Annotated in this window: 39 protein-coding genes (1 of these 39 cut by a window edge); 9 read left to right on the plus strand and 30 right to left on the minus strand. The window is 49.4% G+C overall.

Translation table 11 applies throughout. The features are described 5' to 3' along the window. From lysS to ACO0LN_RS02115, 4 genes are all read right to left on the minus strand, one after another. On the minus strand, positions 1 to 1,139 hold the 5' portion of the coding sequence (lysS, locus tag ACO0LN_RS02100) for a lysine--tRNA ligase (protein WP_422970727.1). It extends 397 nt beyond the left edge of the window; 1,139 of the gene's 1,536 nt are visible here — the first part of the coding sequence; its start codon is at positions 1,137 to 1,139; its stop codon lies beyond the left edge, outside the window. 90 nt (positions 1,140 to 1,229) lie between these two features. After that, positions 1,230 to 2,334, minus strand: a protein-coding gene (prfB, locus tag ACO0LN_RS02105) for a peptide chain release factor 2 (protein WP_422970728.1) whose coding sequence is annotated in 2 segments (ribosomal slippage) — positions 1,230 to 2,252 and positions 2,254 to 2,334 — 1,104 coding nt in all. Because the reading frame shifts where the segments join, the coding sequence is not laid out codon by codon here. Between the two features lie 188 nt (positions 2,335 to 2,522). Then, positions 2,523 to 2,813 carry a hypothetical protein gene (locus tag ACO0LN_RS02110; RefSeq protein WP_170133408.1) on the minus strand — a complete coding sequence of 97 codons (291 nt, stop codon included), beginning with the start codon at positions 2,811 to 2,813 and terminating at the stop codon, positions 2,523 to 2,525. Between the two features lie 165 nt (positions 2,814 to 2,978). Then, positions 2,979 to 5,318, minus strand: a complete 2,340-nt coding sequence (locus ACO0LN_RS02115) for a YgiQ family radical SAM protein (RefSeq protein ID WP_422970729.1) — start codon at positions 5,316 to 5,318, stop codon at positions 2,979 to 2,981. A 312-nt stretch (positions 5,319 to 5,630) separates the two neighbouring features. Between ACO0LN_RS02115 and dcd the strand changes: the two genes are divergently transcribed. Further along, positions 5,631 to 6,197: a dCTP deaminase gene (gene dcd, locus ACO0LN_RS02120; protein ID WP_186945400.1), complete on the plus strand. Its 567-nt coding sequence runs from the start codon at positions 5,631 to 5,633 to the stop codon at positions 6,195 to 6,197. Positions 6,198 to 6,233: 36 nt separating this feature from the next. After that, complete coding sequence (locus ACO0LN_RS02125) at positions 6,234 to 7,154, plus strand: glutaminase (protein ID WP_422970730.1); 921 nt, start codon at positions 6,234 to 6,236, stop codon at positions 7,152 to 7,154. Between the two features lie 73 nt (positions 7,155 to 7,227). Here ACO0LN_RS02125 and ACO0LN_RS02130 read toward each other — a convergent pair whose 3' ends face one another. The 20 genes from ACO0LN_RS02130 to ACO0LN_RS02225 form a co-directional block, all read right to left on the minus strand. Next, the gene (locus ACO0LN_RS02130; protein ID WP_422970731.1) at positions 7,228 to 8,679 is read right to left on the minus strand and encodes a DUF1501 domain-containing protein; all 1,452 of its coding nucleotides are present in this window, start codon (positions 8,677 to 8,679) and stop codon (positions 7,228 to 7,230) included. Between the two features lie 12 nt (positions 8,680 to 8,691). Continuing rightward, positions 8,692 to 11,181, minus strand: coding sequence for a DUF1800 family protein (locus ACO0LN_RS02135; protein ID WP_422970732.1), 2,490 nt, complete (start codon positions 11,179 to 11,181; stop codon positions 8,692 to 8,694). Between the two features lie 218 nt (positions 11,182 to 11,399). Next, a complete protein-coding gene (locus tag ACO0LN_RS02140) occupies positions 11,400 to 12,305 on the minus strand; it encodes a flagellar brake protein (protein WP_422970733.1) in 906 nt (301 codons plus the stop codon). A gap of 180 nt (positions 12,306 to 12,485) precedes the next feature. Beyond that, positions 12,486 to 14,756: an Orn/Lys/Arg decarboxylase N-terminal domain-containing protein gene (locus ACO0LN_RS02145; RefSeq protein WP_422970734.1), complete on the minus strand. Its 2,271-nt coding sequence runs from the start codon at positions 14,754 to 14,756 to the stop codon at positions 12,486 to 12,488. Between the two features lie 328 nt (positions 14,757 to 15,084). Next, positions 15,085 to 15,873 carry a MipA/OmpV family protein gene (locus tag ACO0LN_RS02150; protein WP_422970735.1) on the minus strand — a complete coding sequence of 263 codons (789 nt, stop codon included), beginning with the start codon at positions 15,871 to 15,873 and terminating at the stop codon, positions 15,085 to 15,087. Between the two features lie 16 nt (positions 15,874 to 15,889). Next, positions 15,890 to 16,459 (minus strand): DUF4337 domain-containing protein, encoded by a 570-nt coding sequence (locus ACO0LN_RS02155; RefSeq protein WP_162041514.1) that lies wholly within the window; start codon positions 16,457 to 16,459, stop codon positions 15,890 to 15,892. Positions 16,460 to 16,466: 7 nt separating this feature from the next. Next, positions 16,467 to 16,949: a dihydrofolate reductase gene (locus tag ACO0LN_RS02160; protein WP_422970774.1), complete on the minus strand. Its 483-nt coding sequence runs from the start codon at positions 16,947 to 16,949 to the stop codon at positions 16,467 to 16,469. Positions 16,950 to 16,966: 17 nt separating this feature from the next. Continuing rightward, a complete protein-coding gene (locus tag ACO0LN_RS02165) occupies positions 16,967 to 17,761 on the minus strand; it encodes a thymidylate synthase (protein WP_422970736.1) in 795 nt (264 codons plus the stop codon). A 140-nt stretch (positions 17,762 to 17,901) separates the two neighbouring features. Continuing rightward, positions 17,902 to 19,515 (minus strand): sensor histidine kinase, encoded by a 1,614-nt coding sequence (locus ACO0LN_RS02170; protein WP_422970737.1) that lies wholly within the window; start codon positions 19,513 to 19,515, stop codon positions 17,902 to 17,904. A gap of 265 nt (positions 19,516 to 19,780) precedes the next feature. Beyond that, positions 19,781 to 19,975 carry a Fe-S cluster assembly protein IscX gene (gene iscX, locus ACO0LN_RS02175; protein ID WP_422970738.1) on the minus strand — a complete coding sequence of 65 codons (195 nt, stop codon included), beginning with the start codon at positions 19,973 to 19,975 and terminating at the stop codon, positions 19,781 to 19,783. 51 nt (positions 19,976 to 20,026) lie between these two features. Then, positions 20,027 to 20,365 carry an ISC system 2Fe-2S type ferredoxin gene (gene fdx, locus ACO0LN_RS02180; RefSeq protein WP_422970739.1) on the minus strand — a complete coding sequence of 113 codons (339 nt, stop codon included), beginning with the start codon at positions 20,363 to 20,365 and terminating at the stop codon, positions 20,027 to 20,029. Positions 20,366 to 20,430: 65 nt separating this feature from the next. Next, positions 20,431 to 22,296 carry a Fe-S protein assembly chaperone HscA gene (hscA, locus tag ACO0LN_RS02185; RefSeq protein ID WP_422970740.1) on the minus strand — a complete coding sequence of 622 codons (1,866 nt, stop codon included), beginning with the start codon at positions 22,294 to 22,296 and terminating at the stop codon, positions 20,431 to 20,433. Between the two features lie 70 nt (positions 22,297 to 22,366). Further along, the gene (gene hscB, locus ACO0LN_RS02190) at positions 22,367 to 22,870 is read right to left on the minus strand and encodes a Fe-S protein assembly co-chaperone HscB (protein ID WP_422970741.1); all 504 of its coding nucleotides are present in this window, start codon (positions 22,868 to 22,870) and stop codon (positions 22,367 to 22,369) included. Positions 22,871 to 22,881: 11 nt separating this feature from the next. Further along, complete coding sequence (iscA, locus tag ACO0LN_RS02195) at positions 22,882 to 23,205, minus strand: iron-sulfur cluster assembly protein IscA (protein WP_110253627.1); 324 nt, start codon at positions 23,203 to 23,205, stop codon at positions 22,882 to 22,884. 68 nt (positions 23,206 to 23,273) lie between these two features. Next, positions 23,274 to 23,669 (minus strand): Fe-S cluster assembly scaffold IscU, encoded by a 396-nt coding sequence (gene iscU / locus ACO0LN_RS02200; protein ID WP_422970742.1) that lies wholly within the window; start codon positions 23,667 to 23,669, stop codon positions 23,274 to 23,276. Positions 23,670 to 23,725: 56 nt separating this feature from the next. Further along, positions 23,726 to 24,979 (minus strand): IscS subfamily cysteine desulfurase, encoded by a 1,254-nt coding sequence (locus ACO0LN_RS02205; RefSeq protein WP_422970743.1) that lies wholly within the window; start codon positions 24,977 to 24,979, stop codon positions 23,726 to 23,728. A 16-nt stretch (positions 24,980 to 24,995) separates the two neighbouring features. Continuing rightward, positions 24,996 to 25,478, minus strand: coding sequence for a Fe-S cluster assembly transcriptional regulator IscR (gene iscR, locus ACO0LN_RS02210; RefSeq protein ID WP_422970744.1), 483 nt, complete (start codon positions 25,476 to 25,478; stop codon positions 24,996 to 24,998). A gap of 103 nt (positions 25,479 to 25,581) precedes the next feature. Then, on the minus strand, positions 25,582 to 25,878 hold the full coding sequence (locus ACO0LN_RS02215; protein ID WP_422970745.1) for a helix-hairpin-helix domain-containing protein: 297 nt from the start codon (positions 25,876 to 25,878) through the stop codon (positions 25,582 to 25,584). Positions 25,879 to 26,012: 134 nt separating this feature from the next. Next, positions 26,013 to 27,524, minus strand: coding sequence for an aldehyde dehydrogenase family protein (locus ACO0LN_RS02220; RefSeq protein ID WP_422970746.1), 1,512 nt, complete (start codon positions 27,522 to 27,524; stop codon positions 26,013 to 26,015). A 150-nt stretch (positions 27,525 to 27,674) separates the two neighbouring features. Further along, on the minus strand, positions 27,675 to 28,766 hold the full coding sequence (locus ACO0LN_RS02225; RefSeq protein ID WP_422970747.1) for a saccharopine dehydrogenase C-terminal domain-containing protein: 1,092 nt from the start codon (positions 28,764 to 28,766) through the stop codon (positions 27,675 to 27,677). A gap of 172 nt (positions 28,767 to 28,938) precedes the next feature. On the opposite strand from ACO0LN_RS02225, the gene ACO0LN_RS02230 reads away from it, so the two are divergent. Beyond that, a complete protein-coding gene (locus ACO0LN_RS02230; RefSeq protein WP_422970748.1) occupies positions 28,939 to 29,385 on the plus strand; it encodes an Lrp/AsnC family transcriptional regulator in 447 nt (148 codons plus the stop codon). Positions 29,386 to 29,440: 55 nt separating this feature from the next. Here ACO0LN_RS02230 and ACO0LN_RS02235 read toward each other — a convergent pair whose 3' ends face one another. Together ACO0LN_RS02235 and ACO0LN_RS02240 are read right to left on the minus strand one after the other, a co-directional pair. Continuing rightward, positions 29,441 to 29,779 carry a hypothetical protein gene (locus ACO0LN_RS02235; protein WP_422970749.1) on the minus strand — a complete coding sequence of 113 codons (339 nt, stop codon included), beginning with the start codon at positions 29,777 to 29,779 and terminating at the stop codon, positions 29,441 to 29,443. A gap of 156 nt (positions 29,780 to 29,935) precedes the next feature. Next, positions 29,936 to 30,250, minus strand: coding sequence for a hypothetical protein (locus ACO0LN_RS02240; RefSeq protein ID WP_422970750.1), 315 nt, complete (start codon positions 30,248 to 30,250; stop codon positions 29,936 to 29,938). 225 nt (positions 30,251 to 30,475) lie between these two features. Between ACO0LN_RS02240 and ACO0LN_RS02245 the strand changes: the two genes are divergently transcribed. After that, the gene (locus ACO0LN_RS02245; RefSeq protein WP_422970751.1) at positions 30,476 to 32,545 is read left to right on the plus strand and encodes a hypothetical protein; all 2,070 of its coding nucleotides are present in this window, start codon (positions 30,476 to 30,478) and stop codon (positions 32,543 to 32,545) included. Between the two features lie 148 nt (positions 32,546 to 32,693). Then, positions 32,694 to 35,183: a TonB-dependent receptor domain-containing protein gene (locus ACO0LN_RS02250; RefSeq protein WP_422970752.1), complete on the plus strand. Its 2,490-nt coding sequence runs from the start codon at positions 32,694 to 32,696 to the stop codon at positions 35,181 to 35,183. 35 nt (positions 35,184 to 35,218) lie between these two features. Here the strand turns inward: ACO0LN_RS02250 and ACO0LN_RS02255 are convergent, their stop codons facing one another. Genes ACO0LN_RS02255 through kbl form a run of 3 tightly spaced genes read right to left on the minus strand, consistent with a single transcriptional unit; the run spans position 35,219 to position 38,842 of the window. Further along, a complete protein-coding gene (locus ACO0LN_RS02255; protein ID WP_422970753.1) occupies positions 35,219 to 36,601 on the minus strand; it encodes an L-serine ammonia-lyase in 1,383 nt (460 codons plus the stop codon). Between the two features lie 37 nt (positions 36,602 to 36,638). Next, complete coding sequence (locus tag ACO0LN_RS02260) at positions 36,639 to 37,628, minus strand: NAD-dependent epimerase/dehydratase family protein (RefSeq protein WP_422970754.1); 990 nt, start codon at positions 37,626 to 37,628, stop codon at positions 36,639 to 36,641. A gap of 8 nt (positions 37,629 to 37,636) precedes the next feature. Beyond that, a complete protein-coding gene (gene kbl, locus ACO0LN_RS02265; RefSeq protein ID WP_422970755.1) occupies positions 37,637 to 38,842 on the minus strand; it encodes a glycine C-acetyltransferase in 1,206 nt (401 codons plus the stop codon). Between the two features lie 216 nt (positions 38,843 to 39,058). Between kbl and ACO0LN_RS02270 the strand changes: the two genes are divergently transcribed. From ACO0LN_RS02270 to thrC, 4 genes are all read left to right on the plus strand, one after another. Beyond that, positions 39,059 to 39,631 carry a helix-turn-helix domain-containing protein gene (locus ACO0LN_RS02270; protein WP_422970756.1) on the plus strand — a complete coding sequence of 191 codons (573 nt, stop codon included), beginning with the start codon at positions 39,059 to 39,061 and terminating at the stop codon, positions 39,629 to 39,631. Between the two features lie 132 nt (positions 39,632 to 39,763). Then, positions 39,764 to 42,070, plus strand: a complete 2,307-nt coding sequence (locus ACO0LN_RS02275; protein WP_422970757.1) for an FdhF/YdeP family oxidoreductase — start codon at positions 39,764 to 39,766, stop codon at positions 42,068 to 42,070. Positions 42,071 to 42,081: 11 nt separating this feature from the next. Next, a complete protein-coding gene (gene fdhD, locus ACO0LN_RS02280; RefSeq protein WP_422970758.1) occupies positions 42,082 to 43,197 on the plus strand; it encodes a formate dehydrogenase accessory sulfurtransferase FdhD in 1,116 nt (371 codons plus the stop codon). A 119-nt stretch (positions 43,198 to 43,316) separates the two neighbouring features. Continuing rightward, positions 43,317 to 44,777 carry a threonine synthase gene (thrC, locus tag ACO0LN_RS02285; protein ID WP_422970759.1) on the plus strand — a complete coding sequence of 487 codons (1,461 nt, stop codon included), beginning with the start codon at positions 43,317 to 43,319 and terminating at the stop codon, positions 44,775 to 44,777. Between the two features lie 117 nt (positions 44,778 to 44,894). Here the strand turns inward: thrC and ACO0LN_RS02290 are convergent, their stop codons facing one another. Beyond that, entirely contained in the window at positions 44,895 to 45,308 is a 414-nt protein-coding gene (locus ACO0LN_RS02290) for a DUF6265 family protein (RefSeq protein ID WP_422970760.1), read from the minus strand. Between the last annotated feature and the right edge of the window lie 501 nt (positions 45,309 to 45,809).

Below are 45,809 nucleotides of genomic sequence, written 5' to 3' on the forward strand. Positions count from 1 at the left end.
GCCAGTTGCAATGCACCCAGACCGGCTGTAGCGAAAGGTTTTACGCCAAACTTCAACAGTTCTTTCTTGATGAATTCAGCATCATGCAATTGCTCGTCTGTGTAGCCCGGTGCGTATTTATTGATGGCACCAACAATAGTCAGGCGCTGGAAAGGCTTGCTCAGATCCAGTTCGCGGCCCTGGTAATTCAGCACGGCTGTGCCATGCGCATCTTCAGCCGCTTTGCGTATGACTTGTTCGGTAAAGTCCATGAGCCATTTGTAATCGACATAGGCCGCATAGAATTCCATCATGGTGAATTCTGGATTGTGGCGTGGTGATACACCTTCATTGCGGAAGTTGCGGTTCACCTCAAACACGCGATCAAAGCCACCGACAACCAAACGCTTCAGATACAGTTCAGGCGCAATACGCAGATACATCTGCATGTCCAGCGCATTGTGATGCGTGATGAAAGGCTTGGCAGCGGCGCCGCCAGGTATCACGTGCAACATTGGTGTTTCCACTTCCATGAAATCATTGCAGTTCATGAATGTGCGAATAGAGTTCATGGCGGCCGTACGTGCCTTGAAAGTGCGGCGAGTGTCTTCGCTCATGATGAGATCGACATAACGCTGGCGGTATTTGGTTTCCTGATTGGCCAGGCCGTGGAATTTGTCAGGCAAAGGGCGCAGGGACTTTGTCAGCATGCGCAAGGTCGTGACCTTGACTGTCAATTCGTCAGTTTTGGTTTTGAACAGTACACCTTCTATGCCCAGGATGTCGCCAAGGTCATAGTGACGAAAGGCTTCCATTTCGGCTTCGCCAGTTTTGTCTGTGGTGACATATAACTGTATGCGGCCATCAGCTTTGATGCCGGACGCATCTTGCAGTGTCGCGAATGCCGCTTTTTTACCGGCTTCACGTTTCAACATCATACGGCCAGCAACACTGACTTCAACATTCAGTGCTTCCAGTTCTTCGCGGCTCATCGCGCCATATTTCTCTGCCAGTTCCGCAGCCTTGTGTTGTGGGCGGAAGTCATTTGGAAATGCTATGCCTTTGGAGCGGATAGCATCAAGTTTGGCGCGACGTTCTGCGATGATGGAATTTTCATCAACAGGCAATTCACCTGCTGTCGTGTTATTGATATCAGACATAATTTTCCCTAAGGGAGGGCAGGCATCTGGCCTGCGGGTTTTGATTCTTTAAGGCTGCACAGGCAGTCGCCTGCGCACTGTACAAAATAATTACACGCCTTGCTTTAAGGATGCCGCGATGAATTCATCCAGGTCACCATCCAGAATTGCTTTGGTGTTGCCTGATTCAAAATTCGTGCGTAAATCCTTAATGCGGGATTGATCCAGTACATAAGAGCGAATCTGGTGACCCCAGCCGACATCGGTCTTGGAATCTTCCAGGTTCTGTTTTTCACTCATGCGCTTGCGCAACTCGAGTTCAAACAGCTTGGCCTTTAACATTTCCCACGCTTCGGCGCGGTTCCTGTGCTGGCTGCGGTCATTCTGGCATTGGACGACGATGCCGGAAGGGCCATGCGTCAAACGAACAGCAGAGTCGGTTTTGTTAATATGCTGACCACCGGCGCCAGAGGCGCGGTAAGTATCGGTACGCACATCTGCGGGGTTGATATCGATCTCAAAAGAGTCATCCACTTCAGGATAAACAAACAGACTGGAGAAGGAAGTGTGGCGGCCATTGTTGGAGTCAAACGGTGATTTGCGTACCAGACGGTGTACGCCGGTTTCCGTGCGCAAGTAGCCATAGGCATATTCGCCTTCCACCTTCAAAGTAGCGGTCTTGATGCCAGCGATGTCGCCGTCAGACTGTTCCATGATTTCGACCTTGAAACCCTTTCGTTCGCAATAACGTAGGTATTGACGCAACAGCATGGATGCCCAATCCTGTGCTTCCGTACCGCCAGCACCAGCCTGGATATCGATAAAGCAATTGTTCGGGTCCATGGGGTTATTGAACATGCGGCGGAATTCCATGCCTTCAACCAGTTCACGCAGGCTCTGGGCATCAACTTCTATCGCTTCCAGGGTATCGTCGTCATTTTCTTCGCGCGCCATGGCGAACAGGTCATTCGCGTCGCGCAAGCCGCTATCGGCTTTGACAAGCGTGTTGACGACGTTTTCCAGGGATTTTTTTTCTTTGCCTAATTCCTGGGCGCGTTTGGGGTCATTCCAGACGGCAGGGTCTTCCAGTTCGGCGTTGACTTGTTCTAGTTTCTCTGACTTGATATCGAAGTCAAAGATACCTCCGGAGTTCGGCTTCGCGGACTGTCAGGTCGGCGAGCAGGGCGGACAGGCTATTGAGGCGTTCAGCTTCCATGATGGATATTCTTTTCTAATGCAATCAAACCTTGCATTATACCTTGCTGCAGGGCGCTTGATGTAATTTGCTCACATGGATATGCTTAAATGATATTAAATCTCGACTAAGCCCCGGCAGATTTGCCGGGGTTTATTGATCACTTGCCAAAAGTGATAGTTGGCATCGTGCGAGTATAGCGCCTGGTGTTACCAGACTGAATTGGTGACGGTAGGCTTAGATTCCCTGTGGCTTTCCATCCACTTTGCCAGGTGGGTTTTGAAGCAGGATGGGCAGATATGGTATTGCGTCTGGGTAGATTGGCCACCATGGGGGAAAGATTCTTCTTCTTCCAGTTGCAGGGTGGTGATGGATTTTTCGTGCTCTTTGGCAGCCCAGTTTTCATCCCATTTGGATTCTGCACCACAAACATCACAGGTGAGCTTGTCGAAAACCTCTTCAGTATGTTCAAGTATTAATACTGTTTTCATGTGTTTCATACTTCCTCCCTGAGTTGTTGATGACCTGGATTTGGTGGCAAGTGATGATTTGATTCTACATCAGTGGCAGAGCATGAAAAGGGCAAGCTTGAAAAAAAGCTGTGTTGCCCGGTGCGGGCCAACACAGCTTTCATTTACTGCACAACATTGTTGCTTATTAATTTGCTAGCGTCTGCCTGTCTTGCTCGTGGCTGCTTTGGGTTTTGCTGACTTGTATGCAAGCGCAGGCCGTGCAGAACTGGTCGCAGCAGGTTTACCTGGTGTTGTTTTTGCATTTGCTGCGGCGCGTGCATACGATTTTTTGCCAAAAGTATCAATTTTTGGTGCAGCTACACGCTTGCCATTGGCGACACCACTTTCATCGATGGTAATCGGTATATGTGGCTGGCGCAGCGGGATCAGGTGCTTGGGCCCGCTACCTATCAAATCACGCCTGCCCATACGTACCAGGGCTTCGTGGATGATTTCCCAGTTTTCTGGTGCGTGATAGCGTAGTAGCGCCTTGTGCAGTTTGCGTATCTTGCCTGAGCGTGCGGTTTCCACTACTTCAGAATCTGCCGTGACTTTCTTCAGCGGATTCTTGCGGGTGTGGTACATGGTCGTTGCCAGCGCCATAGGGGTAGGCATGAAGGTTTGCACCTGGTCCAGCTTGAAGTCATTTTTCTTGAGCCAGACAGCCAGGTTCACCATGTCTTCATCGGTAGAGCCTGGATGAGCTGCGATAAAGTAAGGGATCAGGTATTGTTCCTTTCCGGCTTCTTTTGAATACTTCTGGAACATGGCTTTGAACTCATCATAGCTGCCTATGCCGGGCTTCATCATCTTGGATAAAGTGTCGGCTTCGGTATGCTCAGGCGCGATTTTTAGCAGCCCACCGACGTGATGGGTGACCAGTTCTTTCACATACTCTGGTGAGCGCACCGCCAGGTCGTAGCGCAGGCCGGAGCTGACCAACACTTTCTTTATGCCGGGCAGGGCGCGCGCCTTCCGGTAAATTGAAATCAGTTTGCTATGGTCCGTACCCAAGTTTGAACAGATGCTTGGATAGACGCAGGAAAGGCGGCGACAGGATTCTTCTATCTTCTTATCCTTGCAAGCCAGGCGGTACATATTGGCCGTTGGGCCACCCAGATCAGAGATGGTGCCAGTAAAGCCTTTGACCTTGTCGCGAATTTCTTCTATCTCGCGCAATATCGATGGCTCGGAGCGACTTTGTATAATGCGGCCTTCATGCTCGGTAATCGAGCAGAAAGTACAGCCACCAAAGCAGCCGCGCATGATGTTCACCGAGAAGCGTATCATTTCCCAGGCCGGTATGCGCGCCTTGCCGTAGGCAGGGTGGGGCGCACGTGCATAGGCGCGGTCATACACGCCATCCATTTCATCCATGGCCAATGGCAGTGGCGGTGGGTTCAACCAGACATCGCGGTCGCCGTGGCCCTGCACCAGTGCCTTGGCATTGCCTGGATTTGCTTCCAGATGAAATACGCGTGATGCGTGGGCATACAGGACAGCATCCTCCTTGACTTCATCAAAGGAAGGCAGGCGTATCACGGATTTGTGTTGCTTGTTGCGTAGCATGAGCTGGCGCTCTTCACGGCTCATGATACGTATGGCCTGCAATTGCACGACGTCAGCCTTGGTTTCGATTTTGACTTCAGGCTTGGCTTCAGCAGAAACGGCAGCAGTGGCAGGCGCATCGCCCGTGGCGCATTTTGCTTCTTTCTCCGGCACCATGGCATACGGGTCGGTATGCGCTTCTATCTTGCCTGGCGTGTCAATTTTGACAGAGTTAATCTCTGTCCATTCTTCGTCTGGCAGCCAGCCTTTTGGTGTCATGAAGGCAGTGCCACGCAGATCGCGGATATCCTTGATGGATTCGCCATTCGCCAAGCGGTGAGTCAGATCAATGAGGGCGCGTTCGGCATTGCCAAACAAGAGTATGTCGGCCTTGGAATCAGGCAGGACGGAGCGTCTTACCTTGTCAGACCAATAATCATAATGGGCAATACGGCGCAAACTGGCTTCTATGCTGCCAGCGACGACATTAGCGTCAGGGTAAGCTTCACGGGCGCGCTGAGCATAAACCACCAGGGCACGGTCCGGGCGCTTGGTGCGGTCACCATCTGGTGTATAGGCATCTTCAGAGCGTATCTTGCGGTCAGCTGTGTAGCGGTTCACCATGGAATCCATATTGCCGGCTGTAACGCCAAAATACAGATTCGGTTTGCCCAGTGCACGGAAAGCATCAGCAGATTGCCAGTCAGGCTGGCTGATGATGCCAACGCGGAAACCATGATGTTCCAGCAGACGGCCTATCAGGGCCATGCCAAAGCTGGGGTGGTCAATATAGGCATCGCCAGTGACGAGGATAACGTCGCAACTATCCCAGCCCAGCACATCCATTTCGGCGCGTGACATAGGGAGGAAAGGTGCGGTATTTTTCCCGCCAACTTCAGGGCGGAAACGGGGAAAAGAGAATAGATTTTTAGGCTGAGCGTTCATTGGCGGAATTGTACCGGAAAGCGGCTGGTTTTGCGCGGCAATAAGGAAATTCTTCTGAAAAATCAAAAGCTTGCATGCAAGTGCGATGATGTATTTGTTAATAATTTATTCTTGTGATCCTGGACTTTGAAGCACGCCAAGCGATTTTGTAGCATTGCCATGCTTGCTTTAAAGCTGGTCTGCCGCTATCTGACGTAGCGTGATTGATGTAAATTTTTTCGAATTTGTTTATCTTTTTGAGAGCTAATTCCATATTAGATATAGCTGTTTTCGCGTAAAATCGCGCCAATATCAATTTGGCAGGAGAAGTATATGAGTATTAAATCAGACAAGTGGATACGTCGCATGGCAGAGCAAACCGGCATGATAGAGCCGTTTGAGCCGGGCCAGGTGCGTGAACGTGATGGTAACCGCATCGTCAGTTATGGCACATCCTCATATGGTTACGATATACGCTGTGCCGACGAATTCAAGATTTTTACGAATATCAACAGCACTATTGTTGATCCAAAAAATTTCGATGAAAAATCTTTTGTCGATTTCAAGGGTGATGTGTGCATCATTCCTCCAAACTCATTCGCGCTGGCACGCACGATGGAATATTTCCGTATTCCGCGCAGCGTATTGACCATTTGCCTGGGTAAATCCACTTATGCGCGATGTGGCATCATCGTCAATGTCACGCCGTTCGAGCCTGAATGGGAAGGCTATGTGACACTGGAATTCTCCAATACCACACCATTGCCAGCCAAGATTTATGCAGGTGAAGGTTGCGCCCAGGTATTATTCTTTGAGAGTGATGAAGTCTGCGAAACATCATACAAAGACCGTGGCGGTAAATATCAGGGTCAAGTTGGCGTCACTTTGCCTAAGACCTGAATTCAAGATTCAATACAAGACTGATACAAGAAATTCATGCAGCCGGATTACGCAGCCATACTTCAGACTATTTTTTCTGAAGTCCAGCCTTTATTGTCTCAGGGGAAAGTGGCTTCCTATATTCCTGAGTTATCCAAAGTGTCAGCCCAGCATTTTGGCATGGCTGTGTATTGTCTGGATGGTAGCACCTACGCTATCGGCGATAGTCAGCAAAAATTCTCATTGCAAAGCGTCACCAAGCTGTTTGCGCTGGCGCTGGCATTTTCCCGTGAGGGCGATGCGATCTGGGAGCGAGTAGGGCGCGAGCCTTCCGGCAATCCTTTTAATTCTCTGGTGCAGCTGGAATATGAACGCGGCAAGCCGCGCAATCCTTTCATAAATGCCGGCGCACTGGTCATCGCTGACATTTTGTCGGCCCGCTTTGTGCAATCTGATATTGCGGTCCAGCAGTTTGCCCGTACCATTTCTGGCGAACCCACCATCGATTTTGATATGGCGGTCGCCCAGTCTGAGCGTCAGACCGCGCACCGCAATTATGCAATCGCGCATTTGATGAAAGATTTTGGCAATCTGCACAATCCTGTCAAAACTGTCATCGACAGTTATTGCCGCCAATGCTCGCTGACCATGACTTGTGCCGAATTGGCCAAGGCAGGCGGTTTCCTTGCCAATCATGGCACTGTGCCCTGGAATGGGCAGCAAATCCTTGATGCCAGTTCATCCAAACGTCTGAATGCATTGATGCTGACTTGCGGCACCTATGATGCGGCAGGGGATTTTGCTTATCGTGTGGGTTTGCCGGCCAAGAGTGGGGTAGGTGGTGGCATTCTGGCGCTGGTGCCGGGTGAACTTGCAGTGGCTGTCTGGTCACCGGGGCTGGATGCCACCGGCAATTCGCTGGCGGGTACCTATGCGCTGGAGCGATTTACTACGCTGACGGCCAGATCCATATTCTGATTTCTAGTGGTTGCTACTGAGCTGCTATAGAGTTGCCACTGCGTGCCCTCAAGCGCGTAGCGGCCTGTACTGCTTAAGCCAGGAAACCCAGATTGCGGTTAGAAAAATTAGTGATATTCGGGAAAATGTCATTAATCTGGCTCGTGCTCAGCCCAAACCAGTTCGCCAGCGTAGCACCATACTGATCGACAGAAATCTGTGGCAGCAGGCTGCCAGAACCAACATCCAGGCTATGCTTGAGCCCCGTTACCGGGAAATCACCATAAATATTATTACCTTTGACCGCGCCACCAACGATGAAGTGGTGCGAGCCCCAGCCGTGATCGGTGCCATCACCATTGCTGGTAAACGTCCTGCCAAAATCTGATGCTGTGAACAGGGTCACTTGTTTGCGCAAGTCAGTGCCCTGCAAGTTACCGAGGACGCCATCAAAATAATTGATGGCATGAGCCAGCCTGGCCATCAGGTCTGCATGCGCCGTACGCTGGAAATCATGTGTATCGAACCCACCGAGGCTAACAAAGAACACTTGTCGTTGTGCGCCCAGGGCGCTGCGTCCAGCGATGATCCTGGCGATCGTTTGCAATTGGGAGGCCAGGCCATTGTTGGCCAGATTGCCATTGTTCGGGTTGGTATATTGCGTAGGATTGGGAACGCCAGTAGCGCCTGCAGGTGCCATTGCAGGGCTCAGCAGACTTTGTGCATTGATGGAGCGGTTGGTGACTGCCGCATGTTCTTTCTGGAACAGATTGGCAGAGTCCGATGCGATGATGTTCTTTAAAGGATTGCCAGCAGTACTGGAGCCAAACAGGGTGCCCGTCAGTCCGCCAATAGGCACTGCGCCTGAGGCGCTGACCTGGTATTGATTGATGTTGCGTCCCGCAAGAAAAACGGCATTGCCAGATGTTGATATTGCCGTAAATACGGGGTAGGCATTCGACGAGGCCAGCATGTCACCCATGCGCCCGCCCCAGCCATAAGCTGCACCTTCAGGCGCATAGGCCTGCCACAGGGATTGCTGATCATTATGGGAAAACAGTTTGGGCGGCAGAGGTACGCTGCCAGCCTTGTATTGTGCCAAAGTGGTGGGCACAATCAAAGGGCCGACATTGCTGAGTATCGCTGCACGGCCATTGTCAAACAGGCTTTTCAATGGCCCCAACTGCGGATGTAATGCGAAGCTGCGGCCAGCCTGCGATGTGGTCGGGCTGATGGGCAAGACACCGCCATTGGTGCCGACTGCGGGCAGGGCTATTGATCCCGCCTCGTTGGTGGTACGTACGGTAGTGTATTGCGTCCATGACGTGCTGTCTGTGGCCAGTACCGTATTGGCATGATCATTGGCGCCATACAGGAACAGGCATACGAGTGCCTTGTAACCGCCGGAAGAGGTTTGTGCAGCAGCGGAACCCATGGTTGCCAGATTGATGGCAAAGGGCAGGCTGGCGCTACCTGCAGCACCGGCAACACCAAGTGCAGTGGAGAAGCGCAAAAACTCGCGGCGCGAAGCGTTTAATTTAGTCATGATGGTTCCCGTTCATTTTTGGACCAGATATTCAGGAGAGGCCATAGTCAGGAAAATTGACAAATAGACGCGATTCTTCTTCGCTGCATCCGCATTGGCTGTATTGTTGGTTGGTATCGTGACCGAATTGACTGCCGTCAAAATTTGGCTACGCAAATTGCTGCTCATCTGGTTGGACATCAGGGTCAGGTTCAATTGATCCAGCAATTGGTCTGGCGTTGACGCCAAACTGATGAGGCTGCTGTAATCTGCCTTGACGTCACGCGATGAACCGGTGCCGTTAGGTATCACATCGCGCATGAAGTTCAGGTAGCCAACAACTGAGGTTTCACCGGTGATTTGCATTTCCGGCGACACCAGGCCTGCGCTGGCGATGCCTGAATTTGGTGGTACATAACCGGGGCGATAGAAATTGAATACCGTTGGTGAACGCATTGGTGTTTCTGACAAACCACTGAGCGGGTCATCCATGCTGGTCATCAGGAATCGGCCAGAAGTGGAATTCACATTGAATGCCCGCATCCAGTTCGCCAGGCGCAATACCGGCTCCCTGAGTTTGCCAGTGTTGGCAAAGGCCAGGGTAGTGTCATTGCGCGCCTCATTGTCCAGCAAAATCGCTTTGATGACGGCACGCATATCACCCCTGGTACCCGAGCCATTGTTGTTGAAAGCGGCCGCCACCCTGGAAATATATTGTGGGCTTGGGTTGCTGGTGACGAGGCGCTGTATCAACTGTTTACCGATGAAAGGGCCAACATTTGGATGATTGAACAATGTATCCAGTGCAGTTTTCAAACTCGCTTCAGGATTGGCTGGTGACTGTGCCGGAATCGTCACACCCAGGAAAGTCTTGGCCGAAACTGAATGATATTTTGGGTAGCTTTGCATAGGCAGCCAGTCACGGTTGGCGTCTGCATTACCACCGAAGAAGCGGTTGTCACTCTTATCCGGGCCTGCCCAGCTCCATCCGGTGAATACCTTGGCCAAACCCTGTATATCTGTGCTGGAATAGGTCTCAACTGGTTTGCCACCGTTCATGACATAAGTGCCGTCCTGATTTAACTGATACAGACCTATGGTGAAGAGCTGCATGACTTCACGTGCATAATTCTCGTCAGGAACCTGGGTGCCGGATTCTTTTTGATTGCGCAAAGAAGTCAGGTAAGTGCCCATCATAGGATGCAGGCTGACGGATTCAAGCAAATTACGGAAATTGCCAAAGGCATTGGCCCCAAGCGTATCGTAATAAGCCGCAACACCGCGCGGGTAATTGGCAACACTACTGTCCTGGAAGGACACCACGAATATTTGTGAGAGGGCAAAGGTGACCCGCTGTCTCAATTGGTCATCGCCTTTGATTGCCTGCTGCCAGAACGATTCAAAGAAGTTATTCTGGCTCAGATCACTCAAACCATTGATGAAGCCGGCAGCTTGCGCATCCATATAACTGCGGTGCAATTTCTGTGGCATGGCCAGTTGTTTGTCTATCCATGCGCTATAACTGCTGTTGGTCAGGTTATTGATGTCAGAATTGTTCGCGCCAAAACTGGCCTGTGCCAGGAAGCGTGAAGCCTGGGCTGGAGTAGGCGCGTTGGCACTATTGGTTGACTGAAAGCCCACCAGGGCTTGTATCATGCCATTGGCAATACTGGAATCTGTTGGCGTGATTGTAGATGCGAGCGCCATTCCTTTGGTGATGGAATCTGCTTTGCTTATATAAGTGAAGCCCTGCTGAATGGCAAAGTTTTTGGCAACACTGATTTTGTTGTCGAGCAGGGTGCTGACCCAGCCATTGACTGCATCACCAGCATAGCCATGGGCAGCAATCAGCATGGAGCGAACGACTATACCGCGCGTCACAGTCCCATTGGCGAGGCTGCTTGTCCAGTAATCCAGCCCGGCCTTGTCTGGTGGTGAGCGACTCAATACATTGCGGTAAACATTGGTGACGAAATCGACATTGTTGGCGTCTGGTGCATAACCAGTAAGTGCCGCATCTTGTATGGCTGCAATGTAAAACGAATCGCCAATTTTTTCTATCGACATGCCATTCTTGAATTGGGTAACCCAGTAGGCCAGACCATTCGCATCAGGAATGCGGTTGAAATAGGAGATATACAACTCAATGATGTTATTCAGGTCACTGGCGGCAATACTGGAAGACAGGCTGGCAATCTGCAGATTGATTGAGACATCTTTAAATATCAGTTGCTGAATGTTGGAATTGACATCAGTCGTGCCATCAGTGCCTATATTGTCTTTGACTGAATAACCAGTGCTGGTCTGGGTAATCGCATAATTTGAGCGGTTACCGCCAAAGCTGATCGTGGTACTGGTGACCACCGGTGCGGGCGCAAACAGGCGCTCCAGTACCGTAGGAGGGGCTGGCGTAACTTCGCCAGACGATGTGCTGGCTTTTTGATCGCCACCACATGAGCTCAATGCAAAAACGGATAAAACAAGCAAACAATGCTTGACGGTGTTAAGCCTGAATGGCGGCATGGTCACTCCTGAAAGTTCATCCCCAGAAAATTCCATTTGGGAAAGCCAATTCTAATCCATGCCCTAAAATCACAGCGCCAAAAAGTGTAACAAATCAGTGAAGCAACACATAAACGCCCACCAAAGGTAAGCAAATGTAATTGTTATGGTATTAATTTCTTAACTGTAGATTTTGCGTCTATATTCAAATACAAGTTAATGAAATTAATAATAATCCCTTAGTCCATCTCGGCCAGTGTTTGATGAACAAACGCTGACAGGATGAGTTTGGATTGTGCGGAAACATCGACGAATTCAAATCCGTGCCTGTATTCCAGACCGTTTTCAGTAGGCGCCTGCGAACGCAATATTACATTCAGGCTCAGGTATTCATCGTTACCTGCCGCACTGACTTTGAATTTAATGGTGCCCACATCTCCTTTTTTGCCGACCACTTTTTTCATCACGCCGGAAGCGCCACCCATGCTCAGGTCACCCAGCGTAGCTGCTGCGGTTTGCTCCGGATCGCCGATCGTGACGGACGCAATGATTTTGACATTGGCACGCGAACCCTGGCGTATGGTGGTGCAACGGACTTGCTTGGGATAAGAGATATGCAGGTAAGGGTGGGGCGAATACACGGATTTGATGGCTGATGCGGTGAATGCATACGCTTTTTTACCTGGGAACGCCCGGACTATAAAGGTTTGTCCGTCACGAATAATGACGGCTTTGCCATCGATAGTCGGTGCAGTCACCATGATGGACATATTTTTGACAAAGCCGATCAACTTCACTGTATAACGCACAGCCGTATGGTCATGGACTTGCAGATACAGAGTTTCGCCTACGTTCCAGCGTACGCTGTCCAACTCCATCAGCGTATCTTTGTGCGCGTCTTGCGGAGCAGGGCTGGAACCAGGTGCTGAAGATCGAGATGAAACTGGTTTGGAAATGGGTGTGAGTTTTGAGGGGATGGTGTCCCACATGGCATCTGGATTGCAGTAACCATGTTCAAGCAGACCTTCGAGTTGGTGTTGACTTTCAATTTTGACACCAGATGCCATCAACAGATGGCCTTGCTCGTCATAGATAGGCCATGGCGCAGTCTGGCCTACGTTGATTTCCGTATGCTTGATTGGCATTAGTCCTGTTGCACCACCCATTTACTGTATCCGTAGTCTTGATTATCAATCTGATTGTATATCGAAAATTGGAGCAAATTAAGCATCTTGTTGTGCCTTTGTATAATAAAAAGCACTTATTGCCAGGGAATGGCAATAAGTGCTCTGTCAGGCAGAAAGACTAAGGTTTTTGACTACGCCTTATTTACCGCTTTCTGCTGTGGATTTGACGCAATCTACAAAATAGCCACGTTTGCCATCGATTTCTGCTTTGACCAGGCCATGGCAATCAGTCTCAAAGCCTGGGAATTTCTCATTGAAATCACGCACGAAACGCAAGTAATCAACAATAGTCTGATTGAAGCGTTCGCCAGGGATCAGCAATGGAATACCTGGTGGATAAGGCGTCAACAGAATTGCCGTAACACGGCCCTCGAGCTCATCTATCGATACACGCTCAGTTTCACGGTGTGCCATCATGGCAAAGGCATCAGATGGTTTCATCGCTGGTTGCATGTCAGACAAATACATTTCTGTCGTCAGTCGTGCAACGTCGTGGCCTTTGTAGGCTTCATGTATGCCCTGGCACAGGTCTTTCAGCCCCACACCTTCATAGCGTGGGTTTGCTGCAGCAAATTCCGGCAAGATGCGCCACATAGGCTGGTTTTTGTCGTAATCGTCCTTGAACTGTTGCAAAGCAGTCAGCAAAGTGTTCCAACGGCCCTTCGTAATACCGATGGTAAACATGATGAAGAACGAGTACAGGCCGCATTTTTCAACGATAACACCATGTTCCGCCAGGTATTTGGTAACGATAGATGCAGGGATGCCTGTTTCGCCAAATTTACCTTCGAGGGACAGGCCTGGCGTAACAATGGTCGCTTTGATCGGGTCCAGCATATTGAAGCCTGGTGCCAGTTTACCAAAGCCATGCCAGTCATCTTCGGCACGTATCATCCAGTCTTCGCGCGAACCTATTCCATCTGCTGAGAATTCTTCTGGTCCCCAAACCTGGAACCACCAGTCTTTGCCCCATTCCTGATCCACCTTGCGCATGGCGCGGCGGAAGTCCAGTGCTTCGAGTATGGATTCTTCTACCAGTGCCGTACCGCCTGGCGCTTCCATCATGGCTGCTGCGATATCGCAAGAGGCAATGATGGAATACTGAGGCGATGTCGAGGTATGCATCAGGTAAGCTTCATTGAAGCTGTCACGGTCCAGTTTGCGTGTTTCGGATTCACGTACCAGAATTTGTGATGCTTGTGAAATACCGGCCAGCAGTTTATGGGTCGATTGGGTCGAGAAAATCATCGACTTCTTGGCACGTGGCCTGTCCTTGCCTATGGCATGCATGTCTTTATAGAAATCATGGAAAGTCGCATGTGGCAACCAGGCTTCGTCAAAGTGCAGGGTGTCGATCTCGCCATCCAGCAAGTCTTTCAATACTTCGACGTTGTACAGCACGCCGTCGTAAGTCGATTGAGTAATAGTCAGGATGCGTGGCTTTTTGTTTTTGGCTTCTCGCGCAAAAGGATTGGCTTCGATCTTCTTCTGTATGCTTTCCATGCTGAATTCTTCCAGCGGGATAGGGCCGATGATGCCAAGGTGATTCCTTGTAGGCATCAGGAAGACCGGTATCGCACCACACATGATGATGGAATGCAGGATGGATTTATGGCAGTTACGATCGACCACGACGATATCGCCAGGTGCAACCGTGGAATGCCAGACCATCTTATTGGAGGTCGAGGTGCCATTGGTTACAAAATAGCAATGGTCGGCATTGAAGATACGTGCGGCATTGCGTTCGGATGCGGCGACCGGGCCGGTATGGTCGAGCAATTGCCCCAGTTCTTCTACCGCATTACATACGTCGGCGCGCAGCATGTTTTCACCAAAGAATTGGTGAAACATCTGGCCTATAGGTGACTTCAGGAAAGCGACACCGCCTGAGTGACCCGGGCAATGCCAGGAGTAGGAGCCATCATTGGCGTAATGTACCAGCGCGCGGAAAAACGGCGGTGCCAGGCCATCTAGGTATGAGCGCGCTTCACGGATGATATGGCGTGCCACGAATTCTGGCGTGTCTTCAAACATGTGAATGAAGCCATGCAATTCGCGCAGGATATCATTCGGAATATGGCGGGAAGTGCGGGTTTCACCGTACAGGTAAATCGGGATGTCCGCATTCTTGTAGCGAATTTCTTCTACGAAGGCACGCAGGGACTTCAGGGCGTAATCTGTTTCTTCATCGGTGCCGTCGCCGAACTCTTCATCGTCAATCGACAGGATGAAGGCAGACGCACGCGATTGTTGTTGGGCAAACTGGGACAAGTCACCATAGCTGGTTACACCCAGTACTTCCATGCCTTCGGTTTCTATTGCGTCAGCAAGCGCGCGTATGCCAAGACCAGAGGTGTTTTCAGAGCGGAAGTCTTCGTCGATGATGACGATGGGGAAGCGGAATTTCATGGAGGTCTCCAAAAAAGCTTGTTACAAGGGAGACGCCTGGGCAAGTTAAATCAACCGCTTGCGCGCCGAAAATTCAAAGAAGCGAATTCTCTCAGATATGTGGGGGCTGATGTGAAAAAATCGCTGTTTTTGGTTGGAAAATGCAAAATTTCATCTGATTGTCATCAAAGCAGTTGTTGTGCCGTATCTTGCATTGAGAAATGCGTTTCAGGATGAATTTTATTCAATAAATCCTCAGTTCGACCTGCTTACTCAGTCAAGCGAAAAAGTAAAAAAGAGTGCTCATATAAGCACTCTTTTGTCCTGGCAAGAATTGCTAAGATAATTGTCAGAAGCGATAACTTGCGGCAGAAAAGATCGTAACGGGATTTTTCTGGAAGACAAAGGGGCTTCTGCCGGCATCACCACTCAGGCGGCTAACGGATGCACCGGTTGTCAGTGACCAGTTGCTATCAATATTCCAATGCCAGCTAGCACCCAGTTTGATATCAGAAATGCCTGACGATGGGGTGTACTGCGCATAACCACTAGCTACAGATTGCGCAGCAGTCACGCCGTAATAGGACTGCATATAGGCAGAATTAACCCAGTTTGCCCCTATGCTGGCAGACAATCTATGTTGTGGACTCAATAAAGTAGTGGCGCGCGCGCCAAAGCTGACTTGTACTCCATTGTGATCCAGGCCAGAGCCATAACGTATGGACGATGCCAGAGAGAAATTTTGATCAAGATTGAAATTCAGGAATGCGCCTGGTTCAAGCGCAGTGTTGACGTCGCCCAATCCATGCAGTTTGCCGGAACGTGATTCATCACGGGCAGCTTCCAGGGACATACGCAAACCATATTGCAGGCTTGCATCTTTGGAGAAGTTATAGCCCAGGCCATTCACAGCGCTGAAGAACGCACCATTTTTCCATTGCGCATCAAACATGGGATAAGCAGCCAGACGACGCTCATCGGAGCCCGTATATTTAGGCATGCTGAGCGCAACAGCGCCCAGAGAGAAATTCACATCCTTGGGCAGGTAGGTAGTGGGAACCAGTTGCACAAATTGCGAAGTCTGTGCTCCTGCGGAACAGGTCATCGCCAATAATGTGATACCGAGTATTTTTTTCATTATGTTCTCGTCTTTGTCATATATGGAGGGCAGCAAGTCCCGCCAGTACTACACCAACTCCAGCTACACCATAAGAAGCATACTGTAGCCATTTTTTCTTGGTCAGCAAGGTGATTGCTGCCAGGGAAATGGCAATTTGCACGGCAGTCATGGCCTGCGCCCAGCGATGATGCTGATGCAGGGCTTCTTTTGACTTTTCTTCCCAGTCCTGACTTTCTTTTTCCAGGGCTTCCGCTTTTTTCTTGATATCTTCTTTTTCTACTTTATAGCGCTCAACTTCTGCTTTGTATTTTGCGACATCAGCTCCAGGTATCACCATTGCCAATTCCGCGAGGTTTTGCTTACTCGACTTCGACTGGTAATAATTCCATTGGTTCGATGCTTCGGTCTTTTTAATGGCCGAATCATTCTTGAACATGGCTGCATCATTTTGTGTTGCGCCGCCTTCATAACCAAACAAGGCTCCGACAGTTGCCATGATCGCAGTCATTACTGCAATTTTGCTGGCAAAATCATCATTGCCGTGGGCTGCATGTTCCAACTCATGATCATGCGGTCCGTGTACGTGAAACCCGTGTCCTGACATAGTAATCCTAAATCTTTTTGTAAGTGACAAATGCAAAATGTAAATTTTTTTCTTTGGAGAAATGTTTTTCTCTTCCCGTCTCTTTCCATATTAGCGGATTGATTACTGGGAAAAAAGCATCACATGCAAACTCCTGTTGTATCTCGGTCACGACCAGTTCATTTGCCAATTCCATGCTTTGGCTGTAAATCTCGGCTCCGCCTATGATGAAAGCCAATTCCTGGTCCAGCAACGCCCGCGCTGCATCTAGCGATGCCACTGTTTCCACACCTGCATGTTGCCACTCATGATTCCGCGTGACGACAATATTGCGTCTGTTCGGTAAGGGGCGACCTATAGATTCAAAGGTTTTCCTGCCCATGATAATGGCGTGACCAGTGGTGGTCCGCTTAAAGTGGGCAAGATCCTCAGGCAAATGCCAGGGCAGCTTATTATCTATGCCTATGCCCAGCTTGGAATCGGTTGCAACAATAATACTTAAAGATGACATGCTCATGAATCCAGAGTTTAAACAGCAACGGGCGCTTTGATTGCGGGGTGAAATTGGTAATTCGCAAACTCAAAATCATCAAACTGATAATCAAAAATGGATTCAGGTTTGCGTTTGATGTTCAATTGACCCAATGGCAAAGTGCTACGTGATAATTGTTCGTTAACTTGGTCCATGTGATTGGAATACAAGTGGCAGTCACCACCCGTCCAGATAAAATCACCAACTTCCAGGCCAGTCTGTTGTGCCACCATATGGGTCAGCAAGGCATAGGATGCGATATTGAAAGGCACGCCCAAAAAGATATCGGCACTACGCTGATACAACTGGCAGGATAATTTGCCGTCAGCGACGTAGAACTGAAACATCATGTGACATGGTGGCAGCTTCATTTGCGGGATGTCAGCAACATTCCAGGCAGAGACAATAAGGCGGCGTGAGTCAGGGTTGTTGCGTATCTGCTCTACCACTTGTTTGATCTGGTCTATGTGTTCGCCGGAGGGTGTAGGCCAATTGCGCCATTGTGAGCCATAAACCGGGCCAAGATCACCATTGGCATCCGCCCATTCATTCCAGATAGAGACGCCATTGTCTGTCAGGTATTTGATATTGGTGGAGCCTGCCAGAAACCAGATCAGTTCATGCACGATAGACTTCAGGTGCAGCTTCTTGGTGGTCACCAATGGAAAGCCCTTGCTCAGGTCAAAGCGCATCTGGTAGCCAAAGACTGACACTGTGCCAGTACCGGTTCTGTCAGTTTTTTGGGTGCCGTGTTCTTTCACATGGCACATGAAGTCAAGGTATTGATGCATGGGCTTAATAAATTGCTATGTTGAGTTACTATTTTGTTCAGGCGCTAGTATACCTTAGGGAAAGATAAAACTCTTGGAGATTGTAATGCGTCTCATCCACTTCAGTGAGGACAAGATGGTGTTGCTGCAGTCTTGCTGATTCAGCGTTTGCTCAGCAGGGGATTGCTGGATTCTGGTTCACCTGGTGCCACCAGTGGCAATTTGATTTCGAAACGGGTTCCCTGGCCGACTATACTGCTCGCATGAATGCTGCCGCCAAGTACGTTGGAGATGATGTTGAAAGTGATGCTCAGCCCAAGGCCACTGCCGCCCTGGCCAAACTTGGTAGTAAAGAAGGGTTCGAATATTCTGTTGATAATTTCTGCTGAAATACCTTTGCCATTGTCTTCGAAAATAATGAGGACATGGTCGTTTTGCTGTGTGGCAGTGCAACGCATGTGACCCTCTTCACGTCCTTCGAGGCCGTGAGCGACCGCATTATTGACCAGATTGGTAAAAACCTGTCCCAACAAACCAGGGTAGCTGTCAAGCTGGATTTCACCAGGGATATCGAGTTCCAGAGTGAACGGGGTTTTGCGCAAGCTTGAATGCAGCAGGGCGGTCAGCTCCTGCAACATGACCAGTAAAGCAAATTGCCTGCGCTGGGCGCTTGATTGATCAACGGCCACCTGCTTGAAGTCACCAACCAGATGGGCAGACTGTTGCAGTCCACGTAGCAGCAATTTGGTGGAATCTACAGCTGTGGTCGCATAGCGTGTCAGGTCAGAACGCTTCATCTTGCCTTCTTCGACCATTTTGACCAGGTTGCGGGTTTCTTCTTCCAGGGTGCTGGCAACCAGCAGGCAATTACCCAGCGGGGTATTTAATTCATGTGCTACGCCTGCGACCATGGAACCCAGTGCTGCCATGCGTTCTACCCTTGCCAATTCTGCCTGCGCTGAATTCACATTATTCAGAGCGGCTTCCAGGTTCTGGTTGACTGTTTCCAGTTCCTGAGTGCGTTGGCGGACCTTGGATTCCAGTGTGCCTGAGTATTCAAGCAATTGCTGATTCTTGATTTCCAGTTCGCCAAATGATCTTTGCAAAGCCTGGCGGGTGGCTTCGAGACTGGTTGCCAGGTGACCCAATTCATCTTCGCGGTTCAGGGCAATAGGGTCATTCAGTTCGCCATTTGCCAGCCTGTCCGACTCACCCATCAGTATCCTGACTGGCTGCACCAGGCGCCATTGCAATACCACCAGGATAAATATAATAGCCAGTATCAGGGAAAGCACAGCGGTCGTGACATAACGACGGAAGTCGGATGCCAGACTCTCTTGCAGTAGGTCTTCTGCCAGTGTCAGCCTGACCTGGCCTATCACCTGGCCACCGTGCTTGATTTCCCTGACCATGCTGGTGAACGGTCCTTTTTGGGTTTGCTTGCGGGTGTCGTTCTTGATGAACTCTTTGCGGTCGGGCAGGGTAATGACTTCTATGGTTGCCACCCTGGGGTCGGAATACACCACTTCACTGGAGATATTGGCAATCTCGGGTGTAATTTGCCACAGGGGTTCGCTCAAGATAACGGAGAGAATTTCGACCAGGCGATTGTGATCTTCGGCATTCCTGAGCTGGGCCGCAGTTTCTATCGTGTGCAAGTGATAAGGGATGAGGATGGCAGCAGGGACGGTTAATCCGAATATAACGGCCAGAATAATCGCTAGTCTTAGCGTGATTCGGCGGCGTAGTGCGGATAAAAGATGTCGAAACTGCATTGCGAGGTCCTTGTGCAACACTTCCCGGAAGATATAGTCAGGCGGAGCATCATACATTTCCACCAAACATTCATATACAGATCAGGCATGGACAACCATGCTTGATGATCGCACAAACAATTTTAAAATACTAAAAGGTTTTTTGCGTTTCGGCAAGATATGATTCTTGAGTGCTTACTCAGTGTGTTCAATTGTCCAAAAAAGGGCAAATTGTTGCGCAAGAGTTGTATCTAAGATATGTAAATTACGAAAGCAGTAGAATGGGTTATTTGCTTTCTTCTACCCATGCCATCTGTATTGCTTCCAATACTTTTTCACCGCCTCGTGTGTGGTCGTCATTAAACTCTTCCAGATCGACGATCCAGTTGTGCAAGTCAGTGAATCGTACTGTCAGTGGATCAATATCAGGGAATTTATCGCACAGTGCTTCGGCGATTCTGAAGGTATCAGTCCATTTCATGATGTGCTCCACTTCTGTCAATGCCAACAACGGGCGGGTGGAAAATCAGTATTAGTGATTTTCGCGCGCGTGATTGATGGTGTATTTTGGAATTTCTATGGTGATGTCCTGTTTGCCGAGCTTGACCTGGCAAGAAAGGCGTGAAGTTGCTTCCAGACCCCAGGCGGCATCCAGCAAATCCTCTTCATCATCAGTAGATTCATTCAATGAATTAAAACCTTCGCGTACGACGACGTGACAAGTGGTGCAGGCACAGGACATTTCGCAGGCATGCTCGATTTCTACATCACTTTCGATCAAAGCCTCGCACAGCGATTTGCCTTCTGGTGCATCAATGACTGTTCCTTCTGGGCAAAGCTGAGGGTGCGGCAAGACAATAATTTGTGGCATGTTGTTCTCGTAATCTGGCTATTTCAATATATATGGGCGCTGTCTGTAACGATGTCTGATGTTGCTCAGACAATCTCATCGAGTTTTTTTCCGGCTAGTGCACTGCGTACGCTTTGATCCATGCGGCGGGCGGCAAATTCTTCCGTCCCATCAGCGAGTGCGCTTATTGCATCATGCAGTAGCTGATGGTCTTTGCCATTTTTGAGGCTGGCGACCTGGTCCATCAATGCCTTGATTTGTGTTTGCTCGGTGTCGCTGAGTAATTGAGCATCGCCATGCAGGGCTGACTGGGTTGCCAATAAAATACGTTCGGCTTCAACGACTTCTTCACGCAATGCGCGTTCTTGCATATCGGCATCTGCCGAGGTGAATGAGTCTTGCAGCATGCGTGTAATCTCATCATCAGCCAGGCCATATGATGGTTTGACGGTGATTGCTGCTTCCACGCCAGATCGCAGTTCGCGTGCTGAAACTGAAAGCAGGCCATCAGCATCGACCTGGTAAGTGATGCGTATACGGGCAGCACCGGCAGCCATAGGGGGAATGCCACGCAACTCAAAGCGTGCCAGCGAGCGGCATTCGCTCACCAGGTCACGTTCGCCCTGCACGACATGGATGGCCATGGCGGTTTGTCCATCCTTGAAAGTGGTGAATTCTTGCGCGCGTGCACAGGGGATGGTGGAATTGCGCGGGATGACTTTTTCAGCCAGACCACCCATGGTTTCGACGCCCAGTGACAGCGGAATTACATCCAGCAGCAGCCAGTCATCACCAGGGGCGCGATTGCCCGCCAGCAGATTGGCTTGTATCGCTGCACCCAGAGCCACCACTTTGTCTGGATCAATATTGGCCAGTGGCGTGGTCTGGAAGAATTCACCAACAGCCTTGCGTACATGCGGCATGCGCGTAGCGCCACCTACCAGTACCACGCCATCGATATCATCTACAGTGAGGCCGGCATCGCGCAGGGCTTTGCGGCAAGGCGTCGTAGTTTTTACCACCAGGTTTTGCGTCATTTCGGCAAACGCTGCTGCAGTTATCTGCAAATGGATAGACTCGCCAGAATTCAGTTTTGCATCGATAAAGGTGCTGGGTTTGTTCGACAGTATTTCCTTGGCCTCGCGAGCCTTGATCATCAGAGCGCTGGTGTCTTCGTCTGACAGTGGTGCCAGTTTGGATTCCTGCAAGATCCAGCAAAACAGACGGTGATCAAAATCGTCGCCACCGAGGGCAGAGTCGCCGCCAGTAGCCAGAACCTCAAATACGCCTTTGCTCATTTTCAGGATGGAGATATCAAATGTGCCGCCACCCAGATCATAGACGGCATAAATGCCTTCTGAAGAATTGTCCAGGCCGTAGGCAATTGCCGCAGCGGTAGGTTCATTCAATAAGCGCAAGACATTCAGCCCAGCCAGTTTGGCGGCATCCTTGGTTGCCTGTCTTTGTGCATCATCAAAATAAGCGGGAACGGTAATGACGGCACCAACCAGGTCATCGCCCAGTGCGTCTTCTGCCTGCTGCCGCAGGGTTGCCAGAATTTGTGCAGATACTTCTACCGGGCTTTTGATGCCAGCCACAGTCTTGATCTGCACCATGCCAGGTTCATCATGAAAATCATAAGGCAGGTTTTCGGCATAGGCGATGTCTTTCAAACCGCGCCCCATAAAACGCTTGACGGAAGCGATGGTATTCCTGGGGTCATTGCTTTGTTCGGCCTGCGCTCTGAAACCTATATGCGCATGACCATTTGGCAGATAGCGCACTACTGAAGGCAGCAGCGGGCGACCCTCTTCATCGTTGAGCACTTCAGGGATACTATTGCGTACGGTTGCCACCAGAGAGTTGGTGGTGCCCAGATCTATGCCTACTGCCAACCTGTGCTGGTGTGGAGCTGTGGACATGCCAGGTTCAGAAATCTGCAGTAATGCCATGATGAGGTGGGATGACTTGACATCCAAAAAGGGCAAATCAGCAATGACAGATTTGCCGGGTTATTCGAAATTACTCTTCGAGAGCAGCGATATCCGCAATGAATTTTTCCAGGAACATGCAGGTGCGGATTTGCAACGCCGCATCCTGGAAATTATTCTGATCCAGCGAATCTCCCACAGCGTGTAACTGTGTTCTCATGGCGCTGTTCAACTCGCGCTCCAATCTCAGTAGCGCAGCCTGATTATTATCTTTGCGCGCATCGTCAAAGGACTCGCGCCATTCCATCTGCTGCATTAAAAATGCACCAGGCATGGAGGTGTTGGATTCCGTCTGTAAATCCACACCCTGCAATTCACATAAATAGCGGGCGCGCTTCAAAGGTTTTTTCAGCGTCTGGTAGGCTTCATTGGCCCGCGTTGCCCATTGCATGGCAACGCGTTTTTCAGCTTCGCTGGCTTGCACGAACTTGTCTGGATGTACGCGATTTTGTACTTCGCGGTAAGCTGCATCCAATTGTCCCTGATCAAGCGCAAACTGCTGCGGCAACTGAAACAGCTCAAAATGATTCTGCATCTGCACCAGCCTTAAATCCTGAAGCTTTCGCCGCAACCACATTCGTCTTTGACGTTGGGGTTGTAGAATTTAAAGCCTTCGTTCAAACCTTCGCGAGCAAAATCCAGTTCAGTGCCGTCGATGTAAGGCAGGCTTTTCGGATCGACAAATACCTTGACGCCATGTGATTCAAAAATCTGGTCGTCGTTGCCGACTTCATCCACATACTCAAGCTTGTAGGCCATGCCTGAGCAGCCGGTTGTACGTACCCCAAAGCGCAGGCCTATGCCTTTGCCGCGACGTTCCATATAACGGGTCACATGTTTTGCCGCTTTTTCTGTGAGTGTGATAGCCATATTTATTCCAGTTTTTTGCTACTAAACTTTTGTTGCCACTTTTTTTGAAACGAATCTTGAAACTAATTTCAGGCGATTTGTTCAGCGCTGTGCTTGTTTTTGTAATCCAGTACTGCAGCCTTGATCGCATCTTCCGCCAGGATGGAACAGTGGATCTTGACTGGTGGCAGCGCAAGTTCTTCAGCAATAGCCGTGTTCTTGATTTCCAGCGCCTGGTCCAGTGTCTTGCCCTTGACCCATTCAGTCACCAGGGAAGAGGAAGCAATAGCTGAGCCGCAGCCATAAGTCTTGAATTTTGCATCCTGGATAATGCCATCAGCGCTCACCTTGATTTGCAATTTCATGACGTCGCCGCAAGCAGGTGCGCCGACCATGCCGGTGCCTACGGTGTCATCGCCTTTTTCAAAAGCGCCGACATTGCGTGGGTTTTCATAGTGATCTAACACTTTTTCTGAGTAAGCCATTTTGATACTCCTTAATTTTCTAAAATACGTTTTTCAAATACGCATTCAATATTGAATTAATGCGCAGCCCACTGGATAGTGGAGATATCGATGCCGTCCTTGTACATATCCCAGAGGGGGGACAATTCACGCAACTTGGCAACCTTGGTTTTCAGCAGGTCTATCGTAAAGTCGATATCTTCTTCTGTCGTAAAGCGACCAATGGTGAAACGTATCGAGCTGTGCGCCAGCTCATCGCTACGGCCCAGTGCGCGCAATACATAAGAAGGTTCCAGGCTGGCAGAGGTACATGCAGAGCCAGAAGATACTGCAATATCCTTGATCGCCATGATCAGGGATTCGCCTTCAACATAATTGAAGCTGACATTCAGGTTGTGCGGTACACGGTGTTCCATGTCGCCATTGACATAGGTCTCTTCAATTTCTTGCAAGCCTTTTGCCAGACGGTCACGCATAGCGCGTACATGCGTCAGTTCGCTTTCCATTTCTTCTTTGGCGATGCGGAAGGCTTCGCCCATACCGGCAATTTGATGAGGTGCCAATGTGCCAGAGCGGAAACCGCGTTCATGACCACCACCGTGCATCTGTGCTTCCAGGCGTACGCGTGGTTTGCGGCGGATATACAGCGCGCCTATGCCTTTCGGGCCATAGGATTTATGGGCAGAGAAAGAGACCAGATCAACCTTGGTATTTTCCAGGTCGATATGCACCTTGCCAGTCGCCTGGGCAGCATCGGAATGGAAAACAATGCCTTTTTCGCGGCACAGTTCGCCAATTTCAGCGATAGGCTGGATGACGCCAATCTCATTATTGACCCACATTACGGATACCAAAATGGTGTCTGGACGGATAGCTGCCTTCAGCTGATCCAGTGTAATCAGACCATTGTCACCAGGCTGCAGATACGTAGCTTCAAAACCCTGACGCTCCAGTTCACGCACTGTATCCAGCACAGCCTTGTGCTCGGTTTTTACCGTGATGATGTGCTTGCCCTTGGACTTGTAGAAGTTTGCTGCCCCCTTGAGCGCCAGGTTATTGCTTTCTGTCGCACCGGAGGTCCAGATGATTTCACGCGGATCAGCATTGACCAGATTTGCCACTTGCGCACGCGCATCTTCCACCGCTTTTTCTGCGTCCCAGCCATACATATGGCTGCGGGAAGCCGGATTGCCATACTGCGCACGCAGGAAGGGAATCATCTTGTCAGCAACACGAGGATCAACCGGCGTTGTCGCCGAATAATCCATGTAGATAGGAAAGTGTGGTGACTTCAGTGTGTCCAACAGGCTTTGTTCCAAAGGGGCGTTCATTCAAAACTCCAAATATTCAAGAGGCAATGTGGCTGGCATGCACATGATGCATGACGACTACATGATTTTCTGATGCTTTCTGTCTTTGCTGATTGACCAGATCCTGGAGTGAAACAGAATCCAGGTAATCGACCATTTTGGCGTTCAGCGTCGCCCACAGGTCGTGTGTCATGCAGTGCAGGCCATTTTCATGATCACTGCCATGGCAATTACCTTTGCCACCGCATTGCGTTGCATCAAGTGGCTCATCAACGGCAATGATAATATCGGCAACGGTGACATTCTGTGCCTTGCGGGCAAGATTATAGCCGCCGCCAGGTCCACGCACGGATTCAACAATTTCATGGCGACGCAGTTTTCCAAACAATTGCTCAAGATAGGACAGGGAAATGTCCTGACGCTGGCTGATGCCAGCCAGGGTCACAGGCCCTTTATCCTGGCGCAGGGCCAGGTCTATCATGGCCGTTACGGCAAAACGTCCTTTGGTGGTCAGTCGCATAGTTACTCCGGGGATACTCCACGCAAGAAAAAGCTGAATGCCCTGAGTTGTTGAGCATTTTAGTCAAGTATAGCAAACTTGAGTAATCTTGTCAGGAATAGGCTTATAGTGAGGAGGGTGATGCCAGATGGGCTTTGCGTTCTGCTGTGTAATGCCACCAGGCCAGAGGCGGTTCGCCATCCATGAATTTTACTATGGAAATGAAAATATCGTAGACACAGGGGTCATGCCTGACTCTGGTCACAGCACAAAGGTCATCATACATCTGGTAGGGATTGCGTCCCTTGAGTTGCTTTGGCTCGGTAATCCCCAGCAGGTGCAAGTCGGCAACGGTTGCCTTGCCGACATTTGGCAATTGCTCCAACTGTTTGATGTCCTTGCAGGTGAGTGCTTTTTTCATAAGTCTTTTTGTTCTTCTGGCTGCTTGGGGTGCTGAAGATGAAATTTTAAAACTAATTTCTGTTCCTATAAAGTCAAAGACCGCCAAAAGGCGGTCTTCTTAAAGCTGATTGGCACTAATTAATTTGATCTGTATCAAATGTCAAAGCTGATACCTTGAGCTAATGGCAATGAATTGCTGTAGTTGAAGGTGTTCGTGGTACGACGCATATAGGCTTTCCATGCATCAGAACCAGATTCCCGACCGCCGCCAGTTTCTTTTTCGCCACCAAATGCACCGCCGATTTCTGCACCGGATGGGCCGATATTGACATTGGCAATACCGCAGTCGCTGCCAGCAGCAGAGACGAAGGTTTCAGCTTCGCGCATATCTGTCGTGAAGATCGAAGACGACAAACCTTGCGGCACTTCATTATTCAAACTGATCGCTTGCTGCAAATCGCTATAACGCACTATGTACATGATAGGCGCAAAGGTTTCATGATGCATAGATGCCGTTTGGGCTGGCATTTCTACCAGGGCCGGGCTGACGTAAAAACCATTTTCATTGCCAGCAACAACTTTGCGTTCACCGCCAAATACCTGACCTTGTTCGGATTTGGCAATCGCCAAAGCGCTTTGCATGGCATCAAAAGAACCTGCATCAATCAAGGGGCCAACCAGAGTCGTCTTTTCCAGAGGATTGCCGACCGGCAGGCCTGCATAGATTTTCTTCAGGCGTGGTACCAGTGTGTCATAAATACTGTCATGCACAAACAGGCGGCGCAGGGTGGTGCAGCGCTGTCCAGCAGTCCCAACTGCAGAGAAAGTGATGGCACGAACGGCCATTTCCAGATCTGCGCTAGGAGCAACTATCATGGCGTTATTGCCGCCGAGCTCAAGGAGGGTGCGGGTCAAACGCTTGGCGCAGACTTCAGCAACCTGACGGCCCATGCGGGTGCTGCCAGTGGCGCTGACCAGGGCGATGCGCTTGTCTTCTACCATTTGTGCGCCTGTATCGCGTCTACCTATGATCAATTCTGCCAGGCCAGCGGGGGCATCACTGCCAAAGCGGGCAACTGCCTTCATGAACAGGCCATGAGTAGCGATAGCTGTCAATGGGGTTTTTTCAGATGGTTTCCAGGTCACGCTGTTGCCGCAGACAAAAGCAAGCGCTGCATTCCAGGCCCAGACGGCGACCGGGAAATTGAAAGCCGAGATCACGCCAACCACGCCGATCGGATGCCATTGTTCCATCATGCGATGGCCAGGACGCTCAGAGGCGATAGTCAGGCCATACAACTGGCGTGACAGACCAACTGCGAAATCACAGATATCGATCATCTCCTGTACTTCGCCCAGGCCTTCTTGCAGGATTTTGCCTGCTTCCAGCGTCACTAGTTGACCCAGCGCCAGTTTGTGCGTACGCAGCTCTTCACCAAACAGGCGTACCAGTTCACCGCGGCGCGGTGCAGGCACGTTACGCCATTGTAAAAATGCGGCATGAGCGCGATCTACGCGCTGCTTGACTTCTGCTGCGGTATCAGCACGCAGGCTGGCCAGGTTTTTGCCATCTATAGGGGAAATGCTGTGTATGTCGCTACCCTGATAATCGCTCAAATTGATATCAAGCTCTTTCAGGATTGCCTGCAAAGTGGTGTTTTCCATCTTGTTTGCCTCTGTACGTTTTTATAAAGGCAGACTTTCTTTTGAAAAGTCTGCCTTCGTTAGTTGATTCGTTGATTGGGTGGGCTAAATGCCAGCGCTATATTGTAGCTCTGGCAGCTATCTTGCGCCCAGTTCAGTAATATCAGCTAGTTATGCGGCATAGTACTGACCAAAGCGGTTTGCCAGGAAATCAGCCAGAACAGCTTGTTCTTGACGCACCAGGCCATGCTGAGGCAATTTACCTGTTACAACCAGATCAACCATGGCGCAAATGCCGGACGCTGTTGTCAATTGTATGGCGGACAATAGTTGACCATTGACTTGTTGCGCATAGATTTTCTTGGCGTAGGATTCTTGCTCCAGGCGACCATCACGCATACCAACGACACTGACAAATACCAGTACTACGTCCTGTTTGGTCATGGGTATCGCTGTTTCCAGGACTTCTTTCAGGATAGGGCGACGTTCCAGTTTGCCCAGTTGCAGGTCGCGTATCAAGACTTTGACGATATCGCGGTGACCAGGGTAGCGCACGGTTTTGTAGTTCAGGTTTTGCACTTTACCCTCCAGACTTTCGCACAAAGTACCCAGGCCGCCGGAAGTATTGAAAGCTTCGTAATCTATGCCATCGAGGGAGAAATGCTCGATTTCTTCCAGGGCGGCAGTTTCACGCAATTCACCATCTACAATCGCTTCGCATGGGTTGCAATACTCATTGATCAGACCGTCTGTGCTCCAGGTCAGGTTGTATTTCAATGCATTGTTAGGAAAGGTGGGTAGGGCGCCGACGCGCATGCTGACGTCACGCAAAGTTTCAAAACGCTTGGCAACATCATTGGCTACGATGGAAATAAAGCCTGGTGCCAGACCACATTGTGGGACGAAAGCACAATCTGCACCTTCAGCCAGTTGTTTGACGATGCGTGTGCTTTCCACGTCTTCAGTCAAATCAAAATAATGGGAATTGGCTTCACGCGCGGCGCCAGCAATGATGGGCGTCAAAAAGTAAGGGCAGGCAGACATGGTGACTTTATGGCCGCGTATCAACTCGGTGACTGCCGCTTTATCACCCAGGTCAGCCTGGACAATGCGGGTATTGGGAAAACCTGCTTGTTCTACATATTTCAAACGTTCCGGGTCGCGGTCTGCAACGGTGATATGGTAATCGCCGGTATGGGACAGCAAATTGAGGATCGCATCGCCGATTTTGCCTGCGCCCAAAAGAATTAATTTAGTTGCCATTATAGTCTCCGTTATCTGATTGTTGTGGTTTGTCGTCGTTTCTTACGAAAAAGAAAATGTAAGATTGATATGGAAGTCTAGGGCTTAGTTTTGTCAGTTAATAGCAGCAAAGTTATCGTCATATTGTGTATTTGCGAGATAATATGTCTAAATAATTGGACATAATGACGATATGAAACCTGATCTTGATGAGATAGATGACAAAATTCTGGCCCTGTTGATGGACAATGCCCGCTTGCCGGTGACCAGCATCGCCAAATTGGTAGGCATAGCGCGGACGACCGTGATCGCCCGTATAGCAGCACTGGAGAAGCGTGGTGTCATCGCCGGTTATGGTTTGAAGTTGAATCAAAAAATGGTGCAGCCTGCTGTTCGTGCGTATGTGGGCTTGTCAGTGGAGGCTCGATATGCTGCGGGCCTGATCAAATATCTGCAGCAATTACCAGAGACTGAGACGCTATGCGCAGTCAGTGGTGCCATTGACTATATGTTGACCTTGCGGTGCAGTAATACCGAAACGCTGGATAAATTGCTTGATCAGATAGGTGCGCTGGATGGCGTCAGACAGACGTCAACCTCAATCATACTGAGCAAGAGGATAGATCGTGGTGCGCTGTAGGGATGGGCGGTAGAGCCCGGGATATCATGACGAAACCCGGGTTGTACAGGAAGTATTAAGTACTGCTGGCTGACTTGGCTTGAGATTTTTTATCATCTGAAGCCGTTTTCTTGGCGGGCGCAGGAGCTGTTTGCGCATTGTCAGAAAAACGCTGGTTCGATTGCTGCAGTATTTGCAAGTGTACTGATGCGCGATCGACTCCGCTACGGTCTAGTTGCAAAGGTGCCGGTGCTGCCGGTGTCTGTGCCGGCGCTTCCTGCATTATCTCTGTCGTCTTGTCTTGCTCGTCATGTTGTGTAGGAATGGAAGGCGCAAACATAAAATCTTGCGAAAAGGCAATGCCAGCCAGCAAAGTGGAAGACAGCAAACACAGGAAGATGGATTTTTTTAACATGATTGCCTGCAAATTAATAAGTGCTGCATATATCAAAACAAATATCAAAACAAATAACACTCGTCATTACAAAGCAGGCAACATGGTAAATGTGCTAAATGCGGTGAGTGACTTTATGTTCATTTTTGCAAAAGTGCATCTTTTGGATAGCAGGGCTTAAACAAGCAATTGCGGTTTCTTGTGTACGCGCACTTTTGCCTGTTGAGTTTGTCTGTCGAGCTGGTCAAAAGCGAATTTTTCTGCTGCGCTGAGGCGTTTAGCCGCAATGAAAACGGTTTGCATCGTATTGCCAGTCTGTTCGATATCAAAAGCTATCTTTTGTTCTTCTGTCAGTCTTTGCGCTGTTATTGTGACTGTGGGGATACTTGTTTTTACAGCAAGTTTATTAATATATGTGGCCACTGGCACTATGGTAGCAGCAAATACGCAAATGGTTAAGAGTGTTAAATTGCTTTTCTTAATGATGTTCATTTTTTTCTCCCTGGTTTTCATTTGTTCTTGCGATGTGATCACTTTAAGCAAACTGCCCCCTGTCTGCCATGCGTTTGCGATGAAATGCAGAAAGTAAGGGATGAAATTCAAGAATTGAAACATGAGCAGTGAAGACTGCATTAAAAAAATCAGGTGGTTTTTGCAATTTTCCGCAGGTGTGAGAGATACTGTAGCCCTGTCAGGAAACCAGGACTTGGAACCAGCATGCCAGCAAAACAGAACATAAAACAACTATTGGCAGTACTTGGCATTGTGCCTGCGCTGGCGCATGCCCAGTTGCAGGCCTGGGGTGATTACCCCGCATTACCCAAGCAGGCGGTGACAGAGCAAACCTCAGCACTGACTGATCCTTATCGCTTTCTGGAGTCATTAAGTGACACGCAAGTCCGCTCCTGGATGAAAAAGCAGACGGACTTTAGTAATACCGTGCTGGCCCGCATCAGTGGGCGTGATGCATTGCTGAAGCGCCTTAAAGTCTTGCAAGCGACGGAGTTTGGCGCAGGCAGGCTGATTGAGGTACGTGGCATGCAGTTTTTTGCACGCACAACGGCTGATAACCGACAGCAGCTATTCATGCGTAATGCGGCTACCAATGCTGAGCGCCTGTTATTACTAACCGAACCAGGACAGAGCCTGGGCTTTTTTACCCCATCTCTCGATGGCAGTCTTGTGGCTGTTGATATCGTTAACGCCGGGCGCCAGCGGCATAGCCTGCGCATTATCAAAACCAGCGACGCTAGCAACCTGAAGGACAATCTGGATGCAATCGCCCCGGATAGCAAGGAGGTAGCCTGGAAGCGTGACTCGACTGCGATTTATTATCGCAAGACACCTGTCAAAATTGGTGCGGACCGTGGCGCAGTCTGGCAACATGTGCTGGGAAGCAAGCTGGAAACAGATTTGCCGCTCATAGGCCCCGGTGTCAGCAAGAGCCGGCGATTTGCCGCCACTGATGCGGTAGTAATTAAAAGTAGTCAAAATTCTCCCTACCTGTTGGCCGAGGTACAACACGGACAGAGTCAGGATCGCAGTTTGTACCTTATCAAACAAGATCAGCTAAAGGGCGCGGCAACTGCCTGGCAAAGATTGGCTTCACCCACAGACAAAATCAAAAATGCCTGGCTGGCAGGTGAGCAGCTTTATCTGCTCTCAACAAAAAAGAAAAACACAGGAGCAATCCTGAAGCTGGATTTAAAAACGCCACAGTTGAGTGCTGCGAAGGAAATGGTACCAGCGACGAGCGATGAGTTGTTGAATATGGCAGTGGCAAAAAATGCGCTGTATATACACGTGGCAGAAGCTGGTTATAGCAAGCTCATCAAAACTGAGCTGGATGGCAGCAAAAAAGAAGAGCTGACTTTACCTTATTCTGGTCTTATCAGCGAATTGAATGCAGATATAGACACCGATGGTGCTTTGTTTATATTGGAGACGGCGAATGCCGCACCCTTGTCTTATCGCGCTCTGGCAGGCGGGCAAATCAGAAATGTAGAAGTTTTCCGTTCGCCGCAAGTTGGCTTTCACCGCATTGCCAGTAAAAACCTGAGTATCACCAAGCCGGGGAGTAATAAGCAAATTGCACTGACGCTCTTATATCCTCAAGGCATGGAACTTGATGGCAAACATCCTTTATTGCTGACGATGGAAACTGGTACAGGTTTATCGAAGCTGGCGAAATTCGACGCATTGCGCCTGGCCTGGCTGGAGCAAGACGCTGTGATGGCGATCGTCTATATTCCTGCAAATGAGAATGTCAAACAAAGAAGCGCTAATGATGGACTTGATGAATTTCTCGCTGCTGCTGACTATCTTGTGAGCGAGGCTTATACCAGTTCAGCCAAGCTGGTCACACAAGAGACTCACCCTGGTAAACGCTGGCTGGCGCAAGCCATTAGCCAGCGTCCGGAGCTATTTGCTGCGGTACAAAGTGCAGCTTTGCAGTCTGAGTCAACAGGCACTGGTAAATCTAAAAAACTCACTACGGCAGACAAGGCCCGGCTTGCAAGTAGCAACGCCTATCTGGGCTTGCGTGATGGGCAGCCTTATCCCGCCGCCCTGATCTCTGCACGTTTTGGTGTTGCTGATACACCGATTTGGATGAGCAGCAAATTCGTCGCACGCTTGCAGGCTGCAACTGTGAACAAGTCCAGGCCTGTTTTATTTCGTACTGATTTCGCGAATGCCTGGAAGGCGGACGCTTTGGCCGAGCAGGCAGATAACTGGGCATTCCTGCTTTGGCAGGCAGGGCAAAAGGGCTTTTCCTTGCAGCCCTGATGTAGAGTTGGCATCAATTGCTACTTATGGTTTGTCCATATTTCTCAAATGTCACCCTGAGGCCACACTTGGGGTGATATTTTTTGTCTATTTTATATTTATTGTATTATATATAATTAAATTACGAAAATAGCAAATGTGTGGAGCTATGGATTATTTGCCTTTCCCCAAACCCCTGTTCTGTGTTTTTGCTCTGTCTCTTTCCAGCCTCGCTGATCAGGCCGGTGCTGCTACTGAAACCATCATCAGTCCTCCGGTAGAAATCATAGGCATCACCGTCTTGCCTGGCACAGGTTTGAACAAGGAGCAAATCCCGGCTGCTGTACAGACTGCCAATAGTAAAGACATGGAGAGGAGCGGGGCGCTGAATCTTTCTGACTTTTTCAATCGCTATCTTGGTAGCGTGCATGTCAATGATGTGCAGGGCAATCCATTCATGAATGATGTGAACTACCGTGGTTACACCGCATCGCCATTGTTGGGTACGCCGCAAGGATTATCTGTTTATCTGGATGGTGTGCGCCTGAATCAGCCATTTGGTGATGTAGTGATGTGGGATTTGATTCCAAAATCCGCCATTTCTTCCGTGACGCTGATGTCGGGATCAAACCCTTTATTCGGCCTCAATACACTTGGCGGTGCTTTATCGCTGGAAACCAAAGATGGCAGGCATGATGCCGGCACCTCGCTGGAATTAGGGGTAGGCTCATACGCACGTCGCAATGTCAACATTGAGCATGGTGGGACAAATCAGCATGGCCTGGACTGGTACTTTACCGCCAATAATTATCAGGAAGATGGCTGGCGGGATGCCTCCCCATCCAGGCTCAGGCAATTCTTTGGCAAATTGGGCTGGCATGACAGCAAAAGTGAACTCAGGCTTGGGTATGCATGGGCCAGCAGTGAGATGACTGGTAATGGATCGCAGGAGCAGCAGTTGCTGGACAATCGCTATTCCAGTGTGTTCACGCTGCCAGATGTGACAAAAAACCGGGCCAGTTTTGTCAACCTTGAGGCCAGAACTAATCTTGGTGATACTTTCCAGTTATTCGGAAATGCTTACTACCGCAATACCCATACTGCCACCACGAATGGTGACCTGAATGAAGAAGCCCTGGGTGAATCCCTGTATTACACCGGACAAACGGCGGACAAGAACTGGTTGCTGGCGCATGGCTATAACCCGATGATTGAAAGCAGCAACAGCCGGGCTAGTTCTGCTTTCTCCTTTCCTAGTTTGCGCTGTATTGCCCAGGCTGGTACGAATACTGAGCCCAACGAAAAATGCACGGGCATTATTACCAATACCAGCACCCGCCAGCAAAACTATGGCCTCAGTGCGCAATTGAGTTCACTAAGCAGAGCGCCTGGATATAGTAACCAGATGGTCTTCGGTGCTGCTTATGATGCCAGTCGCACCAGCTTTAATCAGACCAGCCAGTTTGGCTACCTGAACCCTGATCGTAGCATCACTGCCGTCAATGCTTATGCAGATGGTACACAGAATTCTGAAAATGCTTTTGACCAGCGTGTCAATCTGGATGGGCAAACAAGAACCTGGAGTCTGTTTGGCAGCGATACTCTGACGTTGGCCGATGCCTGGCATTTGACGATGTCAGCCCGTTACAATAACACCAGCCTCAAAAATACTGACAGACTCTATCCCTATAATAACGCCACTACCAAAGGTGCGCAGCGTGGTTCGCTGGATGGGGATCATGTCTTCAGGCGTTTTAATCCGGCTGTTGGTGTCAGCTATGTAGCAAATCCCGCCTTGAATATCTATGCAGCTTACAGCGAGAGCAGCAGGGCACCAACTTCCATTGAGCTGGGCTGTGCTGATCCTGACTTTGGCTGCCGCTTGCCAAATTCCATGGCGGGTGACCCGGCATTAAAGCAGGTGATTTCCAAAACCTGGGAAGCTGGTCTGCGTGGTAAGTTGCCTGGCAAGATGGTATGGAACGCAGGTGTTTTCAGGGGAACCAACGAAGATGACATCCTGTTCGTGGCCAATTCTGCTGCAACTGGTTATTTCAAGAACTTTGGACAAACCAGGCGGCAGGGCTTTGAGGCAGGTATTGCAAGCAGTCAGGATAATTTTAGCTATGGATTGAACTATACCTGGTTGAAAGCAAGCTACCAGAGTGCAGATATCCTGGGTTCGCAGAATAACAGCCTGGCAAATGCCAATGCCAATATCAGCGTTAAGCCTGGTGACTTGATACCGCTGATTCCCCAACAAATTTTTAAAGCGCATGCAAATTATGAATTCAATGCGCAAACTTCTGCGGGAATTGAAGTGCTGGCTATTGGCAAAATTTTTGTACGGGGCAATGAAAACAATGCCCATGCACCTGATGGCCTGACAAATTTTGGGTCGGGTAATATGCCGGGTTATGCGGTCGTCAGCCTGTCGGCGAGCTATAGAGCAAACCCGCAATGGAAATTCTCTGTCAATGTCAGCAATCTGTTTGATCAGCGTTATTACACGGCTGGACAGCTTGGCCCTAATGCCATCACCGCCAATGGCGGTTACAGTAATTCTGATACCAAGGGGACGACTTTCTACACTCCCAGTGCGCCACGCATGATATGGCTGGGAGTGCGTTACAGTTTTGGAGCCAAGGCCAAGGAATGAAGCACTATTGCAGTGCTTCATTTAACTTTGAGATATCAGCAGGCTGCGTAGTTGACGGTAACTACATGCACTGCTAGGCCGCCTAATGAGGTTTCCTTGTATTTAGCTTGCATGTCAAAGCCTGTTGCGCGCATGGTTTCTATCACGTCATCCAGGCTGACATGGTGTGTACCATCACTACGCAATGACAGCGAAGCGGCAGTAATCGCTTTGACTGCCCCCATGCCATTGCGTTCTATGCAGGGGATTTGCACCAGACCACCAATAGGGTCGCAAGTCATGCCCAGGTGATGTTCTATGCCAATTTCAGCGGCTGATTCGATTTGCTCATTGGTGCCGCCTAATGCAGCGGTCAGGCCAGCAGCAGCCATGGCGCATGCTACGCCGACTTCGCCCTGACAACCAATTTCAGCACCCGAAATAGAAGCATTGGTTTTGCATAGCATGCCTATGGCAGAAGCGGCCAGCATGAAATTGCGAATACCTTGCTCCGGATGGCTGGGTTTGCAGTCTTCTGCGTAATAGCGCAGCACCGCCGGGATAATGCCAGCTGCGCCATTGGTAGGTGCTGTGACAACACGGCCACCAGCGGCATTTTCTTCATTGACTGCCATGGCATACAGGCTGACACGGTGCAAGCCATCATGTGGTAATACGTCGGCAGTTTCATTGGCAGCACGCCACAGTTTGGCGGCACGGCGTTTAACATGCAATCCACCGGGTAATTCACCAGACATTTGCAGTCCACGGGAAATGCACCCCTTCATGACTGCCCAAATTTTATCTAATCCAGCGTCAAGTTCTTCATCGGTGCAATACACGTTTTCATTGGCACGCAACATATCTGTGATGGATAAACCGGTGCGCTTGCCATGGGCCAGCAGTTCTGCCATGGTCGCAAAAGGATAGGGAAGAGGTTTCTTGTCGGCGCTCTCACTTTTATTCGTATTTGCCAGCTCGTCAGCCGAATAGATGAAGCCACCACCAGTAGAGTAATAAACTTTTTCAAAACTGCTGCCGTCATTGCGGTTCAATATGAACTTCATGCCATTTGGATGGCCGGGCAAGACTTCCTGCTTGAACCACAGGATGTCGGTAGCGACATCGAATTTGACTGGATATTCACCCAATAAATTCAATTTTCCTGACGTCGCCAGGTTGGCGAGTTTTTCATCTACGCTTTCAGGTACCACGTCCTGCGGGGTTTCGCCCATCAAACCCAGCAAGGCTGCTTTATCAGTCGCATGACCATGACCGGTTAGGGCGAGAGAGCCGTATAAAGCTACCTGTATTTTGACGGCTTTGTAGAGATCGGCAGATTCAAGTAAAAAACGTCGGGCAGCCAACATGGGGCCTACCGTATGGGAACTGGACGGACCCACGCCTATTTTAAATAATTCGAATACACGCATGTCCATCAATTCACCTCTTTTTTTACTTGTCTCTGATAATTATTTAAGCGGCCTGGTTCAACTCCTTCAAACCCTTCAACTCCTTTTGATCGACACGAATATTCTTTAGCATGTCTTCCACCAGTTGTTGCAGGCCTACTTGTGCTTGCCAGCCCCAGTCTGCTCGCGCCACTGTGTCATCCAGGCTCTGTGGCCAGGATGCGGCGATTGCCTGACGGCTGTCAGGCGCGTAGTGTATGTCAAATGCAGGCAAATTTTGTTTGATTGCAAACGCTAATTCCCGTGGATTAAAGCTTAAACCGGCAACATTGTAAGAAGAACGTATAGAAAGTTTGGCCGCTGGCGCATCCATCAATGAAATGGTGGCGCGTATGGCATCTGGCATGTAGATCATGGGCAAACTGGTTTCTGACTCCAGGAAGCATTCGTAGGTTTCGCCACGCAGCGCTGAATGGAAGATTGCAATCGCATAGTCCGTAGTGCCGCCGCCTGGAGGAGACTTGTAGCTGATGATGCCTGGGTAGCGTATGCTGCGGACATCAACCCCATATTTCTGGAAGTAATATTCGCACAGTCGTTCGCCTGCCAGCTTGCTGATGCCATAGATGGTGCTTGGGTCCATCACTGTGTATTGCGGTGTATTGACTGGTGGCGTGTTCGGGCCGAATGCAGCAATCGATGAGGGCCAGAATACTTTCAGGGGTTTGCCAGCTTCATTGCGGGTACGCGCCAGTTCAAGGATGTTGAGCAGGCCATCCATGTTCAAGGTCCAGGCCTTCAATGGTGCTTGCTCACCAGTGGCTGACAGCATGGCTGCCAGTTGGTAGACCTGGGTAATGTCGTATTGAGCCACGACTTGCGCCAGTCTTTCGGTATTCAATACGTCAATGACTTCGTAAATTTTTGCGCCATACAGGCTCCCTGGCCTGATGTCGGCGGCGATGACATTATCGGCACCATGCTGGTTTGCCAGTGCTTCTACCAACTCGCTGCCGATCTGGCCGTTGGCACCGATCACTAATATACGTTCCATGTTTGTCCTTACTTAATGATGTTTAATTCGCGGCCAGCCTGAGCAAATGCAGCCAGGGCAGTATTTAATTGTTCAGTCGTATGTGCGGCAGACAATTGCACACGCACGCGGGCCTGACCCATAGGCACCACTGGGTAAAAGAAGCCGGTTACCAGTACACCAAGTTCATACAGGCGTGCAGCAAATTTTTGCGCAACTGGCGCATCAAACAGCATGACGGGCACGACAGGATGGGTGCCAGGCTTGATGGTAAAGCCCAAAGCCTCAATTTCACCGCGGAAATGCGCTGTATTCGCATGCAGACGGTCACGCAGTTCGGTGGAGCTGGACAGGCGTTCCAAAACAGATAGCGAGGCACCCGCTATGGATGGTGCAAGCGTATTCGAGAACAGGTAAGGCCGGGATTTTTGGCGCAAGGTATCTATCACTTCCTTGCGTGCCGCTGTGAAGCCACCCATGGCACCGCCCAGCGCTTTACCCAACGTACCTGTAATGATATCAATGCGACCCAGTACATTGTGATGTTCATGGGTACCGCGACCAGTTGCGCCCATAAAACCGGATGCATGGCATTCATCTATCATGACCAGCGCATCATATTTGTCAGCCAGATCACAAATCTTGTCGAGTTGGGCGATCGTACCGTCCATGGAAAACACGCCGTCAGTCACGATGATGCGGTGACGTTTGTCGGCAGCGGCAATCAATTGTTTTTCCAGGTCGGCCATGTCGTTATGGGTATAACGGAAACGTGCAGCCTTGCACAGGCGTATGCCATCAATGATGGAGGCATGATTCAGCGCATCAGAGATGATGGCGTCATTTTCATCAAGCAAGGGCTCAAATACACCGCCATTGGCATCAAATGCGGCCGCGTACAGGATGCAATCTTCTGTGCCGAGAAAGCTCGACAATGCTTTTTCCAGTTGCTTGTGTACAGTTTGTGTACCACAAATAAAGCGTACAGAGGATAGACCGTACCCATATTGCTCAGTCGCCGCGATGGATGCCTGCACCATGGATTCGTCACCAGACAAACCCAGGTAATTGTTGGCGCACAGATTGATGAGCTTGCGGCCATCATCGCAAGTGACTTCAGAACCCTGGCGCGAGGCGATCACACGTTCTGGCTTGTACAGACCTTGTTCGCGTAAATTGTCCAGATTGCCAGCCAAATTGCTGATGAAGTTTGTCCTGGAAGTGTTCTGGCTCATGACGTCCCCTAATTATTGTTTACTGTTGTGTTGCTGTGCGGATTGATTGTTTTCAGATAATTATTGCTTAATCAGTGGCAAATTCATGCTTGCATATCAATCGCACTGCTACACTATTGTTGGAAATTTCTAAAATGATTAAATAATTCAATATATGGAACTGAAATTCGATATATCGAATATTAAGCCAGCTTTTTTACTGATGCAAGAGTCTCTATGAAAAAAGTTTTACCCAATACACCGCCAGAAGTGGGCGCGACTTTGCAAAAAATGCGCCTGGAACGTGGCCTGACGCTGGAAGATTTGTCGCGTACCGCTGGCGTGTCAAAGTCCATGCTGTCCCAAATAGAAAGAGAAAAGGCTAATCCCACTATAGCCGTTGCATGGCGATTGGCAAACGCCTTGGGCGTCAGTATCGCTGAGCTATTGTCATCAGAATCACCCAAACCGGACACGATACGGGTACTGGAATCGCATGAAACACCTACCTTGCCGGGCGAGCATGCAGGTTATATCTTGCGCATACTTGGTCCTATGGAACTGGCGGGTAAATATGAATGGTATGAGCTGACGCTGGCACCTGGCGGCGCACTGGTGTCGAATTCCCATGACCCTGGAGCATCCGAGCATCTGACTTTACTGCATGGCAGTGTTGAGGTTGAAGTCGATGGTGTATGCAAAAAGTTGAAGCTAGGCGCAACTGCACGTTATAACGCCGACAAGAATCATGCTATACGCAACTTGGGTAAAACCGAGGCCAAGGCTTTGCTGGTAGTTATTCATCGGTAACGATCAAAAGCGATGTTGCGTCCCGGATTCTGGTAACATTTGAAATTGGAAACTTGTTCACCACGCAATATTTACTATCTGACTGCAATAATAGTGGTTGCATCAAGCCCAATTGCGTGGAGATTAAGTAGTATGAGTAAGAACGAAACAATTAAAGTCTATGACAGACCAGCAGGTGGCTGGGGTGCATTGAAAAGTGTTGCCCAGCAAATCATAGAGCAAGGCATACCTGGCAAAGGGGCATTGACCCTGTTGTCCGCCAATCAGCCTGATGGTTTTGATTGCCCAGGTTGCGCCTGGCCAGACGCCGATCACACATCGACTTTTGAATTTTGTGAAAATGGCGCCAAGGCAGTGGCGGCTGAATCGACAGCACGCCGCGCCACACCAGAATTGATTGCCAGTTTGACAGTGAGTGAATTGGCAGAGAAGTCTGATCACTGGTTGGAAGCGCAGGGGCGTTTGACCCAGCCCATGCAATATGACCGCGCCAGTGACAAATATAAAATCATTAGCTGGGATCAGGCTTTTGAGTTGATTGCGGCTCGTCTGAATGCCTTGCCAACACCTGACGATGCGATTTTCTATACCTCAGGCCGTACCAGTAATGAGGCTGCTTTCCTGTACCAGCTATTTGTACGTGAATTTGGCACCAATAATTTCCCTGATTGTTCAAACATGTGTCATGAGCCTTCTGGCTTTGCCATGCGTGAAGCTATAGGTGTAGGCAAGGGGACAGTATTGTTGTCTGACTTTCAGATTGCCGATGCGATTTTGATTTTTGGTCAAAACCCTGGCACCAATCACCCGCGTATGTTGGGGGAGTTGCGTTCTGCCGCCAAGCGTGGCGCTGCCATTGTCTCTTTCAATCCCTTGCGTGAGCGCGGTCTGGAAAAGTTCCAGAACCCGCAAAATGCGCTGGATATGCTGACAGACCAGTCTTCGACTATTTCATCTGATTATTTTCAGTTGAAAATTGGCGGGGACCTGGCAACCGTCAAAGGCATGATCAAATGTGTGCTGGAAGCAGATCAACTGGCGCAAGCCCAAGGGCGGCACAGAATTATCGATGTAGAGTTTATCTCTGAACATACCGCCAATTTTGAACAATTTGCTGCCGAGGCGCTGGGAGAATCATGGGATGTCATTGTCAGAGAATCTGGCCTTGACCGGGCGCAAATACAACGCGCAGCAGATACTTACATGGGCGCTGGTAAGGTTATCGCTTGTTGGGGCATGGGCATCACCCAACACAAGCATTCTGTGGCAACCATACAGATGATCGTTAATCTACTGCTCTTGCGTGGCAATATCGGTCGTCCTGGTGCGGGCCCTTGTCCTGTGCGCGGACATAGCAATGTCCAGGGTGACCGCACCATGGGCATCGTAGAAAAACCGAAGCAGGCATTCCTTGAGCGCTTGGGGCAGGTATTTGATTTTACGCCACCGCAAAAGCATGGTCATGACACTGTGGGTGCTATTGAGGCGATGTTGAAGGAAGGCGGTAAAGTTTTTTTTGGCATGGGCGGGAATTTTGCCACAGCAACGCCAGATACAGAAGTCACCCACAAAGCCCTGAAAAATTGCGCTTTGACCGTGCATGTGACTACCAAGCTCAACCGTAGCCATTTGATTTGCGGTCATGAAGCGATCATCCTGCCTTGCCTTGGTCGTACGGAAATAGATATTCAAGAGACTGGCCCGCAGGCAGTGACTGTGGAAGATTCCATGAGCATGGTGCATATGTCGTCTGGCATCAATCCGCCAGCTTCTGCAGATTTGCTGTCTGAAGTGGCCATTGTTGCGCGTCTGGCGCAGGCGACCTTGAAAGATCGTAGCAAAACACCGTGGGCCTGGCTACTGGCTGACTATAGCCGCATACGTGACAAAATCGCGGCCGTGTTTGATGATTTTGCTGATTTCAATGCGCGTGTCAAAGTGCCGGGCGGCTTCCATCTGCGTAATACCGCCGCTGAAAGACTATGGTTAACAGCAACTAATAAAGCTAATTTCAATACCCATGCTGTGCCTGTTGATTTGCCTATACATCAGGCGCGCAGGAACAGGCAATCGCCTGTTTTTAATCTGGCTACCATGCGTTCGCATGATCAATATAATACGACTATCTATGGCATGAATGACCGTTACCGTGGCGTATTCGGTGAACGTCGCGTGCTGTTCATAGGTCTGGAAGATATCAATGCTCTGGGCATGCAGGCAGGTGACTGGGTAGATATGGAAAGCCTGTGTGACGACGGTGTAAAGCGTCAGGCAAAACGTTTCATGCTGGTGGCCTACAATATTCCTCAGGGTTGCCTGGCAGCCTACTTCCCGGAAACTAATGGTCTGGTAGCTTTATCAAGTTTTGCTGATCATGCACGTACCCCCACATCCAAATCGATCCCCGTGATCATCTACCCGCATCAAGCTTTGGTTTAGTGCTAGTCTCAATGGAATCGCTTCATTACTCGCAAGATCAACTCAGTCATGCCTTGATGGCAGAACTGGCCCAGTATACAGAAGCTTTGTCATTGCCACGTCTGTGTAAAAAGCTGGGGGTACGGCAAAGTACTTTGTTGCGTTGCATAGCGTATCTGGGTGAGGAATCTATCGGCCAGTACACGGGGGCTGGATGGGTTCATCTGCAACAGGATGGTGACCGTAGTTTGCTGAGCCTGACTGAAGAAGGGCGGCGGGTTTGCGAAGCGACGATGGGCCAGTCTGATGTTGGGCCTGAGATGCAGACAGGCATCGTAAGCCGCAAAGTACAAAGACATGCTTTTTCAAACCAGGTTGCTGAGGAGTTGATTGACCAGATTGCGCAAGAAATGCCGGTTGCTTTGGTCTATAACGGTATCTCACATGCAGTCATGCTGGCAACCCCCCTTGATCTGGAAGACTTTGCGCTAGGTTTCAGCCTCTCTGAAGCCATAGTTGATGAAGCCAGCGAAATCTATGACATGGAATGCCAGTCAAATCCAGAAGTGCAGGGCATAGAGGTGCAAATGCAGATATCGGCAGCGAGGTTTGCTGCATTAAAAGAGCGCCGTCGTCATCTTGCTGGAAATACTGGTTGCGGTTTATGTGGCAAAGATAGTCTGCAGGCTTTGCAAATGCATCTGCCGGCCATCAAGGCCGAAGCTGTTCAACAATTATCCAAAGCCAGTTTGCTAAAGGCGCTGGAGAGCTTGAGTTCTTTGCAAGCTATTAATTTACAAACTGGAGCTGTACATGCCGCTGCCTGGGTAAATATGCAGGGGGAAATTCTGGTGTTGCGTGAAGACGTAGGCCGGCATAATGCCCTGGATAAATTGCTTGGCGCTTTGGCAATTGCAAAAGTAAAAACCAAGTTGCAAGTTGACGGTTTCATACTCCTTAGTAGCCGGCTTAGTTATGAGCTGGTACAAAAAGCAGCACGCTCCAATATTGCCATTTTAGCCGCATTATCAGCACCAACTGCGCTTGCTATTGATCTTGCTGAGCAAGCAGGGATTTGCCTGATTGGCTTTTTACGGCAACATGGTTACGTGGTTTACACGCATCCAGAAAGACTGCTGGCCGAATGAAGCAGGGATGAAATTGGATTTTCACCAAATTTACAGAGGTTTTAAGCCTGTAAGAAAGTTATAATAGGAAGAATATTCGTTCTATCCTTCCAATCAATTTTTCCTCATCCTGTCGACATATGCAATACGCTTCAACACGCGGGCATACCGCAGCACAAAATTTCTCGGAAATTCTCTTAGGTGGCCTGGCTCCCGATGGTGGCCTCTATCTGCCTACAACTTACCCTCAGGTAACAGATGTAGAGCTAGATGCATGGCGCAAGCTGTCTTACGCCGGGCTGGCGTTTGAAGTTTTGAAAAAATTTGCCACAGATATTCCCGAGGCTGATTTAAGGGCACTGACAGAAAAAACTTATACGTCAGATGTCTATAAAAATGCCCGTAGTGATGAATCCGCCGCGCAAATTACTCCTTTGCGTGTATTGCAAGACAAGGATGGCCGCAAGCTGGTATTGCAAGCCTTGTCGAATGGCCCAACACTGGCATTCAAGGACATGGCCATGCAATTGCTGGGCAACTTGTTTGAATATACCCTGGCCAAGAATGATGCAGAGCTGAATATCTTTGGTGCCACTTCTGGTGATACTGGCAGCGCTGCTGAATATGCGATGCGCGGCAAGAAGGGCATACGTGTTTTCATGCTTTCTCCACACAAGAAAATGAGTGCCTTTCAGACTGCCCAGATGTTCAGTCTGCAAGACCCGAATATTTTCAATATTGCTGTTGAAGGCGTGTTTGATGATTGCCAGGACATGGTCAAGGCAGTGTCAAATGATCTGGAATTCAAAAATCGCCAAAAAATAGGTACAGTCAATTCGATTAACTGGGCACGTGTGGTAGCTCAGGTAGTGTATTACTTCCGCGGTTACCTGAGTGCGACCACCAGCAATGAACAAAAGGTTTCATTCACTGTACCGTCTGGTAATTTCGGTAATATCTGCGCAGGTCATATTGCCCGCATGATGGGTTTGCCTATCGATAAGCTGGTCGTAGCGACCAATGAAAACGATGTGCTGGATGAATTTTTCCGCACAGGCATTTATCGCGTGCGCAAATCAGCAGAAACCTGGCATACCACCAGCCCATCCATGGATATCTCCAAGGCCTCGAATTTTGAGCGCTTTATCTATGATTTACTGGATAGAGACGCTACCCGTGTTGCGGCTCTGTTCAAGAAAGTTGAAACCGAAGGTGGCTTTGATTTGTCTGGCAAACCAGGCAGCGATGGTGATGAATTCAACAAGATTGCCAAGTTTGGTTTTGTGTCAGGTAAATCTGTGCATGCAGACCGCTTGCAAACCATACGCCAGGTAGAGAAAGACTTTAACATCACCATTGATACGCATACTGCGGATGGCATTAAAGTCGCATTTGAGCATTTGCAAGAGGGTGTGCCTATGGTCGTACTGGAAACAGCCTTACCGGCCAAGTTCAATGAAACAATCAAAGAGGCATTGGGTCGTGATGCTGAGCGCCCGGCTGGTTTTGATAATATAGAAGCACTGCCGCAACGATTTGAAGTCATGACTGTTGATGTGAATGCGATGAAAGCTTATATTGCAAAAAATACTGGTCTGTAATGAAATTGTTCTGGTCGCGGTATCCATAAAAAACATCCAACAAACACCCAATAAAAAAACCGCGTGATGCGGTTTTTTTATTGGGTGTTTGTTAAGCGCTGGATAAGCAATTCGACATTACTTATTGCAGCTAATCTTTTGCATGGGGAAATCGATTCCTTTTTCCTGATCTTTCATCTTGCCTTCTATAAGTCCGAGCAAGCTGCCATCAGCATTCAATTGATAGATGACGCGCTGTGGAAATTCAGGCCCGGGATTTTCAAAAACCACTCTTTGCTTATCCAGCGACAGCAATTGAAAACTTGCCTCTGGTTTACCTGAGGGGAGGGCAGTAAAAACCAGGCTATCTGCATTTTCTTGTATGCGCATGAATTCCCATGCGACGGTTTTTGATTTGCGCACTGTACGGCCCATGCCCAGGATGGAGCCACCTGCCGGTGCCAGCCAGTATTCTTCCGAGCCTGCTTCTGCACCTGCTGCCTGCCAACAGCCTTGCAGCCATTGCAGATCTTGTATGGTATTAGCCGCCAAACTGCTTATTGGTCATTATCAGTATGCTGGCAAATAATGCAAATTTAAAGCACATGCTAGTCTCCAAGGCAAGTATCTTTTCTGGTGAAGGAATGTTCAATTTTGTGATAGGTGGAGGGTTGACCTTTTAATCATTAAATTAAAATCATAAATTATCAGCAATTACTTAAATGGCAAACAATTTATGTGCCAAAAGGGAATCAAAAAAGGAAATGATAGGGTAGTTGTTGAAGAGTGAATAATTCGGTGAATCCGTACAACTGTCCTGTAAATATTTTTCACATTTTTAATTAATGTGACTTGCGTCACATTGAAAAACAGACTCACATGCTAATCTGCACTCGCTAAAAAAGTCCAGCTCTAAAGAAATTTAGGAGCCTGTAAAAAAATCTGTGTAAGTTCTCCCGGAACTATTGGTGAGCGTTGATGCGCTCCCCAAATTCTATATCAAAGCGATTCAATGCCTGTCGCCAGTGTTGTATAGGCATGGTCCATTTCTTT

It is taken from the genome of Undibacterium sp. TC9W (genome assembly GCF_049339865.1).
Lineage (GTDB): Bacteria > Pseudomonadota > Gammaproteobacteria > Burkholderiales > Burkholderiaceae_D > Undibacterium.

Coding starts and splice junctions, on each gene's coding strand:
- ACO0LN_RS02220 (WP_422970746.1), bottom strand. CDS start 27,524: ATGGAAAACACCACTTTGCAGGCAATCCTGAAAGAGCTTGATATCAAT.
- iscX (WP_422970738.1), bottom strand. CDS start 19,975: ATGAAATGGACTGATACCTTCAGAATCGCCGAAGCACTGTGCGATAAA.
- ACO0LN_RS02150 (WP_422970735.1), bottom strand. CDS start 15,873: ATGAAAAAAATACTCGGTATCACATTATTGGCGATGACCTGTTCCGCA.
- ACO0LN_RS02115 (WP_422970729.1), bottom strand. CDS start 5,318: ATGAACGCTCAGCCTAAAAATCTATTCTCTTTTCCCCGTTTCCGCCCT.
- iscU (WP_422970742.1), bottom strand. CDS start 23,669: ATGGCTTACTCAGAAAAAGTGTTAGATCACTATGAAAACCCACGCAAT.
- ACO0LN_RS02250 (WP_422970752.1), top strand. CDS start 32,694: ATGGATTATTTGCCTTTCCCCAAACCCCTGTTCTGTGTTTTTGCTCTG.
- ACO0LN_RS02165 (WP_422970736.1), bottom strand. CDS start 17,761: ATGCATCAATACCTTGACTTCATGTGCCATGTGAAAGAACACGGCACC.
- ACO0LN_RS02145 (WP_422970734.1), bottom strand. CDS start 14,756: ATGAAATTCCGCTTCCCCATCGTCATCATCGACGAAGACTTCCGCTCT.
- ACO0LN_RS02140 (WP_422970733.1), bottom strand. CDS start 12,305: ATGCCAATCAAGCATACGGAAATCAACGTAGGCCAGACTGCGCCATGG.
- ACO0LN_RS02225 (WP_422970747.1), bottom strand. CDS start 28,766: ATGGCAACTAAATTAATTCTTTTGGGCGCAGGCAAAATCGGCGATGCG.
- ACO0LN_RS02160 (WP_422970774.1), bottom strand. CDS start 16,949: ATGTCATCTTTAAGTATTATTGTTGCAACCGATTCCAAGCTGGGCATA.
- ACO0LN_RS02215 (WP_422970745.1), bottom strand. CDS start 25,878: ATGAAAAAAGCACTCACCTGCAAGGACATCAAACAGTTGGAGCAATTG.
- ACO0LN_RS02230 (WP_422970748.1), top strand. CDS start 28,939: ATGAAACCTGATCTTGATGAGATAGATGACAAAATTCTGGCCCTGTTG.
- ACO0LN_RS02170 (WP_422970737.1), bottom strand. CDS start 19,515: ATGCAGTTTCGACATCTTTTATCCGCACTACGCCGCCGAATCACGCTA.
- ACO0LN_RS02155 (WP_162041514.1), bottom strand. CDS start 16,459: ATGTCAGGACACGGGTTTCACGTACACGGACCGCATGATCATGAGTTG.
- ACO0LN_RS02130 (WP_422970731.1), bottom strand. CDS start 8,679: ATGACTAAATTAAACGCTTCGCGCCGCGAGTTTTTGCGCTTCTCCACT.
- ACO0LN_RS02240 (WP_422970750.1), bottom strand. CDS start 30,250: ATGAACATCATTAAGAAAAGCAATTTAACACTCTTAACCATTTGCGTA.
- dcd (WP_186945400.1), top strand. CDS start 5,631: ATGAGTATTAAATCAGACAAGTGGATACGTCGCATGGCAGAGCAAACC.
- ACO0LN_RS02235 (WP_422970749.1), bottom strand. CDS start 29,779: ATGTTAAAAAAATCCATCTTCCTGTGTTTGCTGTCTTCCACTTTGCTG.
- ACO0LN_RS02110 (WP_170133408.1), bottom strand. CDS start 2,813: ATGAAACACATGAAAACAGTATTAATACTTGAACATACTGAAGAGGTT.
- iscR (WP_422970744.1), bottom strand. CDS start 25,478: ATGCGACTGACCACCAAAGGACGTTTTGCCGTAACGGCCATGATAGAC.
- hscB (WP_422970741.1), bottom strand. CDS start 22,870: ATGCAGAATCATTTTGAGCTGTTTCAGTTGCCGCAGCAGTTTGCGCTT.
- ACO0LN_RS02245 (WP_422970751.1), top strand. CDS start 30,476: ATGCCAGCAAAACAGAACATAAAACAACTATTGGCAGTACTTGGCATT.
- ACO0LN_RS02255 (WP_422970753.1), bottom strand. CDS start 36,601: ATGGACATGCGTGTATTCGAATTATTTAAAATAGGCGTGGGTCCGTCC.
- ACO0LN_RS02275 (WP_422970757.1), top strand. CDS start 39,764: ATGAGTAAGAACGAAACAATTAAAGTCTATGACAGACCAGCAGGTGGC.
- kbl (WP_422970755.1), bottom strand. CDS start 38,842: ATGAGCCAGAACACTTCCAGGACAAACTTCATCAGCAATTTGGCTGGC.
- ACO0LN_RS02260 (WP_422970754.1), bottom strand. CDS start 37,628: ATGGAACGTATATTAGTGATCGGTGCCAACGGCCAGATCGGCAGCGAG.
- hscA (WP_422970740.1), bottom strand. CDS start 22,296: ATGGCATTACTGCAGATTTCTGAACCTGGCATGTCCACAGCTCCACAC.
- ACO0LN_RS02125 (WP_422970730.1), top strand. CDS start 6,234: ATGCAGCCGGATTACGCAGCCATACTTCAGACTATTTTTTCTGAAGTC.
- ACO0LN_RS02205 (WP_422970743.1), bottom strand. CDS start 24,979: ATGAACGCCCCTTTGGAACAAAGCCTGTTGGACACACTGAAGTCACCA.
- ACO0LN_RS02135 (WP_422970732.1), bottom strand. CDS start 11,181: ATGCCGCCATTCAGGCTTAACACCGTCAAGCATTGTTTGCTTGTTTTA.
- fdhD (WP_422970758.1), top strand. CDS start 42,082: ATGGAATCGCTTCATTACTCGCAAGATCAACTCAGTCATGCCTTGATG.
- ACO0LN_RS02270 (WP_422970756.1), top strand. CDS start 39,059: ATGAAAAAAGTTTTACCCAATACACCGCCAGAAGTGGGCGCGACTTTG.
- iscA (WP_110253627.1), bottom strand. CDS start 23,205: ATGGCTATCACACTCACAGAAAAAGCGGCAAAACATGTGACCCGTTAT.
- thrC (WP_422970759.1), top strand. CDS start 43,317: ATGCAATACGCTTCAACACGCGGGCATACCGCAGCACAAAATTTCTCG.
- fdx (WP_422970739.1), bottom strand. CDS start 20,365: ATGCCACAAATTATTGTCTTGCCGCACCCTCAGCTTTGCCCAGAAGGA.